A 57336-nucleotide genomic window follows, 5' to 3' on the forward strand; every position below is an offset into this window, starting at 1 on the left:
CATTCCGAACCCGGAAGCTAAGACTCTCAGCGCCGATGGTACTGCAGGGGGGACCCTGTGGGAGAGTAGGACACCGCCGGACTTAACTTAGAAACACCAGAAAAGCCATCCCTCCGGGGATGGCTTTTTTGCGTTAACAGGCCACCCACGGGTGGCCCTGTTTTCGTTAAGCCGGTCTCCGGCGACCGCGTTCCGTCACGTTTGCGAGACCCCGTCGTCCCCCCTTGCGGGGTGCCGGGACATCCGCTGCTCAGCTCAAACACTCGAACTCGGCACCCCACGAATATCCCGACACCCCACCCACAATCTGAACTCTGCGCGAGTTACGACGTGCGACAGCGGTGGTGAGAGCCAGCGTTTGGCGACGGGCAACGCGCAGCGGGCAATAGGCGCTTGCGGTTCTGTGACTGTCTCCGAGATCCACCATCCGCTTGCTATATCCCGCAGCTTTTGCTTGGCTCTCAGGACGGAACAGGAGAAGGCGTGCCCTCCGCTGTTTAGCTAGCGGTTGGGGAAGCCGTGGGGGAGACCGGTCAGGATCGGCGCGAGCCGGGCCAGACGCTCGCGCTCGAGGATGAGGGCGGTGTACTCACGTTCACGGCGCACGGCGGCTACGCCGACGAGGAAATACTCGGCCGGAGCGTCAGGCAGCGGCCAGACGAAGGGGGCGACCTCGGCGGCGAGGGACTGAGCCAGATGTTCGCGGGTCACGGGGGTCAGATGGGACGACTGGCGCAGGTACTGGGCGACACGACGGGCGAGGCGGTCGGGCAGGCGCGCGATATCGACCGTCTGCGACCAGGGCAGCAAGGCGTCGGGTAGGGGCCGCGGGACCTCTTTATTGCGCTGCACACGTTCGTGCTGGCTGTAGGTACCGGCCAGCAGGTCGCCGAGGCGCTTGGAACGCCCATTGAGCAGGGCTGTGATGGCGGCGAGACCTCCGACGGTCATGATGATCTCGAGCACGCCGGTCAGGGCGCGAATGAACGCGTGACGCAGGGAGATCGCTCCGCCGTCGTCTCGGACGATGCGGGCGCCGATGGCGAACTTGCCGAGCGAGCGGCCGTGCGTGAGGGTTTCGACCAGGACCGGCACGACCACCAGCGAGAAGACGAGGGCAACAACGTTCAGTGCCTGGGTGAGCGCGGCGTCGGTATAGACCGCGAAACTCAGATAGAAGCCCAGAAGAATGAGCAGGTACAGGGCCAGATAGGCGATCGCGTCGATGATCGCACCGGCGCCGCGGAGGATGACGCTGGCCGGCCGCACGTCGAGCGCGACCGCCTCACCGGTGACGAGTTCATCGTCACGGTCAAAATCAGCTGCACGGTCGGTGGGACGCGCGGTCTCCTTCATGTCTACTATTGAACCAGATGGATCTCGACGCATATACGGCCGCGCACCGCGCCGACTGGGACCGCCTGACCGAGCTCGGTGCCCGGCGGGGTCTGTCCGGTGCCCAGTCGGATGAGCTGATCGAGCGATATCAGGCCGGGGCCACTCAGCTCTCCGCGATCAAATCGACCGCCGGCTCTACCCTGGAAGGCGACCGGCTGTCGGTCGGCCTGTCCCGCGCCCGGCTGCGCTTCACCGGCGTGAGTGTCAATGTGTTGGCGCAGCTTCCCCGGTTTTTCGTTGCCCAGCTCCCCGCGGCCCTATATCGGCTTCGCTGGCTCACCCTCGCGGTCGCCGTGGTCACGGTCGTCGTCGCTGGACTGTACGCCGTGTGGGCCTACAACGATCCAAGGGTCTTGGCCAACCTGGGAACAGAGGCGCAACTCGCGCAACTGGCCAACGAGGACTTCGTGGGGTACTACTCAGCGAACCCGGCGGCCTCCTTCGCCGGATTCGTCTCGACCAACAACGCCTGGATCGCCGCGCAGTGCATCGCCTTCGGCATCACCGGGGTCTACGTGCCATTCATCATTCTGCAGAACGCCATGAACCTCGGCACCACGGCCGCCATCATGTTCGCCTACGACAAGGGCGACGTGTTCTTTCTCTACATTGCTCCGCACGGGCTGCTTGAGCTCACGGCGATCTTCGTTGCGGCTGCCGGCGGACTGCTCATCTTCTGGGCCTGGATCGCCCCCGGCGCACGTACCCGAGGTCAGGCACTCGCCGAAGACGGCCGAGCACTGTTCACCGTGGCGATCGGACTGGTGTTCGTGCTGTTGGTGTCGGGCATTATTGAGGGCTTCGTCACCTCGCAGCCCTGGCCGTGGCCGATCAAGATCGGCATCGGAGCGGTGGCGCTCGGCGCGTTCCTGGGCTACATGATCGTGGTCGGCGGGCGCGCAAGCAGGGCCGGAGAAACCGGCGACCTCAGTGAGTTCGAAGCGGGGAGTACGCGCATTTACAGCGCGTGAGTCAGAGCCGCCCGGCCGCCTTCAGCGCGATGTAGCGGTCAGCCAGGGCGGGCGGAAGCTGCGCGGGGGAGGCGGTGACGACATCCGCTCCCAGCTGGCGGATGGCGGCCGACACGCGCGCCACGTCGAGCAGGGCACGCTCAGCGGCCGCCGCGCGGTAGATCTCGTCGCGTCCGCCGCGGGTGGCCGCCGCCAGCACGGTAGCTGGGTCGAGCACGGAGGCCACGACCACCGTGTGCCGCTTGGTGAGCTGCGGCAGCACCGACAGCAGCCCGGTCGACGCTCCCGCAGCGTCGATGGAGGTGAGGAGCACGACCAGGGCATGCTGGCTCGTGACCGCGCGCACCTGGCCGGGAACGGCCGCCCAGTCCATTTCGATGAGCTCCGGGTCGATCAGCGCCATGGAATCGACCATCTGCGACAGCAGCGCCGCGCCGGTCGCGCCCTGCACCCGGCCACGCACCCGGCGGTCGAAGGCGAGAAAGTCCACCCGGTCGCCGGCCACCGAGGTGAGGGCTGCGAGCAGCAGGGCCGCTTCGAAGGCGGTGTCCAGCCGGGGCTCGTTGTCGACGCGGGCTGCGGACGTGCGGCCGGTGTCGAGCAGAATCACGACCCGACGGTCGCGCTCCGGCCGCCAGGTGCGCACCATGACGTCGGCCCGCCGGGCCGTGGCCCGCCAGTCGATCGAGCGCACATCGTCACCGCGCACATATTCGCGCAGCGAGTCGAACTCGGTGCCCTGCCCGCGCACCATCACGCTCGTGCGTCCGTCGAGCTCCTTGAGTCGTGCGATGCGGGAGGGGAGGTGTTTGCGGGCGTGAAACGGCGGCAGAACCCGGATGCGCCCCGGCGCGTTCAGTGTCGCCTGACGGTTCCACAAACCCAGCGGCCCCAGGGAGCGCACCGTCACCTGTTCGACCCGGCGCTCCCCCCGCCGAAACGGAGTGAGCGTCAGCGAGACCAGGCGCCGTTCGCCGCGCGGAATCACCACCCGGCCGCGCACGAGGCCGGCACCCGCCGACGGCTGCCAGGCATCCCGCACCACGGCGTTCAGGCGCCGACGACCGGTATTCGTCAGGTACAACTCGCTCGTGGCCGATTCGCCGAGGCGAACGCGGGCGGGCAGCATCCGTTCGACCGAAACGGCGCGCGGCGACGCGGCCAGCGCCAGGTCGAGGCTGCCGAGCAGAAGCACGAAGATCAGCCAGAGGGCGAGCACGCCGGCCGCCGCCTCCACGGAGGGCCCGAACAGCACGATGGGCACCGCGCCGAGGGCGAGGAGAAGAACGAACCGTCCGCTGAGCGTCATCGTTAGATCGGAACCTGAACCTGCTGCAGCACTCCGCGCAGAATCGCATCGACCGAGACGCCTTCGAGTTCGGCTTCGGGGCGCAGCTGCACACGGTGCCGCCAGACCGGCAGCGCCATGGCCTGCACGTGGTCGGGGGTGATCGAGTCGTAGCCGCTCAGCCAGGCCCACGCCTTGGTCGCGGCGAGCAGGGCGGTCGTGCCGCGAGGGCTGACCCCGAGCTTGACCGAGGGGCTCGTGCGGGTGGCGCGGGCCAGGTCCACGATGTAGGCGAGCACATCGGCGCTCGACCCGACCCGAGCGACGGCATCCTGCGCCGCGGCGAGTTCGGCCGCGCCGAGAACCGCGCTCACACCGGCACCGGCCAGATCGCGCGGGTTGAAGCCGGCCGCGTGGCGGCGCAGCACCTCGATCTCATCGACCCGCTGAGGCACTTCGAGCACGAGCTTGAGCAGAAACCGGTCGAGCTGTGCCTCGGGCAGCGTATAAGTGCCCTCGTATTCGATCGGGTTCATGGTCGCCGCCACGATGAACGGCTCTGGCAGCTTCAGCGACTCGCCGTCGACGCTGACCTGACGCTCCTCCATCGCCTCGAGCAGCGCGGACTGCGTCTTCGGCGGCGTGCGGTTGATCTCGTCGGCGAGGCAGATGTTCGTGAATACCGGCCCCTGCCGAAACTCGAATTCGCCGGCCTTGGCGTCGTAAATGAGCGACCCGGTCACGTCGCCGGGCATCAGGTCGGGCGTGAACTGGATTCGTTTGGTGTCGAGACTGAGTGCGTGGCTGAGGGTGCGCACGAGCAGGGTTTTCGCTACGCCCGGCACGCCCTCGAGCAGCACGTGGCCGCGCGCGAGCAGCGCGATGATCAGCCCGGTGACCGCGCCGTCCTGCCCGACGACGGCCTTGCCGACCTCGGTGCGCACCCGGTTGAGGACGGCCCGCAGCGCGGCGGCATCCGCTGCGTTGGTCGGCGCGGTGTCGATCTGATCAGTGGGAGTCGTCATGGGTCCATTCTCTCGGCTGGAGGGGTGAAGATTTCAGAAGAAGCGGATGCCGGAGCCCCGGCCCGCACGGCCTGGCTGGTCGCCGTTTCGAGGGCCTGCAGGGCGCCTCCGAGCTCCATCAGCTGGGCATCGGAGACGGGGATCGCCCCCACGAGAACCCGGCGAACCTCGTCGGGGGCGCGGCCGGTGAGAAGCACCACCGTGGCGATGACCTCGTCCAGGTGGGCGAGCCGGCCGAGGCCGACGGTTCCGGCCAGGCGTTGCACGGAGCCCACGCGCAGGGCGTCGATCGCCCGCAGGCGGGCGTTGCTGCGCGCATAGAGTCGGGCGCGACCCTCCATGGTCTCGCTCGCCTTCACCGTTACCGGCAGATTTTCGGCTACGAGCGGCCCGAAGCGCCGGCCGCGCCAGAGGGCAGCGGCGACGCCGACGAGCGCGAGCAGCACGAGCACCGGGGTGACCCAGCCGGGCGTCAGCTCGGCGAGTGAGGGTGGCCCCGTGCGGGGCAGGTCGGCCAGGGTCGGCAGGTACCAGACCAGCGAGTCGCTCGGCCCGAGCAGGCCGAGGGCGAACGCCGCATTGCCGTAGCCGGTCACGTTCTCGTTGTTGAACACGCGCGGGTCGGGCACAAGCGAGACGAGGCCGCCGGTTAGTTCGTTCTGCACCTGCACCAGCGAGAAGGTGTCGGTGCCGCTCGGAAAGCAGCCGGTGACCAGCGGATGCTCGCCCTGCGGAATCGACAGGGTGTCGCCGCCCGGCACCAGCTCCCCGGCCCGGCTTGCGGCCGGAACCGAGCAGTCGGCCGTCAGCGTCTCCGCATCGGAGACACCGCCGAAGCCCACGGTGGGCGCCAGCGACTGCAGGGCCAAGAAATCCGGTGCAACGACCACCGTGCGCGCGGCGAGGTCGCCGAGTTCGCTCAGCTGCGACTGGTCGAGGTAGCTGTTCTCGTCATAGAGCAGCACGGTGGAATCCGCGCCGACCGCTCCGCGCACCTCGGCCAGGGAACTGGCCAGAGTCACGGTGACGCCCTGCTGGCGAAGCACTTCGACCAGGGCCATCGACCCGGCCGGAGCCGCGTTGTCCCCGGCCAGTGCCCGGCCGGCAGCCTGACTGCCACCCGAGACGAGCACGGCGATGATGGCGATGGCCAGTATGCAGGCAGCGGCGATCACCCAGAACGAGGAGCGGCGAAGCAGCGCGCGCAGGGTCGGCGTTGCCACGGTCGTGGCGCTCGCAGGGCCGCCACCGGCGCGGGAGCCGGGCGCAGCGGCATCCGCTGGAGACGTCAGCGTCGCGCTCATGACCGACCCGCCTCGGCCAGCGGGGCCAGCACGACGGGCATCGCAGAGCGCAACTCGGCCTCGAGCGCGGCCAGAGCGCGATAGTCGGGCTCGGTGCCGGTCTGCTCCAGATAGCGCACCCGGTCGAAGGTATCGGCGGCGAGAGCCAGGGCCGGGCCATGCGCCGGAAAGGCCTGCCGGGCTCGGGTGGCAAAATCGTGCGCGGTCGTGCCGGGCGAGACAGCGAGCACCGCGCGGTCGGCGAGGCCGCGGGCCAGGGCGCGAAAAATTTCCTCGCAGGCCAGGCTCCAGTCGCCTGAGCTCGCCGCTGCCTCGGCGGCCGTGCGCATCTCGGCGCTGCTGCGCTGGTCGATCGTGCCGAACAGGTCGAGAGCGGCGCGGCGTCGCCTGGCCAGCCTGGGGGCGCCGAACAGCAGCCAGCCGGCCACAAGCGCCGCGAGCACCAGCACGACCGCGACAATCGGCAGCCAGTCTTTCAAATTGCCGTCGCCGCTGATGGTCAGGGACTGGAGCCAGTCCAAAAAGGCCTGGGACGCCCGGTCGAACCAGGTGGGCCGGGCGGCGGCGTACGGGGCTTTGGCGAGTTCCTCGCGAAGCCACTGGCGGGCCTCTGGCGCGTCGGGAACCACCGGTACATCACGCGGCACGCCGAACGTGAAGCGGTCAACCAGCGATCCGAGCTGCGCCAGGCCCAGAGCGGTCATGCCGCCGGATACCCCGTGCCGGGAGCGGTCGGTACCAGATACGGGTCGGGAACATCGCCGCCCTGCGCCGCCGATTCCACGTAGCGCGCCAGCTCGAGGTCGAGCCCCTCCTTGCGCATGCGCAGGTCGAGGTAGATCAGCGCTATGGCCGCCGACTGCACGACGGCCGCCACTGCGGCCACCGGGATAGCGATGATCAGGCTGAGGGCGGTGATGATGTAGGTCGTCTCGTCGGTGAATGCCCCGTTCGGGTCGATCAGCGACGCGCCGATTCCCATGAGCAGTGATACGGGCGTGGTGATGATCTGGGTGATCACCTGCACGATCAGGCCGATTAGCAGCAGTACGCCCAGGGTGCGCCAGAAGTAGCCGCGAGTGAGTGACCACGATCGAACAACGGATGCCCGCACGCCCAGTTTCTCCAGCACGATCAGGCTCGGCACGACACTGGTTTTGGCATACAGGAACGCGCTCACGGCCGCGAGCAGCAGGCCGCCGAAGATGCCGACCAGAACGCCGGCCACGAATCCGGCGGTACCGCCGACGCTGATCAGCGCCACGACAATGCCGGCGATCACGGCCACGCCGATGAAGAGTGCCACGGTCAACAGCACGGTCCACAGCACCAGCGGCCAGAGACGGGTCGCCGCTGTGCGCCACAGTGCGCCGAGCCGTAGTTTCTCGCCGAGGGTCGCGCGGGCCACTTCGAGCACGATGACGGCCTGCAGCAGGGCCGAAGCGATGAGTGACAGGGCGATTGGGATGATGGCGGACAGCGCGCCGGCCAGTAACGAGCCGGCGGTGACGGCATCCTTTTGGTCGAGCGGGGCGCTGTCGATGCGGTCGATGGCCCAGAACGTGACGAGCCCGACAATGACCACGGTGATGAGCCTGATCGCGGCCTGCACGATCAGACCGCTGCCGAAGGTTGCCTTCGGATTGCGGCGCAAGACCTGGAACGACGCGCCGAGCAGCGTACCGAATCCGATCGGTCTCAGTGGAATCAGCCCCGGCTTGGGCGGGGGCGCCCAGCCCTGGCCGGGGGCGCCGTCCGGGTACGGGCCGCCCGGGTACGAACCGTACGGATGCGGCGCGCTCTGATCGGGCGAAACGGGCGGCGCGAACTCCCCGTAGCGCGGTGCAACGGGGGCGTCGGGGGCTTGCCAGGGGTCTGTCACCATTCAATGCTGGCACAGGTCGATCAAGAAATGCGCTCAGAGGCACTCTGTCAGCGCGCTCAGCTACTCTTATGCCAGACTTTGCCGTACTCATCGGGCAATCTGCTGAGCGAACCACATCAGAACACACGTGACTGACGTTCTGGAAAGAGACCCATGACTGCACGAATTTTGGTTATCGATGACGATACCGCCCTGTCCGAGATGATCGGCATCGTTTTGCACGGCGAAGGCTTCAATCCGGGGTTCTGCGCCGATGGGTCCCTCGCCCTCGAGACGTTTCGCACCGAGAAGCCCGACCTGGTATTGCTCGACCTCATGCTGCCCGGCCTCGACGGGATCGAAGTGTGTCGGCTGATCCGCGCAGAATCGGGGGTCCCGATCATCATGCTCACCGCGCGGTCCGACACCACCGACGTGGTCAAGGGTCTCGAGTCCGGCGCCGACGACTACATGGTGAAGCCGTTCAACCCCAAGGAATTGGTCGCCCGCATTCGCACGCGCCTGCGCCCGCCCGCAGCCGACGGTGCCCTCGCCCTGCACATCGGTGACCTCGTGGTGAACGCGGTCGGCCACGAAGTCACCCGCGGAACGGCCGCGATCAATCTGACCCCGCTCGAATTCGACCTGCTGCTCGCCCTGGCGTCCAAACCCCAGCAGGTTTTCACCCGCGAGATGCTGCTGGAACAGGTCTGGGGCTACCACTACAAGGCGGACACCCGGCTGGTGAACGTGCACGTGCAGCGGCTGCGCGCCAAGGTCGAGCATGACCCCGACAATCCGAAGATCGTCATGACGGTGCGCGGTGTCGGCTATCGCGCCGGCACGGTCAGCTAGAGAACTACGACCGCCCATGTGTGCCCGGCGATTCCCGCAGAAACGGTTTCTCAAACCGTGCCCCAGCTGACCTATTGGAGCAGGCCGCGTAACTGGCCGAGGCTGGTGCGCGCGTCGTGGCGTTCCTCCCTGCAATTTCGTACGGTGACGATCTCGGTCGCGCTGTCCGGGCTGGCGATTCTGGTGGTGGGCGTCTACATGTCGGTCAGCATCGGCAACGACCTGTTTCAATCACGACTCAGCCAGGTGCTGCTCGAATCCGACCGTGCCACCAGCTCCGCGCAGAGCCTGTTCGATTCCTCCGATGCCACCGACCGGGTGCAGGTGCAGAACCTGCTCAGTTCGGCCCGCACCTCGATCTCGGCCGCCTCCTCGAGCCGGCTGGTCGCCGTGCTGCGGGTGCCTGGGCAGGATCCGTCGACCGTCGCGCCGCTCGACTCCTCGACGTTCGGGCAATCCACCGGTGTGATCGGCACCGACCTGCGCACCGAGGTGCAGGCCAACGACGGCGATCAGTTCTGGCAGTCGGTCACCCTGACCGGTGAGGATGCCACGACCATTCCCGGCATCGTGGTCGGGTCGCAGATCACGGTTCCGGTGGCCGGCCGCTACGAGCTGTACATCGCGTACAGCCTGCAGGATGCCGAAGCGACGCTCCTGTTCGTACAGCAGACCCTCGGAGTGGCCGGTGTCACCCTCGTGCTGCTGATCGGGGCCGTATCGTGGATCGTCGTGCGCTTCGTCGTCACGCCGCTGCGCGTGGCCGCCGAGACGAGCCAGAAGCTGGCCTCCGGTGACCTGGAAGTGCGCATTCCCGAGAAGGGTGAAGACGTCATCGCCACGCTTGCCCGTTCGTTCAACGGTATGGCCGACAGCCTGCAGAGCCAGATTCGTGAGCTCGCCGACCTGTCCGAAGTGCAGCAACGCTTTGTATCGGATGTCTCGCACGAATTGCGAACGCCGCTCACGACCATCCGCTTGGCCGGCGATGTGCTGTACGACCAGCGGGCGACTTTTCCGCCGGCCACCGGCCGCACCGCCGAGCTGCTGCACACCCAGGTCGAACGGTTTGAGCTGCTGCTGAGCGACCTTCTCGAAATCAGCCGCTACGACGCCGGGTCGGTGGAGCTGGAAAGTGAACCGACCAATCTGGTCTACCTCGCCGAGGATGCCATCGACAGCCTCCGCTCCCTCGCCGAGACCAAGGGCAGCGACCTGCGACTTCTCGCCCCCGGCGGGTACCTGAACGCCGACGTCGATCCGCGGCGCATCCGTCGGGTGCTGCACAACCTCATCGGCAACGCCATCGAGCACGGTGAGGGCAAACCCGTCGTGGTCTCGGTCGACAGCGACGCGAACGCGGTGGCGCTCGCCGTGCGTGACTACGGGCTCGGCATGAGCCAGGCCGAGGTCGCGCACGTGTTCGACCGGTTTTGGCGTGCTGATCCCTCACGCCAACGCACGATCGGCGGGACCGGACTGGGGCTGGCCATCTCGCGCGAAGACGCGAGCATACACAACGGCTGGCTGCAGGTCTGGTCGAGCCCCGGCGACGGGTCGTGTTTTCGACTGACTCTGCCGCGCACGGCCGGCGCCATGCTCGAATCGTCCCCGATCCCGCTGCCGCCCGACGACGCCACGGCCGCGCTGGGCGAAATCGGGCATGTGCCCGGAATCGGCGGGGGCCAGCATGAGTAGTCGCAGTTCAGCCTGGCGCGTCGTTCCGGCGCTGCTCGTAGCGGTCAGTCTCGCCGTCGGTCTCGGCGGCTGCACCGGCATACCGCGCGACGGCGTGGTGCACGCCGGCAATGACATCGCGCCCGACGACAATCCGGCGCCGGTCTTTCTGCCCGCACTACCGCAAAAGGATGCTTCGATCGAGTCCATCCTGCGCGGATTCATCGACGCCTCCTCCAGCCCGGAGAACAACTACGACATCGCCCGCCAGTTTCTGGCTCCGGCGTTTCAATCCAGTTGGGATCCTACTGCGGGCGTCACCGTCGATAACGGTTCAGGGCGCACCCTGACCGTCATCGACGACGCCACCACCCTCGTGGCCGTCACACCGATCGCCGAAGTAGACCAGTCCGGGGAATACCGCGAGGTCGACGCGAGCCCGGTACCGTTGCGCTACGAATTTGCGCAGATCGGCGGCCAGTGGCGCATCAGCGCGGCCCCGAACGGCACCGTGATCGATGAGAACACCTTCAATGACGTGTTCAGCGCCCAGCCGGTCTACTTCTACGACCCGGGATTTCGGTTTCTGGTGCCGGACCTGCGCTGGTTTCCGCGCGGGGCATCCGCTCCGACCAAACTGGTCAATGCCGTCCTGAACGGACCGAGCGCCTGGCTGACCGGCGCCGTGGCCACGGCGTTTCCGGAAGGCTCCAAGCTCACCGCCGACGCCGTGCAGGTCGTCGGGCGGCAGGCCATGGTCGACCTGAACAGCGAAGCCCTCAACGCCGATCGGCAGACCCTGCAGCGTATGAAGGCCCAACTGGCGGCGAGCCTGCCGACGGGCCTGACCGTCGAAATCACCATCGACCAGAACTCCCAGGCCATCACTGATCTGGAGTCCGGCGCTCCGCTCGTGGATCCGCGCGTGGATGCCAGGGCGCTCGTGCTGCGCGGCGACGAGTTCGGTTTTCTCGCCGCGACCGGGCAGAGCGTCACCCCGCTCGACGGTTTGTCTGACGCCATCGCCCAGCTGGCCCCGACCGCGGTGACGCTCGCTTCGGGGCAGGGATCGGCTGCTGTACTGGCCAGCGACGGCGTCTACCTCGTGCGGGCCGGCGACGACCCCCAATTGCTCGATACGCGTGCCGGACTGCTCGCACCCTCGATCGACAACGACCGCTTCGTCTGGTCAGTGCCGGCCAACGATCCGAGCGCACTGGTCGTCTATGGCCCGTCGGGGGAGGCGACCGTACTGCCGACGCCATGGCCGGAGGCCACGTCGATCTCGTCGCTGAAGGTGTCCAGAGACGGCGCCCGACTGATCGCGCTGCTCGGCACCGGTTCCGAGACCCGATTCGTGGTCGCCTCCATCATTCGCACCGGCGTTGTGCCGACCGGCATCGGCGCGCCCGTGCTGCTGGCATCGGGCGGCGGGGTCGGCCAGGGCGCCACCTGGATCAACGAGTTGACCGTCGCATCGCTCAGCCTGCTGCCCAGTGGCGAGACCCGCATCGTCGCCCAACAGATCGGCGGCGTCAGTACCGTTTTGGAATCCCCGGTCAGCAGCCGGTTCATCGTCGGCAGCAACTCGGTGCGCGACCTGCGAGCCCTCACCGACACCGGCAGCCTCGAGGTGCAACGCGGAGCGGGCTGGCAGGCCCGCATCGGAGACGTGACCCTGCTCGCCACCCAGCAAGGCCTCGGCGGCTAGCTTCTCCTCCCCAGCGGGCGTCCAGGCCCGTTTGTGCACCGCTGGCGAGGTCGCACAGTCCCCACCGGCATCCCGCGGCACACTGAGGCCATGAGTAGACAGCTGCGCGATCGACTGGCCGCCGCCGGCCGCAACGCCTGGGCCACGCTGCTGCCGACCGAGTGCAGCGGCTGCGGTGCCGTCGACCGTGCCCTGTGCGCGAGCTGCCGGCTGGCGCTGGCGCCCGCCGTGCACGCGGTCACCCGCGACGACGCCCTCATCTGGGCCGCTCTGACCTATGCGGGTCCTGCCCGCCACGTGATCGCCGCCTACAAAGACGGCGGTCGAACGGATGCCGCCGCCGCGCTCGCCGCGCCGCTGCGAGCGGCCATCGTGGCCGCGCTCGTCGCCGTGCCAAACCTGACCGAGCCGAATCAGCCCGGGAGCCCGCGCGACATCCACCTGGTCACCATTCCGTCGTCCCGCCTGGCCTGGCGCGTACGCGGCTACCACCCGGTCGACGCCCTGCTGCGCCGGGCCGGCCTGCACTCATCCCCGGTGCTCGTGCAGCGCACCGAGGCCCTCGACCAGGTGGGCCTCGGCCGGGCGGCGAGGGCCTCGAACAAGAACAACAGTCTTGTCGCCCGGCATCCGCTCGACGGGGTGTCGGTGATCCTCGTCGACGACATTGTGACGACCGGCGCGACCCTGCTCGAGGCGCGGCGTGCCGTGTTCGCTGCGGGCGGTATCGTCGTCGGTCTGGCCGCACTGGCGGAAACACGGCGTCTGCTCCCCGCGCACAACCCTCCTTAGGCAAACTGATGGATAAATACTGTGACTTATCTGACCGTCACGGCTACGGTGGAGACAAAGGCGCGTAATGATCGCCCAGTTGTCGGGCGGTCCGCCAAACTGGAGGTCGTCATGGAAACTAACATCGTCGGACGCAACCTTGGGATCACTGATCGCTTCCGGGATTACGCGACGGAGAAGGCCGAGAAAATTGCCCTCCTCGCCGAGAAGGCCGTCGCGCTCGAGATTAAGGTCAGCCGCCACCACGAGAAGAACGGCGCTGCCGTCGGCAACGACCGGGTCGAACTCACCCTGATCGGCAAAGGTCCGCTGGTGCGGGCCGAAGCAGACGGATCCGACAAGTACGCCGCCTTCGACGTGGCGCTGGGTCGTCTGCTCGAACGCGTTCGTCGCGCCAAAGACCGCAAGAAGGTGCACCGCGGCGGGGCCCACCGTCCTACCTCGCTGCACGAGGCATCCGCTGTGGGATTCAGCGTCATCGACATCACCCCCGCCAACCCCGAAACGCTCGAGCGGGTGCGCACCGGCGCGATCCCGATTGTGCAAGCGGATGCCCCAGAAGCCTCCGCCGAGGAGGAATACTGCCCCGTCGTCATCCGTCGCAAGGTGTTCGCGGCTGCTCCCATGTCCGTCGACGATGCCCTCTACTTCATGGAGCTCGTCGGCCATGACTTCTACCTGTTCCAGGACATCGAGACGAAGCGTCCCAGCGTGGTCTACCGCCGCAAGGGCTGGGACTATGGGGTCATTGAGCTCGACGGTTCGTCGAGCGAGTTGCAGGAGGCTGTGCCCGTTGCCAGCGGGCGTGCCAACTGACCAACTAGCATTGCCTTAGCCGCCGACCAGGTCGGTGCTCTGGCATCTGCCAGACGAGAGGTGCAGGCTTGTGCTGCAGAAGTCCGATTGGGCTGCCGCAGTACGAGCCTGCACCGTTTGACTAGTGGAGTACATTCGTGGCGTCAATTCTTGAAAAGGTTCTTCGTGTTGGTGAAGGCCGCGTTCTGCGCCGCCTCGAAAACTATGCGAAAGCCATCAACGCGCTGGAAGAAGACTTCCATGAGCTCACCGACGACGAGCTGAAAAACGAAACCGTCACCCTGCGGGAACGGTATTCCAACGGCGAATCGCTCGATGACCTGCTGCCGGAGGCCTTCGCCGCCGTGCGCGAGGCCAGCACGCGCACCCTCGGACTGCGTCACTTCGACGTGCAGCTCATGGGCGGAGCAGCCCTGCACCTCGGCAACATCGCCGAGATGAAGACCGGTGAGGGCAAGACCCTCGTCGCGACCACCGCGGCGTATCTCAACGCGATCAGCAGCCGCGGCGTGCACGTCATCACGGTCAACGACTACCTCGCGAGCTACCAGAGCGAGCTCATGGGGCGCGTCTTCCGCGCCCTCGGCATGACGACCGGATGCATCCTCTCCGGCCAGACTCCGGCGCAGCGTCGCGAAATGTATGCCGCCGACATCACCTACGGCACCAACAACGAGTTCGGTTTCGACTACCTGCGCGACAACATGGCGTGGCAGGCCAGCGACATGGTGCAGCGGGGCCACTACTTCGCCATCGTCGACGAGGTCGACTCGATCCTCATCGACGAGGCCCGTACCCCGCTGATCATCTCCGGGCCGGCATCCGGTGAAGCGAACCGCTGGTTCAACGAGTTCGCCAGCCTGGCCAAGCGTCTCATTGCTGACGAAGACTTCGAGGTCGACGAGAAGAAGCGCACCATCGGTGTGCTCGAACCCGGCATTGAAAAGGTCGAGGACTACCTCGGCATCGACAACCTGTACGAGTCGGCCAACACGCCGCTGATCTCCTTCTTGAACAACGCCATCAAGGCGAATGCCCTGTTCAAGAAAGACAAGGACTACGTCGTCATGAACGGCGAGGTGCTCATCGTCGACGAGCATACCGGCCGTATCCTCATGGGCCGCCGCTACAACGAGGGCATCCACCAGGCGATCGAGGCCAAGGAGGGGGTCGCGGTCAAGGCCGAGAACCAGACCCTGGCCACGGTCACCCTGCAGAACTACTTCCGCCTGTACTCGAAGATCTCCGGAATGACCGGAACGGCCGAGACCGAAGCTGCCGAGTTCATGAGCACCTACAAGCTTGGCGTGGTGGCCATCCCCACCAACAAGCCGATGCAGCGCATCGACCAGTCCGACCTGATCTACAAGAACGAAGAGTCCAAGTTTCGTCAGGTCGTCGAGGACATCGTCGAACGACACGAAGCGGGACAGCCGGTTCTGGTCGGCACGACCAGCGTTGAGAAAAGCGAGTACCTGTCGCGCCTGCTCGCCAAGAAGGGCGTGCGTCACGAGGTGCTCAACGCGAAGAATCACGCCCGTGAAGCTGCGATCGTCGCGCAGGCCGGTCGACTCGGTTCGGTGACCGTCGCCACCAACATGGCCGGTCGTGGTACCGACGTGATGCTCGGCGGCAACGCCGAATTCCTCGCCGTTGCCGAGATGAACGCCAAGGGCCTCAGCCCGGTCGAAACCCCCGACGAGTACGAACTCGCCTGGGACGACGTGTTCACCGTGGTCAAGGCCAACGTCACCGAAGAGGCCGAGAAGGTGATCGCCGCCGGCGGTCTTTACGTGCTCGGCACCGAACGGCACGAATCACGCCGCATCGACAACCAGCTGCGCGGGCGCAGCGGACGTCAGGGAGACCCGGGCGAGAGCCGCTTCTACCTCTCGCTCACCGACGACCTCATGCGCCTGTTCAACGCCGGTGCCGCCGAGGCCCTCATGGGCCGCCAGGGCGTGCCAGACGACATGGCGATCGAATCCAAGGTGGTCAGCCGCGCCATCCGCAGTGCCCAGTCCCAGGTCGAGGGTCGCAACGCCGAGATCCGCAAGAACGTGCTCAAGTACGACGACGTTCTCAACCGTCAGCGCGAGGCCATCTACGGAGACCGCAGGCACATCCTCGAGGGTGACGACCTGCACGAACGCACCCAGACCTTCCTCACCAACGTCATCGACGAGGTGCTCGATGTGCACGCTGGCGACGGCAACGGTGACGACTGGGACTTCGATGCACTGTGGACCGAGCTCAAAACGCTCTACCCGGTGGGACTGACCATCGATGAGGTCGTCTCCGAGGCCGGCGACAAGGGCAAGATCAACCGCGACTTCATGCGCCGGGAGATTCTCTCTGATGCCAAGCTGGCCTATTCGCGCCGGGAAGAGAGCCTCGGAGCCCCGGCCATGCGCGAACTGGAGCGCCGTGTCGTGCTCTCGGTGATCGACCGTCGCTGGCGGGACCACCTCTACGAGATGGACTACTTGAAAGACGGTATCGGACTGCGCGCCATGGCCCAGCGCGACCCGCTGGTGGAATACCAGCGCGAAGGTTTCGCCATGTTCCAGCAGATGATGGGTCAGATTCGCGAGGAGACCGTCGGGTTCCTGTTCAACCTCGACGTTGAGGTGACTGCTGGGGCCGGTGCTGTCGCCGGGCCGGTCGTCGCTGCCAAGGGACTCACACCGGCCGACGCTCCGGAGGAGAAGCTCAGCTACACCGCACCCAGTGACTCAGGCGGAGTCGAGGTGCGCAACCAGCGCGGCCAGATTCAGCAGGCAGCCACTGACCGGGCCCGGCGCTCGGCCACCGTCGCGGCCAGCGACGACGAACCGGCCGAAGCAGCCGGCCCCCCTCAGCGCGGAGCGTTCGGGCAGAAAACCGAGGGTGCAGCCCCGGTGAACCGGGCCGAACGCCGATCGCAGGGTAAGAAGAACAGCTAGACCCCGCGCCAGCACATCGACGTGCGCCCGTCCGGCGGCGCGCGTCGATATGGGTGGGTGGGGCATCCGTCTGCTGGCCGGGCTGTCCTGGCCTCACAGGACGACGAGTACAGTAGCTCTCCAGCGCTGGTCCAGGGCTTCCAGCTGCAAGGAGACGACGTGCGCGCGGCGTTTGTCGTACACCACGATCACCGCGTTGAAACCGCCGGTCTCGGTCGGCCAGGTTTTGACCTGATCGATCCACAGTCTCGGCCTCTCCGCGACGATTCCCGTGATGGCTCTGGCACGAGAGGCGATCGTCACACGGATGTGAAGATGGGCGTAGACGTCGTCGGTGACCCATCGCGCGAGCTGCTCGAGGTCTCTGGCTCCGGCGATGACCTCGATGGCCCGCAGTGCGAGGGCGCGCAGGAGCTGTTCTGTTTCGTGCCCGTGCGCTGTTCCGATTGGTCTCGGGCCGGCACCGCGCGGGCTGACTGCGCGCTGGTCGACGCGGGGCTCCAACGGGTTGACCTGCAGACGGGCAGACCCGGAACCAGATGACGTCATTGTTCCTCCTGATATCGAACGTGCAACTCTTGTGGCGCAAAACCTAAGCAGCTTGATCGCTGCACTGTCGAGCGCTTAAAGAGCCTGTGCACAACCCGAGCGAGAACGCTCGGCGTCGGCTACTTTCAACGTGTGCGCTGGGATAATCTGTTTGACGACCTCGAAGGGCAACTCGAACGCGAGCTGCACGCCGAGGCCACTGACCTGCGCCTGCAGGAGGAACGTACGCGGTTGGAAAAGCTCTCCCTGCGCACCCGGTTGAGTAACGTGGTGCGATCGGCCGGCCCCGGAGGCACACTGCAACTGCGAATCGTGCTGGTGTCCGGTGAGACCCTCTCGGTTTGACCGACGACGCTGGGCCGGGACTGGCTCGCGGCGGACCTGCCCGGCACCGCCAATGGGCGGGCTCAGTGCGTGATCCCGCTCTCGGCCGTCGCCGGTGTAGTGCTCAGCGCGGAGCAGAGCCTGGTCTCGCTCGCGGTCGAGTCAGAATCCACCGGAAAGCTCATCGAACGCGTCGGTTTTCCCTTTGTGCTGCGGGACCTGTGCCGGCGGCGGCGCTTCGTGGAACTCGATACCCGCGGTGGTGTCCTGGCCGGAACCATCGACCGGGTGGCGCGTGACCATCTCGATCTGGCGGTGCATCCGCTCGGAACGCTGCGCCGCGCGCCGGAGATTCTGCACTACCGTCTCGTGCCGTTCTGGCAGATTCACGTTATTCGGCTCTGCTAGTTGTGGATAACTTTTTCACGACTTAGCGAAGTCGGGCACGATAGGGCCATTGCACCATCGGAATCGATTCAGAGAAGCGAGGTAACGGATGAAAACACCCCGTCCCACACGCACGCGCCGCCGCTTCTGGGTTGACCCCCGATTCATCATCGGGCTGGTGCTGGTCGCTGCTTCGATAGCGGGGGTCGGCGCGATTGTCGCCGGCACTGATCGCACTACGGCGGTCTATACCGCACGGCACACACTGACCGTCGGTGACCAGCTGAGGGCGGCCGACCTCGTTGAAACTCGGGTGCAGCTCGGCGGCGCGGCCGACCTGTATCTGGTTCCGTCGACCGGCTTGAAGGGTGGGCTGCTCGTCACGCGGACGATCCTGACCGGTGAACTGGTGGCCCGGTCAGCGGTCGGGGAATCGTCGGGGAGCGATGTGACCAGTGTCGTCGTCGACGTTCCCGGTCGACTGGCCGCCTCGATCGCGGCCGGTTCGGTCGTCGACATCTGGTCGGCGCGGGCGACCGGGCCGAGTGAGTACGCGCCGCCGACGATTCTCGTGGGGCAGGCTGTCGTCGTGCGGATCGTCGAACCGACCGGCATCATTGCCGCCTCCAGTGGGCAATCCGTGGAAATGCTCGTGCCGAAGGCCAACGTGGGCGCGGTGCTCGAGGCCATCATGAACGGCGATGCCCTCGCGATCGTTCCCGTGAACACCCCGGTGGTGCCCTGATGGCCCGGCTCGCGCTCGTGCTCGACCGAGCGACCGAGCAGCGCATGCTGGCCGACATCATTGATTGTGGGCACAGCGTGGTCACTCGCGTGGATACCGCCCGGGAGTTCCTCGAGACGCTGTCCCATGGGCAACCCCACGTCGTGGTCGTCAGTGGTCGCCGGGAATCCCTGACCGGCCAGCTGATCGCCGCCTGCGACGAGCGCGGCATTCGCGTTGTCGCCCTGACCGCGACGGAATTGGAACGGCGGCACGCCGGCACCCTGGGCCTCTACGAAACTGTCGCGATACCCTGCGATTGGTCGGAGATTGAAGATTTGCTGGTGTCGGGGGTTGTCGTTCCGTTGCGGGTGGGGGAGCGGCACTTCACCGGCGGCGCACTCAATACCGGCTCGGTGATCGCGGTGTGGGGCCCGGCCGGCGCGCCGGGGCGCACGACACTGGCCATCAACATCGCGGCCGAAATCGCAGCGGCCGGTCATACCGTCGTGTTGGCCGACGTCGATACCTACAGCGCCTCGATCGCTCCGAGCCTGGGTATGCTCGACGAAGCGCCCGGCTTTGCCGCTGCCTGCCGTTTGGCCGGCAGCGACAGTTTGAACCAATCAGAGCTCGAACGTATCGCGCAACGCTACAACTCGCCCAAGGGTGCCTTCTGGGTGCTCACCGGCCTCGGCCGACCGTCGCGCTGGCCGGAACTGTCGACCGAACGGGTCACCCGCACCATCGACGCCTTGCGGCACTGGGTGGACTACGTCGTGCTGGACACCGGGTTCAGTCTGGAAAGCGATGAAGAGCTGACCAGCGACATGTTGGCACCCCGGCGCAACGCGGCCACCGTCACGGCCCTGCGGGTGGCCGACCATGTCGTGGCCTGTGGGCTGGCCGACCCGGTCGGGATGGCCCGGTTTCTGCGCGCTTGGAGTGACCTCACCGAGGTGATCGGCAGCAGCACGGTCAGCGTCGTGATGAACCAGGTGCGGGCGAGCGCGGTCGGGCTGAATCCGCGCGGGCAGGTCGCGGCCATGCTGCTGCGCTTTGGCGGCATCGAATCGCCCATTCTGGTGCCGCACGATCAGGGCGCCCTCGACGCTGCGGTCTTGACCGGCCGCAGCCTGCGGGACGCGAGCCCGAAGTCGTCAGCTCGAGCGAGCATCCGTCGGTTTGTACTGGAGGACCTCATCGTGGTTCCAGCCCGGGAATCAGAACGGATGCCGCGGCGGGTCAGGTGGCGCGGCCGTAAGGCCGCCCCGGCCACGTAACCCGCCGGATACACCTAGGCTATGGAGAGTGTCGACGCTCAGTGATCTCGTACTTGCCCAGGGCCGCAGCAGCGCGGAAGATGTGGACTGGCTACACATGCTGGTCGCGGATGGCCAGCTGCTGGCCGACCTCGCCTTCGCGGATATCGTCGTGTGGGTTCCGACAACGTCTGACAGTTTCGTCGCGGTCGCACACGCGCGCCCGTCGAGTGCCGCCACGCTGTTCTACCGGGACTTCGTCGGCCAGCACATCAAAGCGGAGTGGCGCAACCAGGTCACCGAAGCCTTTGAGACGGCGAAGATCGTCGACCGTGACGCTCCGGACTGGTACGAGGAGACTCCCACCCGGGTGCGGGCCATCCCGGTGTTGCGCCGGCTGAGTACGACCGGTGCTGAAGTGACCGCTGCTCCGGTTGCGGTGCTCACCCGCCACACCAACCTGAGTGAAGCGCGCACGCCGAGCCGTCAGGAGCTCACCTTCAACGACTGCGCGAATGACCTGTTCGCCATGATCGCCTCTGGCGATTTTCCCGACCTCGGTGCCCCGACCGGGCCGCGCCGTGGCGCGCCGCGCGCGTCGGACGGCCTGCTGCGACTCGATGTCGACGGCCTCACCACCTTTGCCAGCCCGAACGCGCTCTCCGCATTCAACCGGATGGGTTTCGCGGAGGAACTCGAGGGAGAGTCGCTCGCCGAGGTCACTACGAGCCTGCTCACCGGCACCGCCGTGGTCGACGAGTCCCTGCCGCTCGTCGTGACTGGGCGGGCGCCCTGGCGCACCGACATCGAGGCGCGCGGGGTCACCGTGTCGCTCCGAGCCATTCCCATTCGCAACCGGGGCGAACGCATCGGCGCGATCATTTTGTCCAGGGACGTGACCGAGCTGCGGCACCAGGAACGTGAGCTCATCACCAAGGATGCCACCATCCGGGAGATCCACCACCGGGTGAAGAACAACCTGCAGACCGTGGCCTCGCTGCTGCGCATCCAGGCCCGGCGTACCCAATCCGACCGGGCACGCGAGGCGCTGACCCAGGCGATGCGGCGGGTTGCGGCCATCGCCGTGGTGCACGACACCCTGTCAGAGGGGCTCAGCCAGATCGTCGACTTCGACGCCGTCTTTGAACGGGTGCTGCTGTTGACGGTGGAGGTGGCATCCGCTCACAACACCACGGTGCACCCGAAGTCATTCGGCAGCTTCGGAACCCTGCCGAGCGCGTACGCGACGCCGCTCGCGCTCGTGCTCACCGAACTCGTCACGAACGCGGTCGAGCACGGCCTCGCCGGGCGGGAGGGCGAGGTCTCGATCGAGGCGCAGCGCAGCGACGAGACCCTCACGGTGATGGTGCGCGACACCGGTGCCGGGCTTCCCGAGGGCAAGGTCGGCTCCGGGCTCGGCACGCAGATCGTGCGCACTCTCATTCAGGGCGAGCTGGGCGGCACCATCGACTGGCACACCATGATGGGCAGCGGCACCGAGGTCACGATCGAGATCCCCCTGCGCTTCATGCAGGAGGGCTAGCCCCCTCCTGCTGCGCGGATTTCTGCGCGGATTTCGGGACGGGGCCCAGGCCCCGTCCATGGGCCCAGTTTATAAACTGGGCCCATGTTCATAAGGTGGGCCCGACGAGCGGATGCACCGGGGCGCGGCGCGCGACGGCTCGCCGGGCACAAAAGAGCGAGCCCTCGGCCTTCCGGGAGTACCGGATGGCCGCAGGCTCGCGTTCTGTAGTTGTGCTGGCTCGCTAGGAAGCGCGGCGGGCGCGTGCGGCGCGACGCTTGAGTGCGCGGCGCTCGTCTTCGCTCAGGCCGCCCCAGACTCCCGAGTCCTGGCCGGTCTCGAGTGCGTACTGAAGGCACACCTCGGTGACGTTGCATCGGGCGCACACCGACTTTGCCTTCTCGATCTGGTCCACAGCGGGTCCAGTGTTGCCGACCGGAAAGAAAAGTTCCGGGTCAGCGGTGAGGCAGGCAGCTTTATCGCGCCAGTCCATAGGGATGCTCCTTTTATTACATGGGTGCACGGCCGATTGGCCAGAGTTGCAGGGGTGATGGCCGGTTGCAGGAAAGTGGGATCTGCGCGATAACCGCGTTGAAACAGCTCACGTCCCTGTGAGCGTCAACCGGGCCTCAATTATCGTCCCATAATAGAGGTATCAAATCAATAGTTTTGTATGGCTTTTCGCTGTGAACAGCGGCTCTGGTGCAGGGCGCCCAGCCTGGATTGACCTCCGGGCACTTCGACGCGCCCCAATGTTGGGGGTGCTGATCGCGCTCCTCGCCGTGGAAGCACTCGCCCTGTGGGCCTTCAGCGCTTGGTGGGTGCTCGAACTGCTCATCGCCACCCCGAACTCCGTCGGAGCCTCGCTGGCCCTGTTAGCCCTCACCGTGGTCGCTGCCGTATGGGTCAGCGCGATCACCGTCGGGGCGCTCCGCCGCCGTCCGTGGATTCGCGGCGCTGCCGTGACCTGGCAGCTCGTGCAGGTCATGATCGCTATCGGCTGTTTTCAGGGCATCTACGCCCGACCCGACGTCGGCTGGGCGCTGCTGGCCCCCTCGATCGTCGTGCTCGTGCTGGTTTTCAACCCGCGTGTGGTCGCCGCCACCAGTCACGAACCCGAGCCCGAAGCCGACTGACGCCGCTCAAGCTGCAGCAGCCTCGGGCCGTGACGACCAGATCAGGCGTCGATGCCGAGCTTCTTGCGCAAGCTCGCGACGTGCCCGGTGGCCTTGACGTTGTACAGGGCGTGGGTGATGATTCCGGCCTCATCGAGCACGAAGGTAGACCGCAGCACGCCGGTCACGAGCTTGCCGTAGAGGTTCTTCTCTCCCCAGGCACCGTAGGCGCGGTGAACCTCAAGGTCGGTGTCACTTAGCAGCGGAAAATTCACCGCGTCGTGCTCCTGAAACTTCTTGAGCTTGGCCGGAGCATCCTTCGACAGGCCGAGCACCTGGTAGCCGGCTGATTTGAGCGACCCGAGGTTATCGCGAAAGTCGCAGGCCTGGGTGGTGCAGCCGGGGGTCATGGCGGCCGGATAAAAATACACGACGACCTTGCTGCCGGCGAAGTCCGCCAGCGAAACGGATGCCCCGTCCTGGTCGGTCAGGGTGAACTGGGGGGCTGTGTCGCCGACTGCAAGGCGTGCTGAATCCGTCATGTCTCCATCGTATCGATGTCGTATCTCAGCGGGCGGGGGCGAAGGTGGCGAGCAGGCGTTGCAGGGAATCCAGGCGCACCCGGCCGGTGTCGCCGAGCTCGCCAGCTTCAACGGCTTCGATGATGGCGCAATCCGGCGACCCGGGCAGGTGCGTGCAGCCGCGCGGGCAACGCTCGGCGATGGTGGCAAGGTCGGTGAACGCCTTCAAAATGTTGTCGGTGTTGATATGGCCCAGGCCAAAGGACCGCACGCCGGGGGTGTCGATAACCCACCCGCGGCCGGCATCCGTTTGTAGGCGCAGCGACACGGTCGAGGACGACGTGTGGCGGCCGCGACCGGTGACGGTGTTGACGACGCCGATGGCCCGGTTGGTGCCGGGAACGAGCGCGTTCACCAGGGTGGACTTGCCCACGCCGGAGTGTCCGACGAAGACGGTGTCGTGACCGACCAGCGCCGCCGAGATCTCCTCGATCGGCATGCCGCCCTCGCCGCTTTGGAACACCGGCAGGTCGAGTCCGGCGAAGTTGGCCAGAAAGGCTGACGGGTCGGCGAGGTCGGTCTTGGTGATACACAGGATGGGCTTCACGCCGGCGTCGTAGGCCGCGACCAGATAGCGATCCACCAAGCGGATGCGCGGCTCCGGGTTGGCCGCAGCGACCACGATCAGCATCTGGTCGGCGTTGGCCACGATCACACGCTCGACGGCGTCGGTGTCGTCGGCGCTGCGCCGCAGCAGGGTGTCCCGCGGCACGATGCGCACGATGCGGGCCAGGCTGCCCTCGGCACCGGTGGTGTCGCCGACGATATCGACCCGGTCGCCGTTGACGACGGCCTTCTTGCGCAGCTCGCTGGCCCTGGCGGTCGTGATGCGCCGCTCGGTGGGCAGGTTCTCGTCGAGCATGACCGTGTAGCGTCCGCGATCGACAGAGAGGATGCGACCGGTCAAGGCGTTCTCGTGGCTCGGGCGGGTCTTGGAGCGGGGTTTAGAGCCCTTGCGGCCGGGACGCACGCGCACGCTCGACTCGTCGAATTCGGGCTCGTCGTCGTCGGCGGAAGCCCACCAGGTGTCGCCGGGGTCGCCGGCGAGCTCGCCGGAATCGGCCAGGTCGTCAGGCCGGTCACGATCGTCATCCCAGGTGGGGTCGCCGGCGGGCGGCTCCACTGCCATCTACAGCGCCGCTTCGGTGAGCATCGCGTGCCACAGCTCGGGAAACTGGGGGAGGGTCTTGGCGGTCGTGCCGATGTTCTCGACGTCGACGCCCTCAATGCGCAGGCCGATCAGCGCTCCGGCGGTGGCCATGCGGTGGTCGTCGTAGCTGAGCCACTGGCCGCCGTGCAGGGGAGCGGGCTCAATCGTGAGGCCGTCGGGCAGCTCGGTGACCTTCCCGCCGAGCCGGTTGATCTCCGTGGCCAGCGCAGTGAGGCGGTCAGTCTCGTGGTTGCGAATGTGCCCGATGCCGGTGATCGTGCTGGGCGACTCGGCGAGGGCTGCCAGGGCTACGAGGGTGCAGGCGAGTTCACCGCCGGTGGACAGATCGAGCTCGACGCCGACAATACGCTCGCCGCCGGTGACGGTGAGGCGGTCGCCGGTGCGGGTGACGCTCGCACCGAATAGGGGAAGCAGCTGTTCGAGGTCGGCGCCGACCTGGGTGGTCTCGGCCGGCCAGCCGGTGATCGTGACGCTGCCGCCGGCCACGAGCGCGGCGCAGAGGAACGGCGCGGCGTTGGAGAGATCGGGTTCGATGTCGACCGTGCGGCCCGCGATCGGCCCGGGCGGGATGATCCACTCGCCGACGGCAGGAGTGGCCACGTCGACTCCGCGGGCGCGCAGCACCTCGATGGTCATCTCGATGTGCGGCAGGCTGGGCAGTCGTTCGCCCGAGTGAGTCAGGTGCAGCCCCTGGTCGAACCGGGCGCCGGCCAGCAGCAGCCCGGAGACGAACTGGCTGGAGCTGCCAGCATCGATGGTCACCGCGCCGCCGGTGACCGCTCCACGGCCGTGCACGGTGAACGGCAGGGCGCGCTTGCCATCGTCGTTGATATCGCCGCCGAGGTCGCGCAACGCGCCGATGATGGGGCCCATCGGGCGGCGGCGTGCACCGGCATCCCCGTCGAACGTGGTCGGGCCGAGGGCGAGGGCGGCCAGCGGCGGCAGGAAACGCATCACCGTGCCGGCCAGCCCGCAGTCGATCGTGGTCGAGCCGAGCAGCTCGGACGGCGGGGTCACACGCAGGTCCGTGCCGAAGGCGCCGGTGCCGGGAACAGCCTCAATGGTGGCGCCGAGCTGACGCAGCGCGTCGACCATGAGGTCGCTGTCCCGTGAGTGCAGTGGCGAACGCAGCAGGGACGGTTCGCTGGCCAGAGCGGATGCGACCAGCTCCCGGTTGGTCAGCGACTTCGAGCCCGGCAGGGCCAGCACCGCCTGCAGCGGCGCGTCCGTGGTCGGCGCGGGCCACCAGGCATCCTCTTCGGTCGGCGAATTATCGCCGTACGGATCGAACTCCGGCTTGGAATATCTCGAGATCAACATCGGTTATCAGAGTAGTCGGTGATAACAATCTGAGGGAGATCCGTAACGGTGTCAATGTTGTTGGAACGACCCCTGGCTGTGGGTAACAGCTTAGAATTGCGCGTGATGACTTCAGACACGCCCGTTTCCGCGGAAGACCTTTCCAGCAGCGACCCAGAACTCACAACCCTTGCCCCGACCAAGGCCGAACTGCGCGAGCAGACCCGCGGACTGTTCGAAGAGCAGGCGTTGCCTTTTCTCGACCAGTTGTACGCGGCGGCCATGCGCATGACCCGTAACCCCTCCGATGCGCAGGACCTCGTGCAGGAAACCTTCGTGAAGGCGTTCGCCGCGTTCGCGCAGTACGAGCAGGGCACCAACCTCAAGGCGTGGTTGTACCGCATTCTCACCAACACCTTCATCAACCAATACCGCAAGAAGCAGCGCGAGCCCTACCAGGGCACCATTGACGAGCTTGAAGACTGGCAGCTCGGCGGCGCCGAATCGACCACCGCCATGTCGGGGCGTTCGGCCGAGGCCGAGGCCATCGACCACCTGCCGGACAGCGCTGTCAAAGACGCCCTGCAGTCCATTCCCGAAGACTTCCGACTCGCCGTGTACTTCGCCGACGTCGAAGGGTTCTCCTACCAGGAGATCGCCGAAATCATGAAAACCCCCATTGGCACCGTGATGAGCCGCCTGCACCGTGGCCGGCGACTCCTGCGCGAGCTCTTGGCCGGCTATGCGGTTGAGCGCGGGCTGGGCATGGGCCAGGGCCAGAAGACATCCAGGAGCGCAGACAAATGACCGATTGTGGTTGCGAGAAGGCCAAGGCCGAACTCGAGGAATACCTGCACAACGAACTTCGCAAGAATGATGCGGCCGATATTCGGGAGCACCTCGCGAGTTGCACCGACTGCAGCAGCGAGCACCTAGTTGGGCGCACACTGACCGAGGTCATGCAGCGCGCCTGCAAGGAGACCGCGCCGGAAGACCTGCGCGACCAGGTTCTGCTGAAGCTCCGCGCGCTGCAGGCCTCGCACTAGAGCACCTGAGGCGCGCGTCTCAGGCACGCGGCGACGGTTCCACCTGCCCGAGCAGGAAGACGGCACCGGTCGCATCCGCTATCTGGGCGAAGGTTCCGAAGTCGGAATCCCACGGCTCCCGCAGCACGGCGCCACCGAGCTCCGTCGCCCGTGCCGCGGATGAGCGCACATCGGCGACGCCGAGATAGACCTGCCAGTTCGACGGTACTCCCGGGGGCAGCATGGCGTCGGCGTCGTACACCCCGCCGGTCATCGATTCGTCGTGGCCGAAGGTGCTGTACCGAAAGTCGGTTGTGTCGCTGAGCGGAATCGGCGTCCAGCCGAAAACCTCCTCGTAGAAGGCGATCGCGGCCGTGAAATCGCGGGTGATCAGATCGTGCCAGACCGGCGTTCCAATCTCATTGTCGGCACCGAAGCCCCGGTGGCCGGCGGCCTCCCAGACTCCGACGGCCGCGCCGGCCGGGTCGCGCGTCACAAGGTCGATCCAGCACGGCTCCCCGAGCCGGTTTTCGGTGCGAAGGGGCACGATCTCTCCTCGGGTTGCCTGCGAGCCTAGAACCGTCGGCGGACAATCGCAACGCCAGCCGACCCGCATCCGCTCGAACGCGGCAAGCGGATGCTGCCATCTGCGACCGCAGACAGCCGCGGAGACAGCAATGGAGGGTGACAACGTCACCCTCCATTGCTACCTAAGTTGCTGTGACCGTTACAGCGTCAGGGCGTCGCGCTGCAGCTTGGCCTGCTCGATCGCGTGACGCTTGGCCGACCCGGCAGCCGGCGAGGCCGACGCGGGGCGGGAGAACAGCCGCATGGCGCGCGGACCGAGCTTGTTGGTCTCCAGGTAGAAGAACGGCCAGGCTCCCTGGTTCTCCGGCTCGTCCTGCACCCAGGCGAGTTCGGCGTTCGGGTACTGGGCGGCCACGCTCTTCAACTCAACGGCGGGCAGCGGGTAGTACTGCTCGACGCGCACGAGGGCGATCTCGGGGTTCGGGTTCTTCTCGAGTTCGTTCAGCAGGTCGTAGTAGATCTTGCCGGCCATGAACAAGACGCGCTTCACGGCGTTCTTGTCCTGGATGCGGGCATCGTCGATGACCGTCTCGAACTTGCCGCTGGTGAGCTCGGCCACGGCGCTGGTCGCTCCGCGCAGGCGCAGCATCGACTTGGGCGTGAACACGATCAGCGGGCGGCGCGGGCGCATGTACGCCTGGCGGCGCAGCAGGTGGAAGTACGATGCGGGCGTCGACGGGCGCGCCACGGTCATGTTCTCTTCGGCACACAGCTGCAGGAACCGCTCGATCCGGGCCGACGAGTGGTCGGGGCCCTGACCCTCGTAACCGTGCGGAAGCAGCAGCACAACGGATGACCGCTGGCCCCACTTCTGCTCGGCGGAGGAGACGAACTGGTCGATGATGGTCTGCGCGCCGTTGGCGAAGTCACCGAACTGCGCCTCCCAGAGCACGAGGGCGTCGGCGCGTTCCACCGAGTAGCCGTACTCGAAGCCCATGGCGGCGTATTCGCTCAGCAGCGAGTCGTAGATCCAGAACCGGGCCTGGTTGTCCTTGAGGTTGGCCAGCGGCAGCCATTCCTGGCCGTTCACCCGGTCGTGCAGAACGGCGTGACGCTGCACGAACGTGCCGCGTCGGGCATCCTGTCCGGCGAAGCGCACCGGGGTGCCCTCGACCAGCAGTGAGCCGAGAGCGAGCAGTTCGCCGAAGCTCCAATCGATGTTGCCGTTGCGGCTCATGTCGAGGCGCTTCTGCAGAAGCTGCTGCAGCTTGTTGTGCACGGTGAAACCGGCCGGCTTGTTGTTGAACGCGTCGCCGATGAGCTGGATGACGCTTTCGGGAACACCGGTCGTCTCCGGCTCGCCGGCAGCGTCCTCGCGGGCCTGTGCGTCGGCGTCGGCCTTGGCTGTGGCGGCCATTTCCGGGGTGATGATCGGAATCGAAGCGGTCTGCGCGGCGTGCGTCTCCATGAAGGCGCGCTCGAGGCGGTCCTGGAAGTCGCGGTGGGCGGCTTCGTATTCTTCCTCTGTAATGTCACCGCGGCCGACCAGCGCTTCGGTGTAGAGCTTGCGCACGCTGCGCTTGGCTTCGACCAGGTTGTACATCAGCGGCTGGGTCATCGAGGGATCGTCGCCCTCGTTGTGGCCACGACGGCGGTAGCAGATGAGGTCGACGACGACATCCTTCTTGAACTCCTGGCGGTAGGCGAACGCGAGCTCGCCGGCCCGAACCACGGCCTCCGGGTCATCCCCGTTGACGTGAAAGATCGGCGCCTGGATGGTCTTGGCGACGTCGGTCGCGTAGACGCTGGTGCGGGCATCCTGCGGCAGGGTCGTGAAACCGAGCTGGTTGTTGACCACGATGTGCACGGTGCCGCCGGTGCGGTAGCCGCGCAGCTGGCTCATCTGCAGGGTTTCGAGCACAACGCCCTGGCCCGCCATCGCGGCGTCGCCGTGAATGAGGATGGGCAGGGTGGAGAAGGTACCGATCGGCTTGCGGTCCTGCTTGGCCCGCACGATGCCCTCGAGCACGCCGTCGCCAGCCTCGAGGTGCGAGGGGTTCGCGGCGAGCGACACCGGAATCTCGGCGCCGTCTTCACCGCGGAAGGTTCCCATGGTGCCGAGGTGGTACTTCACGTCACCGGAACCGTGCACGGTGCGCGGATCCTGCGTGCCCTCGAACTCGCGGAAGATCTCGCCGTAGGTCTTGCCGGCGATGTTGGTGAGCACGTTCAGGCGGCCACGGTGGGCCATGCCTATCGCGACCTCGTCGAGGCCCTGCTCTGCGGCACCCTGCAAAATGGTATCGAGCAGCGGAATGGTGCACTCGCCGCCCTCGAGGCTGAACCGCTTCTGACCGACGTACTTGGTCTGCAGGAACGTCTCGAAGGCTTCGGCCTCGTTGAGCTTGGCGAGAATGCGCATCTGCTCGTGGTGTGTGGGCTTGACGTAGGACTTCTCGATCTTCTCCTGCACCCACTTGCGCTGGGCCGGGTCCTGAATGTGCATGTACTCGATGCCCGTGGTGCGACAGTAGGAGTCGCGCAGCACACCGAGGATGTCGCGCAGCAGCATCTGGCGCTGGGATCCGAAACCGCCGGTCACGAAGGACCGGTCGAGGTCCCAGAAAGTGAGGCCGTGGGTGGCGATGTCGAGGTCGGGGTGACTGCGCTGCGAGTACTCGAGCGGGTCGATGTCGGCCATCAGGTGGCCGCGCACGCGGAACGAGTTGATCAGTTCCTGCACGCGTGCGGTCTTGTCGACGGCGCTGGCGAGGTCGACGCTGATGTCCGGTGCCCAGTGGATCGGGTCGTACGGGATGCGCAGGGCCGAGAAGATCTCTTCGTAGAAGTTGTGCTGGCCGATGAGCAGCTCGTGCACGATCTTGAGGAACTCGCCCGAACCGGCACCCTGGATGACGCGGTGGTCGTAGGTGCTGGTCAGGGTGATGGTCTTGGAGATGGCCAGGCCGGTGAGCGTCTTCACACTCGAACCCTGGAACTCGGCCGGGTAGTCGAGGGCGCCGGCGCCGATGATGCAGCCCTGGCCCTTCATGAGGCGGGGCACCGAGTGCACGGTGCCGATGCCGCCCGGGTTGGTCAGCGACAGGGTCGCGCCGGCGAAGTCGTCGGCGGTGAGCTTGTTCTGGCGTGCGCGCGTGACGAGGTCTTCGTAGGCCGCGAGGTACTCGCCGAACGTCATCGTGTCAGCGCGCTTGATGGCCGGAACCAGCAGGGCGCGGGTGCCGTCGGGCTTGGGCATGTCGATGGCCAGCCCCATGCCGACGTGGGCGGGGGCGACGACGGAGGGCTTGCCGTCGACCTCGTTGTAGTAGACGTTCTGGCTGGGGAACATCTTGAGCGCGCGAATCAGCGCCCAACCGATCAGGTGGGTGAAGGAGACCTTGCCGCCGCGAGCTCGCTTCATGTGGTTGTTCATGACGATGCGGTTGTCGATGAGCAGCTTGGCCGGAATGGTACGCACGCTCGTGGCGGTCGGCACGGTGAGGCTGGTGACCATGTTGGTCGCGAGCGACTTCGCCATGCCGCGCAGCGGAACGACCTTATCCTGCTTGACCGGCTCCGAGTCGTCGACGACGACGGCCTGCGGGCTGGTCACGGGAGCGTCGGCGGGAACCGGGGCCGGCTTGGGCGCACTCGAGGTGGTGCGGGCCGTCGGCTGGTTCTCGGTGACGGGTACGGGGGCTGCGGTCGGCGTTGCAGCGGGCACCGCTGCAACGGGTGCGACCGGTGCCGGTGTGGCCGGGGGAGCGGATGCTGCCGGCGCTGCCGCCGGAGCGTTCGCGGTTTGGTGGTAGCTCTCGAGCACCGGCCACCACGATTCATCCACCGACTGCTTGTCGATCAAATATCGTTCGTACAATTCGTCAACGAGCCACTCGTTTGCTCCGAATTCGCCTGACGTTGTCTCGTCAGAAGCTCCACCGGTTACCTGGCCTGACACCGTGGGATCGCCCACTCTCTGCTTTGAATTTGGATGCCCTCGGCGGGTCAATCGCCGGGTCAATCTGCGTTTTCAGTGAGTCTGTCGCTGACGATGTCGACCGCCAGGTCAGTCTGCCCATCTAGCCTAATCCCATCCCGCCGGGCCATAAACACCCCACTGAGCGGCTAGCGTTCTTGGTATGCAGTTCTATGGAACGACGCCCAGCCACGATTTGACCTACTCTGACGTGTTCCTGGTGCCCGGCCAATCGGCCGTCACCAGCCGTTTAGATGTCTCGCTGGCCCCGGATGACGGCACAGGCGCCACGATACCTGTCGTCTCGGCCAATATGAACTCGGTCACCGGGCCGCGTCTGGCGGCCTCTCTGGCGCGGCGTGGCGGGCTCGGGGTGCTGCCGCAGGACATGCACCTGCAGGACCTGGATGCGGCCATCCGCTGGGTAAAAGACCAATCGGTTCGTTTCGACACGCCGTTCGTGTTCGCGCCCGACGACACCGTCGAGCGGGCGTTGCGGCAGGTTCCGGCCGTTCCCGGGCAGGGAATCGTGATCCACTCCGGTACCGGTGACTACCTCGGCTGCATCGCCGCCAGCCGACTGGCCACCGCGCTGCCCGACGCTCGCCTGGGCGATCTGCTGCACGGTGAACTGACCGCGCTCGACGCCGATGACGTCGACGGGCCGCGTCGCGCGTTCGACCTGATGACCGAGGCCGACATCGACTTCGCCCCGGTACTGCACCACGGCGTCGTGGTCGGAACCCTCAGTCGCAAGAGCGCGCTGCGCTCCACGCTCTACCAGAGCACCCTCGACGTCCACGGACGGCTCAAGGTGGCTGCGGCGATCGGGATCAACGGTGACGTCGCGGCGAAAGCCCGCGCGCTCGCCGCGGCCGGCGTCGACATTCTGGTGATCGACACCGCCCACGGCCACCAGGACGGCATGCTGCGCGCGCTCGGCATCGTCGCCGACCTGAACCTCGGACTGCCGATCGTAGCCGGCAACGTCGTGACCAAGGATGCCGTGCGCGACCTGGTCGGCGCCGGCGCCACCATCGTCAAGGTCGGTGTCGGCCCCGGCGCCATGTGCACCACCCGCATGATGACGGCCGTCGGTCGGCCCCAGTTCTCGGCCGTGCTCGAAACGGCCACCGCCGCCCGCGAACTCGGCGCTCATGTCTGGGCCGACGGTGGGGTGCGCTACCCGCGGGACGTGGCGCTGGCACTCGCCGCCGGCGCGGCATCCGTCATGATCGGTTCCTGGTTCGCCGGAACCGCCGAAGCGCCAGGCACACTCAATACGGATTCCCGTGGCGCGCTCTACAAGGAAAGCTGGGGAATGGCCTCGACCAAGGCCGTACAGGCCCGGTTCGAACGCCTCGACGCGTACGACCTCGCCCGCAAGACCCTGTTCGCCGAGGGAATCTCGAGCTCGAAGATTTACCTTGATCCGCTGCGGCCGTCGATCGAGGACCTGCTCGACATGATTACTTCGGGCGTGCGCTCCTCGTTCACCTACGCCGGGGCCACCACCGTGGCCGAATTTCACGAGAAGGCTCTCGTGGGCATTCAGTCGGCGGCCGGCTACGAAGAGGGCAAGGCGCTTCCCGTTTCCTGGTAGGGCTGCGATAGCGCTGGTAGGGCCGGCGGTATTTCGCGGAGGCAGCATCCGCTGGTCACCGGACGAGTGTCAGATGCGCCCGGTATACTCGGATGAATAATGGATGACCCTCCCACCGCTGAACCGTCTTCTCATAAACCCTCGCCGCTAGGAGCTGGCGGTGTTGCCTGTGTCTGAGCTGATCATGCTCGGGTTCGGCCTCATCCTCACCGTCGGAACGGGCCTTTTCGTCGCCAGTGAGTTCGCCCTGGTGAATCTCGACCGCGCCGACCTCGAAGCGCGACAGGGTCGCGGGGAGACCCGCCTCGCACTGACCATCTCCGCGCTGAAAATCACCTCGACGCACCTCTCGAGCGCGCAACTGGGGATCACCCTCACCACCCTGCTCACCGGGTACACCATCGAGCCGGCCCTGTCGTCGCTGCTGCGCGCCCCGCTCACCGCGCTCGGGCTTCCCGGCGATGTGGTTCCGCTGTTCGGCACCACGATCGCCATTGTCACCGCGACCCTGGTGTCGATGGTCATCGGCGAGTTGGTTCCCAAGAACTTCGCGCTCGCCCTGCCCATCCAGACCGCGCGCCTGGTGATCCCGTTCCAGACCGTATTCACGACAGTGTTCAAACCGGCCGTGCTGGTGCTGAACAACAGCGCCAACGGTCTGCTGCGCGCCATCGGCATTGAACCCAAGGAAGAACTCTCCGGCGCCCGCACCGCCGAGGAACTCTCCTCGCTGGTGCGCCGCTCGGCCAGCGCCGGACTGCTCGAAAAGGACACCGCGACCCTGCTGCACCGCACGCTGCTGTTCTCCGGACACGATGCCTCCGACGTTATGTCGCCGCGGCCGCGGGTGGCGAGCATCCACCGCACCGATTCGGCGCAGGCCGTCATCGACCTCGCCCGCTCCACCGGTTACTCGCGGTTTCCGGTCGTCGACGAAAGCGTCGACGACGTCGTGGGCATCGTGCACGTCAAGCAGGCGGTAGCCGTGCCGCGCGCCCGGCGAGCGGATGTCCCGGTGTCGGCCCTGCAGACCGACCCGGTTCGCGTGCCGGAGACCATGAAGCTCGACGACCTGCTCAGCGAACTCCGAGGCCGCAGCTACCAGATGGCGATCGTTGTCGACGAGTACGGCGGAACAGCCGGTGTCGTCACCCTCGAAGACCTGGTCGAGGAACTGGTCGGCGAGGTGGCCGACGAGCACGACCGGGCTCGCGCCGGCGTGGTGCGCTCGCCCGATTCCCTGACCTTTCCCGGCATGCTCCGGCCAGACGAACTGCTCGAACGAACGAACGTCGTCGTGCCGGAGCAGGGCCCGTACGAGACCGTCGCCGGTTTCGTCATGAGCGAGCTGGGCCGGCTGCCGGTGATCGGTGATCGGGTTCCGGTCAACGGCGGCTTCCTCACCGTTGAGCGACTGGAGGGGCGCCGCATCGACCGGCTGCGCTTCACGCCGGAGGCTGTGCCGGAACCCGCATTGGCCGTTGACACCAAATCCGATCGAAAGAAGGTGAGCGACAAATGAGCGACTGGGCCGGACTTGCCTGGTTGGTCGTACTCCTCGCAGCCAATGCCTTCTTCGTCGGGGCGGAATTCGCCGTCATCTCGGCCCGCCGCTCGCAGATCGAACCGCTCGCCGAAGCCGGCAAGCGCAGCGCGAAGACCGCGCTGTGGGCGATGGAACACGCGACACTGATGCTCGCAACCTCGCAGCTGGGCATCACCGTGTGCTCGCTGCTCATTTTGAACGTGTCCGAACCCGCGATCCACCATCTGCTCGAGGTACCGCTGGGCCTGACCGGTCTGCCGGAAGGCGCAATCGGCACCATCGCGTTCGTCGTTGCGCTGCTGCTGGTCTCCTACCTGCACGTCGTGTTCGGTGAGATGGTGCCGAAGAACCTGTCTTTCTCGGTGCCGGACCGCGCCGTGCTGCTGCTCGCGCCGCCGCTGGTGTTCGTGGCCAGGGTATTCAAGCCCCTGATCGTGACACTCAACGCCTGTGCCAACGGTGTGTTGCGTCTGTTCGGAGTGCAGCCGAAGAACGAGGCGACGAGCGCGTACACCCTCGACGAGGTTGCCACGATCGTCACCCAGTCCACCCGCGAGGGCGTGCTGAGCGATGGAACCGGAGCGCTCAGCGCCGCGTTCGAGTTCACCAACCTCAAGGTGCGCGATGTGGCGGTCTCTCTCGGCAAGCTGGTTAGCTTGCCGGAATCGGCCACGCCGGCCGACGTCGAGAAGGCCGTGACGCGCCACGGATTCTCCCGCTACGTGCTCGCCGATACTGAGGGCTATCTCACCGGCTACGTGCACTTGAAGGACGTGCTCGACCTCGATGTTGCCGCGGCTTCGGCCGATGCCGCAACGCTGGCCGTGCCAGACAGTTACGCGGGAAGGATCCCGGCCAAGCGCATCCGTGCCCTGATCTCGATCTTCGAAGACACCGACCTTGAAGACGCCCTCGCCACCATGCGGCGTTCGGGCGCGCACCTCGCGCGGTCCTTCACCGCCGAGGGCGAGACCACCGGGGTGCTCTTTCTGGAGGACATCATCGAGGAGCTGGTCGGCGAAGTGCAGGACGCCACGCGTCGCGACTAGCCCCGCAGCTTCTGACCGCCTAGACGTGCTCGCGTCAACGGCATGCGGATGCTGCTCCCGCCTTGCCAAGACGTCGACGCGGGCGTAAAATGTTCCCTGAAAAATGCACATTCACCTATGAAAGTGCAGAAAGGGAAAGCTCATGTTAAACCAATTGGAAACCTACTCGGTGCTTCCCGCGCGCGATCTGGCGCGTGCCCGGCGCTTCTACAGAGACGTGCTCGGCATGGAACCCGATGAGGAACGCGTGGAAGGGTTGCTCTACCGCACCCCGAAGGGCGCCGCCATCATGGTGTACGAAACCGAGAACGCCGGCACCGCGGCCAACACCGCGATCGGTTTCGACACCGATGACATCGAAGCCGAGGTTGCCGCGCTGCGCGGCCGGGGCGTCACGTTCGAGGAATACGATTTTCCAGGATTGAAGACCGAGAACGGCATCGCCATGACCAGCGCGGATCGCGCGGCCTGGTTCAAGGACACCGAGGGCAACATCATCTGCGTGTCGCAGACCGTCGCCTTCAGCCGCAGCGATGCACGGGAGCGGGAGGGCTCGCAGAGCTCCACGATCAGCGACTGACTCGCCCCTCGCCCGTGCCAGGGCGGACGAGCGGATGACCGCGCCCGATATGGGTGGCCGCTACGCCGGTTACCGTAACGCGCACCAATTTCGGGGGCGGTCGCGAATGGTGGCGGCTCGGGGCGGGGCGGCGCACCGGGGCGCGGCATCCGTTTGCCCGAGGGACGACCGGGCGGTGGGCCCGCGAGCAGACCGAAAACGACCTATCGTGGAGGCATGGTGAAACCGCGCGGCTGGCTTGAATGGGAGGCCGAACAGGCCCGCGACTGGGTCTACCGGCCCCAGGCCGGCGACGACAAGTATTCGCGCGGCGTCCTCGGCGTGCGCACCGGCTCCAAGGACTACCCGGGCGCGGCGGTGCTCGGCGTCGACGCGGCCGTGCGCACCGGCCTTGGCATGGTGCGCTACCTCGGGCCGCGCCGCGCCGCCACCCTCGTGCTGCAGCGCCGCCCCGAGATCGTGACCGTGCCCGGTCGGGTGCAGGCCTGGCTGCTCGGCTCCGGTATCAACGCCAGCACCAGAACGGATGCCGTCACCACAGCCCTGACGGAAGCCCTTGCGGAGGGCCTGCCCACCGTTCTCGACGCCGGCGCCCTCGATCTGGTCTCCCGGGCGATCGGTCCGACCGTGATCACCCCGCACGCCGGGGAGCTGGCCGCCATGCTCGCGCACGAGGCCAAGCCCGGTCCGGCCTCCCAGATCGCCGCCAACCCGGGGGAGTGGGCCATTCGCGCCGCGCGCCTGTTCGACGTGACGGTGCTGCTCAAGGGTGCCGTCACCCACGTAGCGTCGCCGTCGGGCGCCCGCCTGACCGTGTCGACCGGGCCGGCCTGGCTGGCTACGGCCGGCTCCGGCGATGTGCTCGGCGGCATTCTCGGTGCGCTCCTGGCCACCCACTCCGACCAGCTCGAAACTGATGCCGCCTCCCTCGCCCCGCTCGCCGCCACCGCCGCGCTCCTGCACGCCGAAGCCGCCATGCTCGCCTCCGCCGGAGGCCCGATTGCAGCCCTCGACATCGCCGATGCCGTGCCGCGTGCCGTCGCCGCGCTGCTCGATCACTGGGCCGACCCCGGCGCGCGCTAGGCGACCCGCAGCCTCAGTCGCTAAAGCGGAATGCGGGCGAGAAAGTCCCGGGTGCGGCACTGGGGTGTGGCAGCCCTGGCCAACCGCTGTTCGGCATGAACCGCTAACCTGCAGTCGGACCGCAGGGCGTCGAGCGTCGCAGCGACCTTTTAGGCCGACTGACCGCCAATTCGACGAAATATGACGGATGCGCCGGCTGGTCCCGCACGACGGCCGGCTGTGCGAAAGTAAAGCGTGCGAATTCACGACGAGACCCGTAGCGGCCAGCGACCCCGGCGGCATCCGCTCGCCGCACAGTGGTCGGCCTTCGCTCTCGTGCACCTGCTGCTGATTCTTCTGGCCGTGTTCGGGCCGGGGCATCCGCTCGGTGACGTCGAGGTGGTCTACCGCGGCTGGGCCGAGAACGCGGCCGCCGGCAGCATCGTGGGAATCACCGAAAACTTTGTCTACCCGCTGCTCGCCCTCCTGCCGATCTCCGCCGCGTTCGCGTTCGGCGGCCCGGCCTACCTCGGAACCTGGTTCGCGCTGGTGACGGCGCTGAACGCGGGGGCGTTCGTCGTGCTCGTGCGCGAACACCGCAGCGCGGCCTGGTGGTGGCTGCTCTTTCTGGCGCTGCTCGGCCCCATCGCGCTCGTGCGCATCGACGCGATCACGGTGCCCCTCGTCATCGTGGCCCTGCTCTGGCTGCGCCGGCGCCCGTTCTGGGGTACGGCACTGCTCACGATCGCGACCTGGATCAAAATCTGGCCGGTCGCCGTGCTCGCCGCCCTGTTCGTGGCGTCGAAACAACGCTGGCGGATGCTCGGGGTCGCCGCCGCCGTCACCGCGGCGGTCGTCGCCGTGGCCGCGGCGCTCAGCCTTGCCCGCGGCAGCGGAATTCACGTGCTGAGTTTCGTGGCGGAGCAGGCCGGCCGGGGGATCCAGATCGAATCGCCCGTCGCCGTGCCCTGGCTCTGGCAGGCCGCGCTCGGCGTGCCGAGCAGTTTCGTCTACTACGACCATCAGATTCTTACCTTTCAGGTCGCCGGCACCGGCACCACCGCCCTGAGCGTTCTGATGACCCCGCTGCTGGCGGTCGCTGCCGCTGCCGTGCTGCTCCTCGGCGTGCGCGCCCAACGCATGGGCGCTGGATGGCTCGCGGTGCTGCCGCCGCTGACGCTCGCGCTGACGGTGACCCTGATCGCGTTCAACAAGGTGGGGTCGCCGCAGTTCATCAGCTGGCTGGCCGCACCGATCATTCTGGGACTCGTGCAGAGCGGCCGGGCCTGGCGTACACCGGCGCTGCTCGGGCTCGCGCTCGCCGCTCTCACTCAGGTCGTCTACCCCTACCTGTACGACTGGCTGCTCGTGGCCAACCCGCTTATGGTGCTCGTGTTGACCCTGCGCAACCTGCTCGAGTTCGTGCTGCTCGGCTGGGCGATCGGGGCGCTCTACCGGCCGAGGCCCGCGCGAATCCGGCCTAGCTAACCACCCCGACTCCCGGTGCACCCCTCGAAGCCGGATCAGGCGTCGATCAGGCGAGGCGCCTCATGGACCTCTGACGAGACGCTCGTATACTCGTTGTTGGATTCCACGGTCGTGGTGGCTTGCGGGGCCGCTGATCTCAATGGCGCACCCGCAGTGCTGCTATCGACCTCCACCGGTATTCAGGAGCATTCTTGTGAGTTCTCGATCCCGACAGTCACCGGCCGTTGGTGTCAGTGCTGAGCCCGCAGTGAAGCCCCTGGCGTGGCATACCCTCTCTGCCACGGTCGTCGCCACGATGTTGGACGTCGATCCAGGAGCCGGTCTGCACGACGGCTCGGTTGAGGCGCGACAGGAAGAGTACGGACCCAATGTCCTGGCCGAGCCCAGAAGGATACCGGCCTGGCGCAAAATCATCCGTTTATTGGCGGAGAAAATGACGCTCGTGCTGGTGATCGCCGCAGTGGTGAGCGCCGTCGTCTCACGCGAATGGGAGACGCCTGTCGTTATCCTCGCGGTGATCATCCTGAACACGGCATTGAATTATCTGCAGGAACGACGGGCCGAAAACAGCCTCCAGGCGTTGCGAACTATGTCTGCGGGAACGGCGGTGGTTCGCCGTAACGGCACCGAGCTGGAGGTTCCTCGGTCCGCGCTGGTGCCCGGAGATATTGTTCTGCTCGACGCCGGGGACTCCATTCCGGCCGACGGCCGCATCGTTGAAGAATCGCGGTTGCAGGTGGCCGAGGCCACACTGACCGGAGAATCCGAACCCGTCGGCAAGACGACGCGTGCCCTCACGGTTGCGAGCCTGCCGCCTGGCGACCGCGACAACATGGTCTTCATGAACACCGAGGTCACCCGTGGCCGGGCCACCATGGTCGTCACCGCTACCGGTATGCGCACAGAGGTCGGTGCAATTGCGGCTTTGCTCAGCGAGGTGAAGGGCGAACGTACCCCCCTCCAAAAGAGGATCGACCAGTTGGCACAGATGCTGACCGTGGTGGCCCTGCTCGTGGTATCCGTTGTCTTTGTGCTGGGTCTCATCCGTGGGCAGTCGTGGTCCGACCTGCTGATCACCGCGGTGTCGCTGGCCGTGGCGACAATTCCAGAGGGACTCACGGCGGTCGTCGCCTTCACTCTGGCGATGGGAGCCTCTCGGCTAGCGGGCCGTGGGGCCATTCTCAAGCAGCTCTCGGCGGTGGAAACCCTGGGCAGCGTCACCCATATCGCCACGGACAAGACCGGCACGCTGACCATGAACGAGATGACGGCACACCGCCTACACATTCACGGACACGATTTTCTGGTTACCGGCGAGGGCTATTCGACAAACGGGAAAATCCTGACCCCGGAGGACCTGCCGGTGCCCGACCTGACCGAGGCGTTACTGGCGATGGCGCTGTGCAACGATGCCGTGATCCGTGACGGCAGGCTGGTGGGAGATCCGACGGAAGGTGCGTTGCTCGTGTTGGCCGAAAAGGGCGGTCTCGACGTTGAGGCAGCCCGGCAAGATCACCCGCGCGTGGCGGAGGTCCCGTTCGATTCTGAGTACAAATACATGGCCACCTTCCACCGGCTGGCGTCGACAACGCCCAACTCGAACCCGTCCGCGCCGCTGACCGTCGACCAGTGTCTGGCCAAGGGGGCCCCGGTCGCGCTGATGCAGCTGGCCGATTCGGTACTCACCGCGCAAGGAATCCGGCCGATCACCGAGGAACATCGCCGACGGATCCACGCTGCCATTCAGAAACTGGCCGGGGAGGGCCTGCGCACACTCATGATCGCCGGGCGGCGGCTTGACGCCGTTCTCCCAGACGACGAGAAATCGTTGCAAGCCATGGTCACCGGTTTGACGATCTACGCAATCGTGGGAATTGTCGATCCTGCCCGTGCCGAGGCTGCCGAGGCCATCGCCGTGGCGCGGAGAGCTGGCATCCAAGTACACATGATCACGGGCGATCACCTGATCACGGCTTCGGCCATCGCCAAGAATTTGGGTATCCCCGGCGACGCCGCGTCCGGTCCGGACCTGGACAAACTGGACGACGGCGAGCTTGGCCGACGTGCTGCCGGTTACGGCGTGTTGGCGAGGGTCACCCCGGCACACAAGATTCGAATGGTCAAGGCTCTGCAGCAGGGGGGCAATATCGTGGCGATGACCGGGGACGGTGTCAACGATGCCCCGGCCCTGAAGCAGGCCGACATCGGTATCGCGATGGGCATCACCGGTACGGACGTGTCCAAAGGCGCAGCGAATATGATCCTCACCGATGACAACTTCGCCACCATCGTGGCGGCGGTCAGAGAAGGCCGCGGCATCTATGCCAACATCCTGAAGTTCGTGAGATTTCAGCTCACCACAGCGTGGGGGTTCGTGCTCATCTTTTTGATCGCGGGCGTCACCGGGCTGGCCGGCGGTGCGCCGTTCACCGCCCTGCAGATCCTCTGGGTCAATATCATCATGGACGGCCCGCCCGCGCTCGCCCTCGGCGTGGATGCGGCAGAGCCGGGCACGATGCTGGAACAGCCTCGCCCGGCAGATGAACGGCTGCTGACCCGAGGTCGGCTCGTCCGAATCCTCGGGTTGGGGATCGTCATGGCCGCTGGCACCATCGCCGTCCTGACCCTTGCGCCGGTCGTGTTCCCGGACAGGGCCGATGATGCGGCATTCGCCAGCACCCTGGCGTTTACCACGTTCGTGTTTTACCAGGTGTTCAATCTGCTTAACGTGCGTTCGGACACGCACTCCGTATTCTCGATCCAGACCTTGACGAACCGGAGCATCTGGGTCGCCCTGGCGGCCGTGATCATCCTGCAGATCTGTGTGGTGCAGCTCCAGGTTCTGCAGGGGCTCTTCGACACCACAGAACTCACTGCATCCCACTGGGGCCTGGCCGTGCTGGTGGGGTCTTCCGCGCTCTGGGTCGAGGAAATCGGTAAGTTCCTGGTGCGGTCGCGGGTCCGCCATCGGCGCGGCCCGGCCCCGAGTAGCAGTGCGCGCAATCCCAGCTCAGACCATCACATCTAAGGAGTCACAATGCTTGTAGCCTTTTCCGTTGCACCGTCCGTCGCCGCCGACTCGCAGGGGTCGGTGCACGACGCGGTCGCCGCCGCCGTGCGCATCGTGCGCGACTCCGGGCTGCCCAACCACACCGATTCCATGTTCACCACCATTGAGGGCGACTGGGACGAAGTCTTTGCCGTGATCAAGGCGGCGACCGAGGCAGTGGGAGCCTTCGGGCCGCGCGTTTCCCTCGTGCTGAAGGCCGACATCCGCCCAGGTCACACGGGCGAGCTGGCCGGCAAGCTCCAGCGACTCGAGAGTGCGTTAGGGCAAGGGAAATCCGACTGAGCGAACCGCCACGCGGGCTTCACGTCCTGATTGGGCGGTTAGCTTGTCCGTTCGGAGTCGGGCGGATCATCGGCAGTCAGTGAGCTGGCGTGGGCGCGTATGGTCGGGTTCAGACGAACCTTGATCAGGCTGGCGATTGTGGTCACCGTCAAGACGACAGCGATGACGACAAGGCTCAGGTTGGTGCTGATCTCCGGCACGCGGTCGTCGATACCGTGTCCCCAGTGCAGAACGAGTTTCACGCCGATGAAAGCGAGGATGAGCGCCAGACCGGTGGATAGGTACACCAACTCGTCCAGGAGTCCCTTGACGAGAAAGAAAAGCGCACGCAGCCCGAGCAGGGCGAAGGCGTTGGCGGTGAAGACGATGTACGGTTCCTCGGTGATACCGAAGATCGCCTGTCGTCGTGAGCGAGTGCATCCGGGGTTCTTCCACCAAGGATAGACACATGAACCATAATTCGGTAATCTGAAAGCGTATTTTAGAACTGTCATTTCACAGGATTTGCCGCCAGCAAGGCCAGCTGGGTGCCACCCATCGGCCTGCGGGCCGGCATCGCTGTCACCCCCCGTTACCGATAAGGAGAACTACCAATGAGCGTTGACGGCGCGATCGACACCGTTGAACTGGTGCCAGCCCCGAGCAATAGCATCGTGGTCGGACACGATGGCTCAGACTGTGCCGATTACGCACTAGCCATGGCCCTTGAACTCGCCGACCAGTTGCACGTTCCCGTTGTTGTTGTGCGGGCGTGGTCCATCGCGACAGCTCCGCGGCCATCAAGTTGGGAGTTCGGATATGTCTCTTCGTTCGAGGAGTACCTCTCAGCGGTCCACGATGAACTGGTGCGGGACGCGCGGACCAGCGTCGAGAATCATCTCGCGGTCGTGGTGAGCTACCGGGCGGTTCATGCCAGCCCTGCGAAGAGCCTCATTGCCGTCTCACGAGACGCTCGTATTCTCGTTGTTGGATCTCGCGGTCGTGGCGGCCTCACGGGGATGCTGCTCGGTTCCGTGAGTGAGCAGTGCGTGCGGCACGCGACATGCCCCGTCCTGGTCGTACGGCAGCGGGGACGCAAGGTGGAACACGAGTGAACGTGACCGACACCGGAGTTTAATCAAGCCCATCTCCAGCAGAAAAAGAGCAAGAATTCCCTTGAAGAGATCCACGAACAGCGCTTCGATGGACGACAACCCGTCCGGGCCAGCTACCCAGCCGATGAGGAGTCCGCCCAGGAGCAGCACGATGCCTTTCCCCAGAAACACTTCATGGGCGATCGACTTCCACCGCGTCTTGCGCGAGATGCCTCGCGCCAGAACAATTCCCACCAGAATTGCGGGCACTTCCAGCAAGACCAGAAGCAGCGGCATGTGTTCTTGGAACGAGATCTGCTGGCTGCCGAGGTAGGCGACGGCCACGGCGTAGGTGCCCACGCTCACGGATCCGTAATGGGCGGCGATAGAGGCCGCATCCGCTCGCTTGAACCGGCCCAGATAGCGCAGCACGGGAAACGCGAGCAGGGTGAGGCCAAAACCCATGGTCACCACGGCCAGCATCTGCGGCAACAGGTTGGCGAAGGGCTGCTTGGCCAGTTCCACGCCGCCTTGGAGGCCAATGACCAGCAACAGCACGATGCTCACAAACTCGTACATCGCCGCCGGAAGACGCAACTCTGAACGCAGAAGACCGGCCACTGCTCCGAGCAGAAAGAAAAGAATGGTGGGATCGATCACATTGTGGCTCTCTGATTTACTCTGCTCGAAGTTCGAAGAAGCGGCGCGACTCCATGGTGACCAACCCCGTCAATGCACGCTGAGCAATACGTGCTAACACTAGCGTGTATTGCGGAGCGTGTGTCGTCTATGATCAAACGATGGCCGTCTGGACCTTTCTCACTAATCACGCACACGTGCTGCTCTGCGTTTCTCAAGACCCCGGGATGCGATTGCGCGATATCGCAGTAGAAGTGGGAATCACCGAACGCGCCGCCCAACGCATCATCGCCGAACTCGTCGCAGATGGCTATCTCACGCGTCACCGCGACGGACGGCGCAACAGCTATCAGCTCTACCCCGAGCTTCCTCTTCGGCATCCCCTGGAACGACACCACAAAATTGGTGAGCTTCTCGCAGCGCTTGGATTGGATCCATAGATCGTGAGTAGCCACCGCGGTCGACCCTGCCAGCCGCCGTTGCCCGCATCGCTGCACTCGCGAGTTCACCGACCGAAGCTACGCCGACCCACTATTTTGCGATAACTCAAATGGTGACGCTGCTCACACCGCGACACGCTGGTCGCGCAGATGATGTGCGGCGGGCAGACGGGCCACGAGAGCGCCATGGGGCTTAGGCTTGACGCATGCCCCTCACTCCTGACGGGTCGACGCAGCTGTCGTCGACCCGTATTCGTCTTGCCCTGTTAGCCCTGGCCCTGGGCGGATTCGGCATCGGCGCGACCGAATTCGTCGCCATGGGTCTGCTGCCAAACCTCGCCGCCGACCTGCTGCCCGGCCTGTACGCCAACGCACCGGATGCCGCCAACGCGCAGGCCGGCTGGCTCATCTCGGCCTACGCCCTCGGAGTCGTCGTCGGTGCGCCCACGATCGCTGCGGCCGCCGCGCGCTGGCCGCGCAAGCAGTTGCTGCTCGCGCTGCTCACCGCATTCACCCTCGGAACCATCGCCTCGGCCCTACTGCCGACCTTTGAGACCGTACTCGCGGCCCGCTTTGTGGCCGGACTGCCGCACGGCGCCTACTTCGGCATCGCCTCGCTCGTCGCCGCCCACCTGATGGGCCCGGGCAAGCGGGCCCGCGGCATCGCGATCGTGCTCAGCGGCCTCACCATCTCCAACGTGATCGGGGTGCCGACCATCACCTGGATCGGCCAGATGAGCGGATGGCGCGTCGCCTACCTCGTCGTCGCCGCCATTTTCGCGCTCACCTTCGCGGCCGTCGCCGTGTTCGTACCGTTCCAGAACGGCAACCCGAAAGCCACCATGCGGGCCGAACTTCAGGCGTTTGGCAAACTGCAGGTGTGGATCACCCTGTCGATCGGTGCGATCGGCTTCGGCGGGCTGTTCGCCGTGTACACCTACGTCGCCCCGCTGGTGACCCTGATCACCGGGCTGAAAGCCGCGGCGGTGCCGCTCATTCTGGTGGTCGTCGGTCTCGGCATGACGGTTGGCAACTTCGCCGGGGGAGCGCTGGCCGATTGGAGCGTGCGCCGCACCATGTACATCTCGTTCGGCGTGCTCATCATCGCGCTCGTCACGCTCGGCCTGTCGGCGCAGGTCCTGGCCGGGCTGCTGGTGGGCATGTTCCTGGTGGGGGCGGCAGCATCCGCTTTGTCACCGACCATTCAGGCCCGGCTGATGGACGTCGCGCACGAGAGCCAGTCGCTCGCCGCGGCGCTCAACCACTCCTCGCTCAACGTGGGCAACGCGCTCGGCGCGGCCCTCGGCGGTGTGGCCATCGCGGCGGGGCTCGGCTATCTCGCCCCGGTGTGGATCGGCGTGGGGCTGAGCGGGCTCGGCGTACTGCTGACCCTGCTCACCTTCAGCATCGACCGTCGGCGTCGTCGGCGCGGCCACCATGTGCCCTACGGGACGCAGCTGATCCCGGTCGTGCGCGAGCACTGACGCCGTCTGACCGTGCCCGCCTTAAACGACACTGACCGGCCCTCATCGAGAAGGCCGGTCAAGTTCAGACGAACAATCAGTCGGTCTGCAGCAGGATGCCGTCGTGGATGGCACGCTTGCGCAGCGCGACCTTGGTTCCCACGTCGTATCCGGCGAGGCGGTACTTCTCGCGAATGCGTTTGAGGTAGCTCTTGGCGGTCTCCTCGGAGATGCCGAGCTGGTAGGCGACGGCCTTGACCGGCTCGCCGGCACCGTAGAGCGCCATGACCCGGCGTTCCTGGGCGCTGAGGCGGGGACCTTCGACGTTCTCGGTGGAGTTGAGCGCGTAGTCGAGCTCGGCCGAGATGTACGACTTGCCATTGTAGGCGGCGCGAATGGCGTCGACGATCATGCTGGCTTCCTCGCTCTTCACGAGGTAGCCGAGCGCGCCTGCCGCGAGGGCTTCGCGCACCAGTGCCGGTTCGGAATAGGTGCTCATGAGCACCGTCTTCACACCGGTCGTCTTGAGTGTGGAGATCTTCAGCGACACCGGAATGTTGTCCTTGAGATCGAGGTCGAGCAGCACGACATCCACCGGAAACTCGGGATGCGTCAGCAGCTCGGGCCAGGTGGTCACCGCCGCTACCATCTCGATGTCATCAGCGGCGCTGCGGATCCACTCGGTGAGGGCACCCAGGAGCATCCTGTGGTCATCGACCAGGGCTAAACGGATGGGACGGTCTGTTGTCGTCATTTTCTGCCTCCTACTGGTTGCACCCTATCGCCTAAATCCCCAATACTAGGCATCCGCTGGATTGTCGCCACTGCACTCGATGTCTACCCGCAGGCTCCCGGCCCGATTTGAGTCCACATGCGGGCCAACCGCACGAATCGCCTGCCAAGTTTCGGGATCGACACGCCGCCGGGCGACCCCCGTTGTAGTCAATTCGATGGGGAAACGCACCTTGCGGTGCGGACCCGCCCCATGTGTGGGGGCAATCGGTCCAAGGCGCAGCGAAACGGATGTCCCCGACCTGGCCGTATCCCCGATCAGCAGCCAAATTGTCAGCAGCAGCCCATCGCGTTGCGGCGGGGAGAGCAGTCCGGCCAGACCGGCCGGATCGCTGAGCGCGACGACCGGACCGAGAAATTCGCTCTCGGTGATGGCGTGGTGCAGCCAGGTTTCAGTGCGCCCCTCGATCAGGTGCAAGCGCAGTTGGGTAGCCAGGGAGGCCGCCGTGGTCGCCGTCGACGGCGTCAGTGGCAGTGCGGTGCGGCCCTGGGCAACATCGTCGAGCAGGGTCTCGGCGTCGAGGTCGAGCCGGGCCAGCTGCTCGGAGGCAAGCATCCCGACCGCGAATCTCGGCTGGGAGACCGTGCTCTGCACCAGAACGAGGTCGAGTTCGCGCTGCACCATGCGCCGGAACGCCTGCACGATGCTCGCACCGACCAGCGGTGGTGCGACAGCGAGGGCGATGGAGAGGATGTCGGGGCCGAGGGTGAGCAGGTCGGCGCGCGTTTCGAACAGTGTCGCCGCGCTCATCGCCAGACCGAGGGCCACGGTGGCCATGGTGATTTCGCCGGTCTCGCGTAGGGTCACGATCGACAGCAGAAAAGCGCCGACGGCGGGTGCCGCGGTCGAAAAGTTTCCCGCGCCGGTCGCGCCCGAGGATCCGGCCAGATCGAGCGCCACCACGACCGCACAGGCGCCCAGGGCCGCCAGGAACAACCAGAGCGGCAGGAGGGAAGCCAGTTTGTGTACCGCGAGGTGAACGGCCACCGCGGTGGCCAGCAGAATGACCCAGGCCAGAATGCTCAGCACCGGAATGTGCGCCGGGTCCCACTCAATGATCAGGCGCGCGAGCAGGAACACCGCGATGAAGGCCCCGCTGATGCTCATGCCGATACCGAGGTGACGGGCACCCAAACCGTTCTGGTCCGACCGAAAGACGGTGATGCGGCCGTCACCGCGCAGAATCGTGCGGGGAAACCGCAGCGGCAACAGGTCGGCGCGGGTGCGATGCGCGGCGGATGCCGGTGGCCAGCTGCGTTCGGATGATCCGCCGAGCAGACGCGAACCCACACCGCGGGCCCGCGGGTGGGTGGCGATGGGCGCGGTGTCATTGAACTGGCTCACTTGGGAACCTCCAGCACAACCGTGGTTCCGGCGCCGGGCGAGGAGAACAGGCGGGCGTTGCCGCCGACATCCCGAAGCCGGGCAATCACCGATTCGGCCACACCGAGGCGCTCCGTTCCCACCTGGCCGAGGTCGAAGCCGACCCCGGTATCGGTGACCATCGCGCGAACAGTGCGGGCGTCATCTGTTATGGTCACGTCGGCGTGGTCGACACCGGAGTGACGGCGCACGTTTTCGAGGCATTCGGAGAGGGCCAGCAGAAAGGAATCGAGGACGTTGCTGGATAGCTGCACCTGCCCGCTGCCGTGCCAGTTGACGGTGAGGCCCATGCGTTCAAAGCGTTGGCGCACGGCGTCGAGGGTGTCGCCGAGGGAGAGCACCGACGCCGGTTCCAGGCTGTAGACCCCGGAGCGACGGGGCGTCGGCAGGCCGCCGAGGCGCAGCTGGCGTAGGAGTCGTGCGTCATCACCGGCCTGCTTCTGCAGGGCGATCGGGCTCACCCCCACGCCGGAGTGGGCCAGCAGGGTGAGGGTGGCGAGCACCGTGTCGTGCAGCAGACGGGCGTCCTGACGGCGTTGCGCTTCCAGCTCGCTCGCGTACCGCTCGGCCCGGTGGGCGCGGCCGATCGCGGCGATGCGGTGCATCACCCGGGGCACGCTCTGCGCGATCCACCAGGCAGCGAGCGTGAACGCCAGCCACATGCTCACGGTCAGCGCCAGCAGCACCGTGCGGTCGGGCGCATTGACGGTCACGACGGCCACACTCGCGATGGTGACTGCGAAACTCGCCACGAGCAGCAGTATCCGGCGGGGGCTGGTCAGCAGCACGGCCGCGACCGCGCACATCGGCGCGGTGGAAACCATGCCGATGACGCTCTCCTCGATCAGGTTCAGGGGAACAGCCGGATGGCTGGCGAAGCCCACGATGAGTATGATCGCTTCTCCGCTGAGCACGGTCAGAACGGCCCAGCGCAGCGCCCCGGTGCTGCCGAGCAAGTATTGTCCAACGGCCAGAAACAGCACGAGCACGAGACACCAGAGGCGTGCGTCGGCCTCCAGCCCGCCCGGCACCAGCAGGCAGGCCAGCGTCGTGGCCGTACCCACGAGCCCGGCCGCCTGCACCGCTCTGCGCAGGAGGCGGTCGCGCTCCTTGAGGATGCGTTGCATGGGGGCCTGTCCGGTTTGGAAATGAACGTGTTCTATCAGCACCATACCGGGCGACACGCGCGCGGGTTCGCCCTAGTGCAGCACCCGTCGAATCTGGGCGCCGATTGCCTCGTTCTCAATGAGGAAACCATCGTGACCATAGCCGGATTCCAGCACGACCGCGGTGGGTCCATCAATATTGTTGGTCAGATGCGCGGCGATGGTGCGCTGGCCATCCACCGGAAAGAGACGGTCGCTGTCGATTCCGACGACGACCGAGCGGGCGCTGATCCGGCCCAGGGCGGCCGCGACGCCGCCGCGACCGCGACCGACATCGTGGGAGTTCATGGCTTCGACCAGCACGATGTAGCTGTTGGCGTCGAAGCGTCGGGTGAATTTGTTGCCGTGAAAGTCGAGGTACGACTCAACGGCGAAGCGGCCGTTGGCGCCGAGCGGACTGATGCCGCTCTGCCAGCCCCGGTCGAAGCGGGCGTTCAGCTCGGCCGGGCTTCGGTAGTTGAGCAGGGCCATTCTGCGGGCCAGGGCCAGCCCGCGGGTTGGGCCGTCGCCATCCGCTTCGTCGTAGTAGTCGCCGGCTCGAAAGGCCGGGTCGGTGCGGATGGCCTCGATCTGCACCGAGTTGAGGGCGATCTGGTCGGCGGTCGTGACGGGCGGCGCCGCCAGAATGATCAGGCGTTCGACCCGGGCGGGGGTCTCGATCGCCCATTCGAGGGCGTGCATGCCGCCCATGGATCCGCCGATGACGGCCGCCCAGCGTTCGATGCCGAGCCGGTCGCTGAACACGCGCTGGGCGCTGACCTGGTCGCGAATGGTGAGATAGGGAAAGCGGATGCCCCACTCCAGTGCGTCGGGTGCGAGCGAGGCCGGCCCGGTGCTGCCCTGGCAGCCGCCGAGCATGTTCGGCGCCACGACGAACCACCGGTCGGTGTCGATGGCCAGTCCGGGGCCGACGATACCGTCCCACCAGCCGCCGGTCTCCTGGCCGGGTCCGGGAGCGCCGACCACGTGGCTGTCACCGGTGAGGGCGTGCAGCACGAGTACGGCGTTGTCGGCGGCCGGGTTCAGGGTTCCCCAGGTTTCGTAAGCGAGGCGGGCTGCCGGAAGGCTGCCGCCGGCCTCGAAGCTGAGCGGGCCGAGGTTTTGAAACTGGCGGTGTCCTACTGGGTCGCCGTCGCGCCAGGCTCCGGTCGCCGGAGGCTTGCCGAGTACCGAGCGCGCCTGGGCTTCGGTGATGAAGCTCGACGGGACCGTGTCTGCTGACGATTGCCATTCCATACAGGTCCATTCTGTCGGTCGAATGAACCGCCCGGGCGCATGTTACGTCGTACGCCCGGGCTGGGCCGATTTGGTTTAGGCGTCGGCGCGGTCGCGCTTGACGACGGCGCGGGCGGCGGCCAGACCGGTCTCGAGGTCGGCCTTGAGGTCGACGACGTTCTCGATACCCACCGAGAGGCGCACCAGGCCGGGGGTGACGCCGGCGGTGAGCTGCTGCTCCGGGGTGAGCTGGGCGTGCGTGGTCGACGCCGGGTGGATCACCAGGGAGCGTACATCACCGATGTTGGCGAGGTGGCTGAACAGGCTCAGGTTGTCGACCAGGGCGCGGCCGGCCGAGACACCGCCCTTGAGTTCGAACGAGAGCACAGCACCGACGCCGAGCGGGGCGTACTTGTTGGCGTTGGCATACCAGGGGCTCGACGGCAGTCCGGCGTAGTTCACCGAGGCGATGTCGTCGTGGTTGTCGAGCCACTCGGCGATGTCCTGCGCGTTCTGCACGTGGCGTTCGATGCGCAGGCTGAGGGTCTCAATGCCCTGGATGAGCTGCCAGGCGCTCGCTGGGGCGATAGCGCTGCCGAGGTCGCGCAGCAGCTGCACACGCGCCTTGATGACGTAGGCGATGCCGTCGCCGACCGCGGTGGTGTAGCTGGCGCCGTGGTACGACGGGTCGGGTTCGGTCAGGCCCGGGAACTTCTCGACGTTCTTCGACCACTCGAACTTGCCGCCGTCGACCAGCACGCCGCCGATGATGGTGCCGTGACCGCCGAGAAACTTCGTCGCCGAGTGCACGATGATGTCGGCGCCGTGCTCGAACGGGCGAATCAGGTACGGGGTGGCGATGGTGTTATCGACGATCAGCGGAATACCCGCGGCGTGGGCGACATCCGCTACCAGGGAAATGTCGAGAACGTTGATGCGCGGGTTGCCGATGGTCTCGGCGAAGAACAGCTTGGTGTTCGGGCGCACCGCGCGCTGCCATTCGGTCGCGTCATCCTGGTCTTCGACGAAGGTGACCTCGATGCCGAGCTTGGCCAGGGTGTACTTGAACAGGTTGTAGGTTCCGCCGTAGATCGAGCTCGACGACACGATGTGGTCACCGGCCTGCGCAATGTTCAACACCGCAAACGTGGATGCCGACTGGCCGGAAGACAGCAGCAGCGCCGCGGTTCCGCCCTCGAGCGCCGCGACGCGCTCCTCGACGACGGCCTGCGTGGGGTTCTGGATGCGAGTGTAGATGTTGCCGAACTCGGCCAGCGCGAACAGATTCTGGGCGTGCTCCGCACTGTTGAACACGTACGACGTGGTCTGGTAGATCGGGGTGGCTCGAGCGTTCGTAACCGGGTCGGGACGCGCGCCTGAATGAACCTGCTTGGTCTCAAACTTCCACGATGAAGAATTGTCGGTCACGATAGCCTCCGCGTCATTCAGCGCGGACTCTCCAGCGCTCTGGCCCCGAGCCTAAAGATGCCCGAATGGCCGTGCAAGAGCGGGCGAAACACAACGTCATGTTGTGCGAGCGCTTACGTGCGATTGTCATGCGGCAACACGATCGTGCCGGTCGGCGTCGTCGCCGTCTCCCGGAACAGCCACCGTACTTTCGGCTGGACCAGGGGCTGAACCAGCCGTCGAACGACGGGCAGCGACAGCACGATGGAGGTGATCACGCTCAGCACGATCATGCCCGGCAACACCCACGCGGGCTGTGGACCGTCAAGCACACCCGTCTCCCGTAGCGGGTATAGCACGAAGGTGTGCAGCAGGTAGATGTACATTGTCGCCGCGCCCAGCTCGGTGAACCAGGTCGTGCGCCGCGGAATCAGCATGAGGAATGCCACGATGAGCGCAAACGCGAGCAGCATGACGGCCAAACGGATGCCGCCAGCCCACCACGCGGAATAGTCAAACGTCGCGTACCCCTCGTCATAGAGCAGGAATCGGCGCACCTGCAGGGTGCGGAGGGCGTCGATATTGAACGCGATCACCAGGTAGAGCAGGGCGAACAGCCCGATCGCGCCGGCCCGCCAGCGCCAGACCAGGCCGTTGCGGAGCTCGAGCCAGGTGTCGGTCAGCAGCCACTGGCGCAGTTTCCAGCCGAAAACAAAGAACGGCAGCAGCCCGAGGGTGCGGGACAGGGCGAACGTACCGTCTATATTCGGCAGGTAGCCGACCCCGATCGAGATAATAATGCTGATGATGAGGGGATAGCGCAGGAACACGAGGTACGGCAGGACAATCCGCCACATCACCAGGGCGAGCAGAAACCACAGCGTCCAGCTCGCTGTGGAGTAATCCAGCACGAACTTGCCGCCGAGGATCCAGCGCAGCACCGTCCAGATCGTCTCGAAGATGAGGTACGGAAAGACAATGTCGGTGAGCAGCCGGTGCATCTGCCGTGCGTTTGGCGGTCCCGACTTGGCGAAGTAGCCGCTCACGGCCACGAAAACCGGCACGTGGAAGGCGTAGATGAACAGATACAGCGTGTAGGCGACATCGGCTTCGCCGATGAGTTTGAGAATCGCGTGGCCGATCAGCACGAGGGTGACGGCCACCCAGCGCGCGTTGTCCCAGAGGGGTACGCGACGCTTCTGTGGTGGAGTGGTGGTGTCCAGTGCGCTCATTGACACCATTCTCCCGCCACAATGGAGAAATGAGTATTCGACGAGTGGTTGTGACCGGAGCAAGTTCAGGAATTGGAGCGGCGACGGCACGCCTGTTCCGGGAGCATGGTTGGAACGTGGTGGGGGTCGCGCGGCGGGCCGACCGTCTCAAAGCGCTGCAGGCCGAAACCGGAGCGGATGTCTTCACCGCCGACCTCACGGTGCAGGCGGATGTCGACGCCTTGCGCGACTACCTCGCCGCCAGCGGCCCGGTGCACGCCCTCGTCAACAATGCCGGCGGCGCCAAGGGTCTTGACTCGGTCGAGGCCGGAAGCATCGAAGACTGGGCCTGGATGTTCGAGATCAACGTGCTCGCCGTCAAGCGGGTCACCACGGCCATTCTGCCGCTGCTGCGCGCCGGTATGGCCTCCGGGGCCGGATCGGCCGATATCGTGAACGTCACCTCGATTGCCGGGCACGTGGCTTACCTCGGCGGCGGCGGCTACAACGCGGCGAAGTTCGCCGCGCACGCCATGACCGAGGTGCTGCGCCTCGAACTGTCGGGGGAGCCGATTCGGGTGATCGAGATCGCGCCGGGCATGGTCAGAACGGATGAGTTCGGCCTGGTTCGCTTCGACGGCGACGCCGACAAGGCCTTCGCGGCCTACGAGAACGTTCCCGATCCGCTCTCGGCGGAGGACATCGCCGAGACGATCGTGTCGAGCGTTGAGCGCCCCGCGCACGTGAACCTCGACCTGATCGTGATCAAGCCGGTCGCCCAGGCATCGTCGACCCGCGTCGCCCGCGGCCCCCTAAAGGTGCGCGAGGACTAACCGGGGGCCGCGGGTTCCCACGCGACGCGCCGCGCTGGACCTGAGCCAGTGCGCGGGAATTCCGCCTCCCGCGGGGCACATCAAACGGGCCGGACAGGATGTGCATCCTGGCCGGCCCGTTCGTTGCACTGCGGGGGTTAGTGCTCGACAGCCTTCTCGGCGCCATGCCCGGTGAGCGAACGCACCGACATCTCGGCGGCGAGCTTCGGGCTCTCCTTCACCGTGCTGGTGACCGATCCGAGCCAGCCCAGGAAGAATCCGAGCGGGATCGAGACGATGCCGGGGTTGCTCAGTGGGAAGATCGCGAAGTTCACGTCAGCACCGAACATGGAGGTCTCCGTACCGGAGAACACCGGCGAGAAGATGATCAGCAGCACGGCCGAGGCGAGTCCGCCGTACATGCTCCAGACCGCGCCCCGGGTGGTGAAGCCACGCCAGAACAGGGAGTAGAGGATGGTCGGCAGGTTGGCGCTCGCCGCGACGGCGAAGGCCAGGGCCACCAGGAAGGCAATGTTCTGCCCCTGCACGCCGATACCACCGGCGATGGCCAGGATACCGATCACGATCACGGTGCGACGAGCGACCTTGACCTCGTCGTCGGGGTTTCCCTTGCCCTTCTTGATGACGGAGCCGTAGATGTCGTGCGCGAAGCTGGTTGCAGCCGTGATGGTGATGCCGGCCACAACGGCCAGGATCGTCGCGAACGCGATGGCCGAGATGAAGCCGAGCAGCAGCGGACCACCGAGAGCGAGCGCGAGCAGCGGGGCTGCTGAGTTCACTCCACCGGGAGCGGCGAGAACGGTGTCAGCACCAACGAGAGACGCGGCACCGAAGCCGAGCACCAGCGTGAAGATGTAGAACGCGCCGATGAGCCAGATGGCCCAGACCACCGAGCGACGAGCTTCCTTCGCGGTCGGAACCGTGTAGAAGCGCATGAGCACGTGCGGCAGGCCGGCGGTTCCAAGAACGAGGGCCAGAGCCAGGGAGATGAAGTCCAGCGGGTTGGCGCCGTACTTCAACCCCGGAGCCAGGATGTCGGCGCCCGAGGCGGAGATTGCGACGGCGCTGTCGAGCAGGTTCGACAGGCTGAAGCCGTTGATCGCCAGCACCCAGATGGTCATCGCGAACGCACCGATGATGAGCAGGAACGCCTTGACGATCTGCACCCAGGTGGTGCCCTTCATACCGCCGACCAGTACGTAGACGATCATGAGCGCGCCGACGACGGTGACCACGATGGATTGGCCGAGCTTGTCGTTGATGCCGAGAAGCAGCGACACGAGTCCGCCGGCTCCCGCCATCTGGGCGAGCAGGTAGAAGAAGCAGACGGCCAGGGTAGTCGTCGCCGCTGCCACGCGCACGGGGCCCTGCTTCAACCGGAAGGAGAGCACGTCGGCCATGGTGAACTTGCCGGTGTTGCGCATGAGCTCCGCAACCAGCAGCAGGGCCACGAGCCAGGCGACGAGGAATCCGATCGAGTACATGAATCCGTCGTAGCCGCTGACGGCAATTGCGCCGACGATGCCCAGGAACGATGCCGCCGACAGGTAATCGCCGGCGATGGCGAACCCGTTCTGCGGTCCGGTGAACGAGCGGCCACCCGTGTAGTAATCAGCCGCCGTCTTGTTGTTGCGGCCGGAGCGGATGACGATGATCAGGGTCACCGCCACGAAGGCCAGGAAAATCGAGATGTTCAGGACCGGGTTGTTCTCAACCGGTTTGACCGCGGTGGCCAGAAAATGCAGTGCGTTCATCGCTGTTCCATCCGCTCGAGTTCAAGGCGAAGTTCTTCGGTGCGGGGGTCGATCTTGCGGTTGGCGAAGGTCACGTACGTCATGGTGATGGCGAACGTCGTGACGAACTGGCCGAGGCCGAGGAGCAGACCGATGTTGATGCTGCCGAAGACCGGCGTGGCCATGAAGTCGTGCAGGTAGGCCGCTGCGAGAACGTAGGCGATGTACCAGACGAAGAAGAAGATGGCCATTGGTACGACGAACTTGTTGCGGGTGCGCTTCAACTCGAGAAAACGGGGGGTCTTCTCAAACGCCTCGTAGTCGATACGGGACTTCGGTGGGGCGTCTTTCACTGCTTCACTCATGGGGCCTCCTTGCCTCAGGGACGGAAAATTCGGGTTTTGCGGAAAAAGTGTGGGTGCGCGGTGGGGGTGGAGAGTGGTCGTGACCGGGTTAGGAAACGGATGCTGACAGCGCTCGTTTCAGATCGTCAAGAACGGTGGGGTCTTCGATGGTGGGGGGAACGGAATATTCTTCACCATCGACGATTTGCCGAATGGTTTTGCGAAGAATCTTGCCCGACCGCGTTTTGGGCAGTCGGCCGAGTATAGTGACGTCGCGAAACGCTGCGACCGGGCCGACATGCTCCCGGACGAGGGCGACGAGTTCTGCGGCGAGTACGTCGTGTTGCACCGTACTGCCGGCTTTGAGGGTAACGAATCCAGCGGCACGCTGACCCTTGAGCGGGTCGTGCACGCCGAGCACGGCGCACTCGGCGACGGCCGGGTGCAGCGTGAGAACCTCTTCGAGAGAGCCGGTCGACAGTCGGTGCCCGGCCACATTGATGACGTCGTCGGTGCGGCCCATCACGAACAGGTAGCCGTCCGCGTCGAAATGACCGGAGTCACCGGTGGCGTAGTAACCCGGAAAAGCGGTGAGGTAGGAACTTTCGAATCGTTCCTCACTGCCCCAGACCCCGAGCAGGGTCCCGGGTGGCAGCGGAAGGCGGATGGCGATGTTGCCGTCCTTGCCGATCTTTTCGATCGGCTTGCCCTTGGAGTCCAGAATGGCGATGTCATACCCGGGAACCGGAACGGTGGCCGAACCCGGCTTCGTGGGCAACTCTTCGATGCCGAGCAGGTTGGCGCAGATCGGCCAGCCGGTTTCGGTCTGCCACCAGTGGTCGACCACCGGGCAGTGCAGCCCGTTATTGGCCCAGTGGAAGGTTTCGGGGTCGAGGCGCTCGCCGGCCAGGAACAGGCTGGTCAGGCTGGACACGTCGTGATTCTTCAGCTCGAGCAGGTCGGGATCGACGCGGCGGATGGCCCGAATGGCGGTCGGCGCGGTGAACAGCACCTTCACCTTGTGCTCGTCGACGACGCGCCAAAACGCACCGGCGTCGGGCGTTCCGATCGGTTTGCCCTCGTAGATGACCGTGGTCGCGCCCGCCAGTAGCGGTGCGTAGACGATGTAGGAGTGCCCGACCACCCAGCCGACATCGGACGCAGCCCAGTAGACGTCGCCGGGGCCTACGTTGTAGACATTGCGCATCGACCAGTTCAGGGCGACGGCGTGGCCGCCGTTGTCGCGGATGATGCCCTTGGGCTTGCCGGTCGTGCCGGAGGTATAGAGGATGTACAGGGGGTCGTCGGAGCGCAGGGCCACCGGGTCGGCCGGTGCCGCCGTGGCCTCTTCGTCGGCCCAGTCGAGCCAGACGGCATCCGCTTTCTGGTAGTCGGCTGCCGACCCGGGAATGCTGTCCCGGTTGCGTACGATCACCGTGTGCACCGAGCCCTGGCTGAGGGCGAGCGCTTTCTCGACCAGCGGCAGATATTCCACCGCGCGGCCGGGTTCCAGACCGCCGGATGCCGTGACGATGACACTCGGGCGGGCGTCATCAATGCGTACGGCCAGTTCGGTCGCGGCGAAACCTCCGAACACGACCGAGTGCACAGCCCCGATGCGCGCGCAGGCGAGCATGGCGACGACGGCCTCGGGGATCATCGGCAGGTAGATGATGACGCGGTCTCCGGTGCCGACGCCGTTGGCGCGGAGAACGCCGGCGAATCTGGCGACGCGGCCGAGCAGCTCGAGGTAGCTCAGCTGAACCCGGGTGCCGGTCATGGCGGAGTCGTAGATGAGTGCCGAGTGGGCGCCCCGGCCAGCCAGAACGTGCCGATCGAGGGCG

50 protein-coding genes, 1 rRNA gene and 1 pseudogene (1 of these 52 only partly in view) are annotated in these 57336 nt (G+C 66.2%); 28 read left to right on the top strand and 24 right to left on the bottom strand.

Annotation, left to right across the window (positions count from 1 at the left end):
• A 5S ribosomal RNA gene (gene rrf / locus E3T29_RS13875) occupies positions 1-82 on the top strand; the annotation flags it as partial.
• A 419-nt stretch (positions 83-501) separates the two neighbouring features.
• Here rrf and E3T29_RS13880 read toward each other — a convergent pair.
• Positions 502-1356 carry an RDD family protein gene (locus E3T29_RS13880; protein WP_134346187.1) on the bottom strand — a complete coding sequence of 285 codons (855 nt, stop codon included), beginning with the start codon at positions 1354-1356 and terminating at the stop codon, positions 502-504.
• 17 nt (positions 1357-1373) lie between these two features.
• On the opposite strand from E3T29_RS13880, the gene E3T29_RS13885 reads away from it, so the two are divergent.
• On the top strand, positions 1374-2369 hold the full coding sequence (locus E3T29_RS13885) for a stage II sporulation protein M (RefSeq protein WP_134346189.1): 996 nt from the start codon (positions 1374-1376) through the stop codon (positions 2367-2369).
• 1 nt (position 2370) lies between these two features.
• Here E3T29_RS13885 and E3T29_RS13890 read toward each other — a convergent pair whose 3' ends face one another.
• From E3T29_RS13890 to E3T29_RS13910, 5 genes are read right to left on the bottom strand one after another with little or no spacing between them, the layout of a single operon-like run.
• Positions 2371-3678: a DUF58 domain-containing protein gene (locus E3T29_RS13890; RefSeq protein WP_134346191.1), complete on the bottom strand. Its 1308-nt coding sequence runs from the start codon at positions 3676-3678 to the stop codon at positions 2371-2373.
• A 2-nt stretch (positions 3679-3680) separates the two neighbouring features.
• On the bottom strand, positions 3681-4682 hold the full coding sequence (locus E3T29_RS13895; protein WP_134346193.1) for a MoxR family ATPase: 1002 nt from the start codon (positions 4680-4682) through the stop codon (positions 3681-3683).
• On the bottom strand, positions 4679-5986 hold the full coding sequence (locus E3T29_RS13900; RefSeq protein ID WP_134346195.1) for a DUF4350 domain-containing protein: 1308 nt from the start codon (positions 5984-5986) through the stop codon (positions 4679-4681). The genes E3T29_RS13895 and E3T29_RS13900 overlap by 4 nt, the downstream gene beginning before the upstream one ends.
• Complete coding sequence (locus tag E3T29_RS13905) at positions 5983-6690, bottom strand: DUF4129 domain-containing protein (RefSeq protein ID WP_134346197.1); 708 nt, start codon at positions 6688-6690, stop codon at positions 5983-5985. The genes E3T29_RS13900 and E3T29_RS13905 overlap by 4 nt, the downstream gene beginning before the upstream one ends.
• Positions 6687-7871, bottom strand: coding sequence for a hypothetical protein (locus tag E3T29_RS13910; RefSeq protein WP_166792420.1), 1185 nt, complete (start codon positions 7869-7871; stop codon positions 6687-6689). Before E3T29_RS13910 ends, E3T29_RS13905 begins: the two co-directional genes overlap by 4 nt.
• A gap of 153 nt (positions 7872-8024) precedes the next feature.
• Between E3T29_RS13910 and mtrA the strand changes: the two genes are divergently transcribed.
• The 6 genes from mtrA (at position 8025) to secA (ending at position 16646) form a co-directional block, all read left to right on the top strand.
• Positions 8025-8705, top strand: a complete 681-nt coding sequence (gene mtrA / locus E3T29_RS13915) for an MtrAB system response regulator MtrA (protein ID WP_092340544.1) — start codon at positions 8025-8027, stop codon at positions 8703-8705.
• Positions 8706-8762: 57 nt separating this feature from the next.
• Positions 8763-10403: an MtrAB system histidine kinase MtrB gene (gene mtrB, locus E3T29_RS13920; protein ID WP_174776427.1), complete on the top strand. Its 1641-nt coding sequence runs from the start codon at positions 8763-8765 to the stop codon at positions 10401-10403.
• On the top strand, positions 10396-12093 hold the full coding sequence (locus tag E3T29_RS13925; RefSeq protein ID WP_166789996.1) for an LpqB family beta-propeller domain-containing protein: 1698 nt from the start codon (positions 10396-10398) through the stop codon (positions 12091-12093). The genes mtrB and E3T29_RS13925 overlap by 8 nt, the downstream gene beginning before the upstream one ends.
• A 90-nt stretch (positions 12094-12183) precedes the next feature.
• Positions 12184-12885, top strand: a complete 702-nt coding sequence (locus E3T29_RS13930; RefSeq protein ID WP_134346203.1) for a ComF family protein — start codon at positions 12184-12186, stop codon at positions 12883-12885.
• A gap of 111 nt (positions 12886-12996) precedes the next feature.
• Positions 12997-13701: a ribosome hibernation-promoting factor, HPF/YfiA family gene (gene hpf, locus E3T29_RS13935; protein WP_104089423.1), complete on the top strand. Its 705-nt coding sequence runs from the start codon at positions 12997-12999 to the stop codon at positions 13699-13701.
• A gap of 137 nt (positions 13702-13838) precedes the next feature.
• Positions 13839-16646, top strand: coding sequence for a preprotein translocase subunit SecA (gene secA, locus E3T29_RS13940; RefSeq protein ID WP_134346205.1), 2808 nt, complete (start codon positions 13839-13841; stop codon positions 16644-16646).
• Positions 16647-16739: 93 nt separating this feature from the next.
• On the opposite strand, the gene E3T29_RS13945 is transcribed toward secA, so the two are convergent.
• On the bottom strand, positions 16740-17195 hold the full coding sequence (locus E3T29_RS13945) for an Rv3235 family protein (RefSeq protein ID WP_134346207.1): 456 nt from the start codon (positions 17193-17195) through the stop codon (positions 16740-16742).
• Between the two features lie 132 nt (positions 17196-17327).
• On the opposite strand from E3T29_RS13945, the gene E3T29_RS13950 reads away from it, so the two are divergent.
• The 5 genes from E3T29_RS13950 (at position 17328) to E3T29_RS13970 (ending at position 21435) form a co-directional block, all read left to right on the top strand.
• Positions 17328-17540: a hypothetical protein gene (locus E3T29_RS13950; protein ID WP_134346209.1), complete on the top strand. Its 213-nt coding sequence runs from the start codon at positions 17328-17330 to the stop codon at positions 17538-17540.
• 69 nt (positions 17541-17609) lie between these two features.
• Positions 17610-17927: a hypothetical protein gene (locus tag E3T29_RS13955; RefSeq protein ID WP_134346211.1), complete on the top strand. Its 318-nt coding sequence runs from the start codon at positions 17610-17612 to the stop codon at positions 17925-17927.
• 88 nt (positions 17928-18015) lie between these two features.
• The gene (locus tag E3T29_RS13960; protein ID WP_134346213.1) at positions 18016-18651 is read left to right on the top strand and encodes a hypothetical protein; all 636 of its coding nucleotides are present in this window, start codon (positions 18016-18018) and stop codon (positions 18649-18651) included.
• The gene (locus E3T29_RS13965) at positions 18651-19913 is read left to right on the top strand and encodes a regulator (RefSeq protein WP_092340552.1); all 1263 of its coding nucleotides are present in this window, start codon (positions 18651-18653) and stop codon (positions 19911-19913) included. The genes E3T29_RS13960 and E3T29_RS13965 overlap by 1 nt, the downstream gene beginning before the upstream one ends.
• Before the next feature lie 28 nt (positions 19914-19941).
• Positions 19942-21435 carry a sensor histidine kinase gene (locus E3T29_RS13970; protein WP_134346215.1) on the top strand — a complete coding sequence of 498 codons (1494 nt, stop codon included), beginning with the start codon at positions 19942-19944 and terminating at the stop codon, positions 21433-21435.
• Positions 21436-21658: 223 nt separating this feature from the next.
• On the opposite strand, the gene E3T29_RS13975 is transcribed toward E3T29_RS13970, so the two are convergent.
• On the bottom strand, positions 21659-21907 hold the full coding sequence (locus E3T29_RS13975; protein WP_035837005.1) for a WhiB family transcriptional regulator: 249 nt from the start codon (positions 21905-21907) through the stop codon (positions 21659-21661).
• A 268-nt stretch (positions 21908-22175) separates the two neighbouring features.
• On the opposite strand from E3T29_RS13975, the gene E3T29_RS13980 reads away from it, so the two are divergent.
• On the top strand, positions 22176-22550 hold the full coding sequence (locus E3T29_RS13980) for a hypothetical protein (protein ID WP_198412709.1): 375 nt from the start codon (positions 22176-22178) through the stop codon (positions 22548-22550).
• A gap of 41 nt (positions 22551-22591) precedes the next feature.
• Here the strand turns inward: E3T29_RS13980 and bcp are convergent, their stop codons facing one another.
• Genes bcp through aroA form a run of 3 tightly spaced genes read right to left on the bottom strand, consistent with a single transcriptional unit; the run spans position 22592 to position 25601 of the window.
• The gene (gene bcp, locus E3T29_RS13985) at positions 22592-23071 is read right to left on the bottom strand and encodes a thioredoxin-dependent thiol peroxidase (RefSeq protein ID WP_134346216.1); all 480 of its coding nucleotides are present in this window, start codon (positions 23069-23071) and stop codon (positions 22592-22594) included.
• Positions 23072-23096: 25 nt separating this feature from the next.
• Entirely contained in the window at positions 23097-24239 is a 1143-nt protein-coding gene (gene rsgA / locus E3T29_RS13990) for a ribosome small subunit-dependent GTPase A (protein WP_134346218.1), read from the bottom strand.
• Positions 24240-25601, bottom strand: a complete 1362-nt coding sequence (gene aroA / locus E3T29_RS13995; protein WP_134346220.1) for a 3-phosphoshikimate 1-carboxyvinyltransferase — start codon at positions 25599-25601, stop codon at positions 24240-24242.
• A 105-nt stretch (positions 25602-25706) separates the two neighbouring features.
• On the opposite strand from aroA, the gene E3T29_RS14000 reads away from it, so the two are divergent.
• Together E3T29_RS14000 and E3T29_RS14005 are read left to right on the top strand one after the other, a co-directional pair.
• Positions 25707-26387 (top strand): sigma-70 family RNA polymerase sigma factor, encoded by a 681-nt coding sequence (locus E3T29_RS14000; protein WP_104089411.1) that lies wholly within the window; start codon positions 25707-25709, stop codon positions 26385-26387.
• A complete protein-coding gene (locus E3T29_RS14005) occupies positions 26384-26626 on the top strand; it encodes a zf-HC2 domain-containing protein (RefSeq protein WP_092340559.1) in 243 nt (80 codons plus the stop codon). Before E3T29_RS14000 ends, E3T29_RS14005 begins: the two co-directional genes overlap by 4 nt.
• Positions 26627-26645: 19 nt before the next feature.
• Here the strand turns inward: E3T29_RS14005 and E3T29_RS14010 are convergent, their stop codons facing one another.
• Positions 26646-27152 (bottom strand): VOC family protein, encoded by a 507-nt coding sequence (locus E3T29_RS14010; RefSeq protein ID WP_134346222.1) that lies wholly within the window; start codon positions 27150-27152, stop codon positions 26646-26648.
• Positions 27153-27332: 180 nt separating this feature from the next.
• Positions 27333-31094 carry a multifunctional oxoglutarate decarboxylase/oxoglutarate dehydrogenase thiamine pyrophosphate-binding subunit/dihydrolipoyllysine-residue succinyltransferase subunit gene (locus E3T29_RS14015; protein WP_134346264.1) on the bottom strand — a complete coding sequence of 1254 codons (3762 nt, stop codon included), beginning with the start codon at positions 31092-31094 and terminating at the stop codon, positions 27333-27335.
• Positions 31095-31275: 181 nt separating this feature from the next.
• Between E3T29_RS14015 and E3T29_RS14020 the strand changes: the two genes are divergently transcribed.
• The 8 genes from E3T29_RS14020 to E3T29_RS14055 all read left to right on the top strand — a co-directional run bounded on the left by E3T29_RS14020 (position 31276) and on the right by E3T29_RS14055 (position 41792).
• Positions 31276-32715, top strand: a complete 1440-nt coding sequence (locus tag E3T29_RS14020; RefSeq protein WP_134346224.1) for a GuaB1 family IMP dehydrogenase-related protein — start codon at positions 31276-31278, stop codon at positions 32713-32715.
• Positions 32716-32899: 184 nt separating this feature from the next.
• A complete protein-coding gene (locus E3T29_RS14025) occupies positions 32900-34237 on the top strand; it encodes a hemolysin family protein (protein ID WP_134346265.1) in 1338 nt (445 codons plus the stop codon).
• Entirely contained in the window at positions 34234-35310 is a 1077-nt protein-coding gene (locus tag E3T29_RS14030; RefSeq protein ID WP_134346226.1) for a hemolysin family protein, read from the top strand. The genes E3T29_RS14025 and E3T29_RS14030 overlap by 4 nt, the downstream gene beginning before the upstream one ends.
• Before the next feature lie 142 nt (positions 35311-35452).
• A complete protein-coding gene (locus E3T29_RS14035; protein ID WP_134346228.1) occupies positions 35453-35890 on the top strand; it encodes a VOC family protein in 438 nt (145 codons plus the stop codon).
• A 216-nt stretch (positions 35891-36106) separates the two neighbouring features.
• Positions 36107-36973, top strand: coding sequence for an ADP/ATP-dependent (S)-NAD(P)H-hydrate dehydratase (locus E3T29_RS14040; RefSeq protein WP_134346230.1), 867 nt, complete (start codon positions 36107-36109; stop codon positions 36971-36973).
• Positions 36974-37207: 234 nt separating this feature from the next.
• Complete coding sequence (locus tag E3T29_RS14045; protein ID WP_134346231.1) at positions 37208-38440, top strand: glycosyltransferase 87 family protein; 1233 nt, start codon at positions 37208-37210, stop codon at positions 38438-38440.
• 247 nt (positions 38441-38687) lie between these two features.
• A complete protein-coding gene (locus E3T29_RS14050) occupies positions 38688-41468 on the top strand; it encodes a cation-transporting P-type ATPase (RefSeq protein ID WP_241987828.1) in 2781 nt (926 codons plus the stop codon).
• A gap of 9 nt (positions 41469-41477) precedes the next feature.
• The gene (locus tag E3T29_RS14055) at positions 41478-41792 is read left to right on the top strand and encodes a thiamine-binding protein (protein ID WP_134346235.1); all 315 of its coding nucleotides are present in this window, start codon (positions 41478-41480) and stop codon (positions 41790-41792) included.
• Between the two features lie 38 nt (positions 41793-41830).
• Here E3T29_RS14055 and E3T29_RS14060 read toward each other — a convergent pair whose 3' ends face one another.
• Positions 41831-42286 (bottom strand): hypothetical protein, encoded by a 456-nt coding sequence (locus E3T29_RS14060; RefSeq protein WP_134346237.1) that lies wholly within the window; start codon positions 42284-42286, stop codon positions 41831-41833.
• A 204-nt stretch (positions 42287-42490) separates the two neighbouring features.
• Here E3T29_RS14060 and E3T29_RS20330 point away from each other — a divergent pair.
• Positions 42491-42796 (top strand): annotated as a pseudogene (locus E3T29_RS20330) (universal stress protein); the annotation flags it as partial.
• Here the strand turns inward: E3T29_RS20330 and E3T29_RS14070 are convergent.
• A complete protein-coding gene (locus tag E3T29_RS14070; RefSeq protein ID WP_241987829.1) occupies positions 42734-43525 on the bottom strand; it encodes a sodium-dependent bicarbonate transport family permease in 792 nt (263 codons plus the stop codon). The pseudogene E3T29_RS20330 and the gene E3T29_RS14070 overlap by 63 nt on opposite strands.
• A 140-nt stretch (positions 43526-43665) precedes the next feature.
• On the opposite strand from E3T29_RS14070, the gene E3T29_RS14075 reads away from it, so the two are divergent.
• A complete protein-coding gene (locus E3T29_RS14075; RefSeq protein WP_134346239.1) occupies positions 43666-43944 on the top strand; it encodes a helix-turn-helix domain-containing protein in 279 nt (92 codons plus the stop codon).
• A gap of 206 nt (positions 43945-44150) precedes the next feature.
• Positions 44151-45428, top strand: coding sequence for an MFS transporter (locus tag E3T29_RS14080; RefSeq protein WP_092340568.1), 1278 nt, complete (start codon positions 44151-44153; stop codon positions 45426-45428).
• A 76-nt stretch (positions 45429-45504) separates the two neighbouring features.
• Here the strand turns inward: E3T29_RS14080 and E3T29_RS14085 are convergent, their stop codons facing one another.
• The 6 genes from E3T29_RS14085 to E3T29_RS14110 all read right to left on the bottom strand — a co-directional run bounded on the left by E3T29_RS14085 (position 45505) and on the right by E3T29_RS14110 (position 52603).
• Positions 45505-46161 carry a response regulator transcription factor gene (locus E3T29_RS14085; RefSeq protein ID WP_092111590.1) on the bottom strand — a complete coding sequence of 219 codons (657 nt, stop codon included), beginning with the start codon at positions 46159-46161 and terminating at the stop codon, positions 45505-45507.
• Positions 46162-46206: 45 nt separating this feature from the next.
• Entirely contained in the window at positions 46207-47544 is a 1338-nt protein-coding gene (locus tag E3T29_RS14090; protein WP_134346241.1) for a hypothetical protein, read from the bottom strand.
• Positions 47541-48710, bottom strand: a complete 1170-nt coding sequence (locus tag E3T29_RS14095) for a sensor histidine kinase (RefSeq protein WP_134346243.1) — start codon at positions 48708-48710, stop codon at positions 47541-47543. Before E3T29_RS14095 ends, E3T29_RS14090 begins: the two co-directional genes overlap by 4 nt.
• Before the next feature lie 72 nt (positions 48711-48782).
• On the bottom strand, positions 48783-49985 hold the full coding sequence (locus E3T29_RS14100; RefSeq protein WP_134346245.1) for a homoserine O-acetyltransferase: 1203 nt from the start codon (positions 49983-49985) through the stop codon (positions 48783-48785).
• 75 nt (positions 49986-50060) lie between these two features.
• Positions 50061-51392 (bottom strand): bifunctional o-acetylhomoserine/o-acetylserine sulfhydrylase, encoded by a 1332-nt coding sequence (locus tag E3T29_RS14105; protein WP_134346247.1) that lies wholly within the window; start codon positions 51390-51392, stop codon positions 50061-50063.
• Positions 51393-51505: 113 nt separating this feature from the next.
• Positions 51506-52603, bottom strand: a complete 1098-nt coding sequence (locus tag E3T29_RS14110; RefSeq protein ID WP_241987830.1) for an acyltransferase family protein — start codon at positions 52601-52603, stop codon at positions 51506-51508.
• Between the two features lie 29 nt (positions 52604-52632).
• On the opposite strand from E3T29_RS14110, the gene E3T29_RS14115 reads away from it, so the two are divergent.
• A complete protein-coding gene (locus E3T29_RS14115) occupies positions 52633-53415 on the top strand; it encodes an SDR family NAD(P)-dependent oxidoreductase (RefSeq protein ID WP_174776428.1) in 783 nt (260 codons plus the stop codon).
• 137 nt (positions 53416-53552) lie between these two features.
• On the opposite strand, the gene E3T29_RS14120 is transcribed toward E3T29_RS14115, so the two are convergent.
• The 3 genes from E3T29_RS14120 to E3T29_RS14130 form a co-directional block, all read right to left on the bottom strand.
• The gene (locus tag E3T29_RS14120; RefSeq protein WP_134346251.1) at positions 53553-55169 is read right to left on the bottom strand and encodes a cation acetate symporter; all 1617 of its coding nucleotides are present in this window, start codon (positions 55167-55169) and stop codon (positions 53553-53555) included.
• Positions 55166-55513, bottom strand: a complete 348-nt coding sequence (locus tag E3T29_RS14125) for a DUF485 domain-containing protein (RefSeq protein WP_092340576.1) — start codon at positions 55511-55513, stop codon at positions 55166-55168. Before E3T29_RS14125 ends, E3T29_RS14120 begins: the two co-directional genes overlap by 4 nt.
• An 88-nt stretch (positions 55514-55601) precedes the next feature.
• A protein-coding gene (locus E3T29_RS14130) for an AMP-binding protein (RefSeq protein ID WP_134346253.1) crosses the window boundary here: on the bottom strand, positions 55602-57336 show its 3' portion. Its footprint extends 185 nt past the window's final position; only the last 1735 of its 1920 coding nucleotides appear in the window; the start codon falls outside the window, past its right edge; it ends in the stop codon at positions 55602-55604.

This window comes from Cryobacterium sp. TMT1-66-1 (assembly GCF_004403435.1).
GTDB classification, from domain to species: domain Bacteria; phylum Actinomycetota; class Actinomycetes; order Actinomycetales; family Microbacteriaceae; genus Cryobacterium; species Cryobacterium flavum.

Excerpts from the sequence above, each read along its gene's own strand:
- E3T29_RS13895 (WP_134346193.1), bottom strand. The coding sequence starts at position 4,682 with ATGACGACTCCCACTGATCAGATCGACACCGCGCCGACCAACGCAGCG.
- E3T29_RS13975 (WP_035837005.1), bottom strand. The coding sequence starts at position 21,907 with ATGGACTGGCGCGATAAAGCTGCCTGCCTCACCGCTGACCCGGAACTT.
- E3T29_RS14035 (WP_134346228.1), top strand. The coding sequence starts at position 35,453 with ATGTTAAACCAATTGGAAACCTACTCGGTGCTTCCCGCGCGCGATCTG.
- hpf (WP_104089423.1), top strand. The coding sequence starts at position 12,997 with ATGGAAACTAACATCGTCGGACGCAACCTTGGGATCACTGATCGCTTC.
- E3T29_RS14080 (WP_092340568.1), top strand. The coding sequence starts at position 44,151 with ATGCCCCTCACTCCTGACGGGTCGACGCAGCTGTCGTCGACCCGTATT.
- E3T29_RS14040 (WP_134346230.1), top strand. The coding sequence starts at position 36,107 with ATGGTGAAACCGCGCGGCTGGCTTGAATGGGAGGCCGAACAGGCCCGC.
- bcp (WP_134346216.1), bottom strand. The coding sequence starts at position 23,071 with ATGACGGATTCAGCACGCCTTGCAGTCGGCGACACAGCCCCCCAGTTC.
- E3T29_RS14115 (WP_174776428.1), top strand. The coding sequence starts at position 52,633 with ATGAGTATTCGACGAGTGGTTGTGACCGGAGCAAGTTCAGGAATTGGA.
- E3T29_RS13925 (WP_166789996.1), top strand. The coding sequence starts at position 10,396 with ATGAGTAGTCGCAGTTCAGCCTGGCGCGTCGTTCCGGCGCTGCTCGTA.
- E3T29_RS13965 (WP_092340552.1), top strand. The coding sequence starts at position 18,651 with ATGGCCCGGCTCGCGCTCGTGCTCGACCGAGCGACCGAGCAGCGCATG.
- E3T29_RS14075 (WP_134346239.1), top strand. The coding sequence starts at position 43,666 with ATGGCCGTCTGGACCTTTCTCACTAATCACGCACACGTGCTGCTCTGC.
- rsgA (WP_134346218.1), bottom strand. The coding sequence starts at position 24,239 with ATGGCAGTGGAGCCGCCCGCCGGCGACCCCACCTGGGATGACGATCGT.
- E3T29_RS14025 (WP_134346265.1), top strand. The coding sequence starts at position 32,900 with ATGCTCGGGTTCGGCCTCATCCTCACCGTCGGAACGGGCCTTTTCGTC.
- E3T29_RS14085 (WP_092111590.1), bottom strand. The coding sequence starts at position 46,161 with ATGACGACAACAGACCGTCCCATCCGTTTAGCCCTGGTCGATGACCAC.
- E3T29_RS13885 (WP_134346189.1), top strand. The coding sequence starts at position 1,374 with ATGGATCTCGACGCATATACGGCCGCGCACCGCGCCGACTGGGACCGC.
- E3T29_RS13905 (WP_134346197.1), bottom strand. The coding sequence starts at position 6,690 with ATGACCGCTCTGGGCCTGGCGCAGCTCGGATCGCTGGTTGACCGCTTC.
- E3T29_RS14125 (WP_092340576.1), bottom strand. The coding sequence starts at position 55,513 with ATGAGTGAAGCAGTGAAAGACGCCCCACCGAAGTCCCGTATCGACTAC.
- E3T29_RS14120 (WP_134346251.1), bottom strand. The coding sequence starts at position 55,169 with ATGAACGCACTGCATTTTCTGGCCACCGCGGTCAAACCGGTTGAGAAC.
- E3T29_RS14020 (WP_134346224.1), top strand. The coding sequence starts at position 31,276 with ATGCAGTTCTATGGAACGACGCCCAGCCACGATTTGACCTACTCTGAC.
- mtrA (WP_092340544.1), top strand. The coding sequence starts at position 8,025 with ATGACTGCACGAATTTTGGTTATCGATGACGATACCGCCCTGTCCGAG.
- E3T29_RS13880 (WP_134346187.1), bottom strand. The coding sequence starts at position 1,356 with ATGAAGGAGACCGCGCGTCCCACCGACCGTGCAGCTGATTTTGACCGT.
- E3T29_RS14060 (WP_134346237.1), bottom strand. The coding sequence starts at position 42,286 with ATGACAGTTCTAAAATACGCTTTCAGATTACCGAATTATGGTTCATGT.
- E3T29_RS14005 (WP_092340559.1), top strand. The coding sequence starts at position 26,384 with ATGACCGATTGTGGTTGCGAGAAGGCCAAGGCCGAACTCGAGGAATAC.
- E3T29_RS13890 (WP_134346191.1), bottom strand. The coding sequence starts at position 3,678 with ATGACGCTCAGCGGACGGTTCGTTCTTCTCCTCGCCCTCGGCGCGGTG.
- E3T29_RS14000 (WP_104089411.1), top strand. The coding sequence starts at position 25,707 with ATGACTTCAGACACGCCCGTTTCCGCGGAAGACCTTTCCAGCAGCGAC.
- E3T29_RS14030 (WP_134346226.1), top strand. The coding sequence starts at position 34,234 with ATGAGCGACTGGGCCGGACTTGCCTGGTTGGTCGTACTCCTCGCAGCC.
- E3T29_RS13900 (WP_134346195.1), bottom strand. The coding sequence starts at position 5,986 with ATGAGCGCGACGCTGACGTCTCCAGCGGATGCCGCTGCGCCCGGCTCC.
- E3T29_RS13945 (WP_134346207.1), bottom strand. The coding sequence starts at position 17,195 with ATGACGTCATCTGGTTCCGGGTCTGCCCGTCTGCAGGTCAACCCGTTG.
- E3T29_RS14110 (WP_241987830.1), bottom strand. The coding sequence starts at position 52,603 with ATGAGCGCACTGGACACCACCACTCCACCACAGAAGCGTCGCGTACCC.
- aroA (WP_134346220.1), bottom strand. The coding sequence starts at position 25,601 with ATGTTGATCTCGAGATATTCCAAGCCGGAGTTCGATCCGTACGGCGAT.
- E3T29_RS14095 (WP_134346243.1), bottom strand. The coding sequence starts at position 48,710 with ATGCAACGCATCCTCAAGGAGCGCGACCGCCTCCTGCGCAGAGCGGTG.
- E3T29_RS14100 (WP_134346245.1), bottom strand. The coding sequence starts at position 49,985 with ATGGAATGGCAATCGTCAGCAGACACGGTCCCGTCGAGCTTCATCACC.
- E3T29_RS13960 (WP_134346213.1), top strand. The coding sequence starts at position 18,016 with ATGAAAACACCCCGTCCCACACGCACGCGCCGCCGCTTCTGGGTTGAC.
- E3T29_RS14055 (WP_134346235.1), top strand. The coding sequence starts at position 41,478 with ATGCTTGTAGCCTTTTCCGTTGCACCGTCCGTCGCCGCCGACTCGCAG.
- E3T29_RS13930 (WP_134346203.1), top strand. The coding sequence starts at position 12,184 with ATGAGTAGACAGCTGCGCGATCGACTGGCCGCCGCCGGCCGCAACGCC.
- E3T29_RS13910 (WP_166792420.1), bottom strand. The coding sequence starts at position 7,871 with ATGGTGACAGACCCCTGGCAAGCCCCCGACGCCCCCGTTGCACCGCGC.